This is a genomic window from Prosthecobacter sp., from assembly GCF_044232965.1.
Taxonomy (GTDB): Bacteria; Verrucomicrobiota; Verrucomicrobiia; order Verrucomicrobiales; family Verrucomicrobiaceae; genus Prosthecobacter.
In genome coordinates this window covers 1-57342 of record NZ_JBIIKX010000025.1, presented here as the reverse complement: position 1 = coordinate 57342, position 57342 = coordinate 1, and the positions used below count along the sequence as shown (strand labels likewise).

The window sequence follows — 57342 nt, the reverse complement described above, 5'->3', positions numbered from 1 at the left end:
CGGCGCTGGCTCGCCCATGATGACGTCTTCGGGCAAATCGACGACGAGACGGCGGTGCAACGTTTGCAGCGCGAACTCCGCACGCGCCTGATGCTTGCCCCTGCTGGCAAGGATGACGACATGGGTGAAAGGCGGGTAATGAAACGCCCGGCGCTGCTCCAGTTCCTGCTGCGCGAAGCCTTCGAAGTCATTGTGGCGGGAAAATTGCACCGCCGGGCTGTGCGGTGCGTAAGTCTGCACCACGACCTCGCCTTTGACCTCGCCGCGGCCCGCACGGCCCGCCACCTGCACCAAAAGTTGCAGCGTGCGCTCCGCCGCTCGGAAATCCGGCAGGTTGAGGGCCAAATCGGCATTCAGCACACCCACCAGCGTCACATTCGGAAAATCGAGGCCTTTCGCGATCATCTGCGTCCCGATCATGATGTCGATCTTCTGCGCGCGAAACTCACGCAGCAGGTCGCGGAGCTGGTTTTTGCGTTGAATCGTGTCCGTGTCCACGCGGGCGATACGGGCCTGCGGGAACACCTCGCGCACCACTGCTTCAACGCGTTCCGTCCCGAATCCGGTGAATTTGAGGCCCGGTTCATTGCACGAAGGGCATTTCGACGGCGGCAGCCGTCGCGAGCCGCAAACGTGGCAGACGAGCCGGTTTTCGTGCTTGTGCAGCGTCATCGGGATGCTGCAATCCTGGCACTGCACTGTTTCACCGCAGCCCAGGCAGGTCAGCGAGGTGTTGAAGCCGCGCCGGTTCAAAAAAAGGATCGTCTGCTCTTTTTTCTCCAAACGTGCCGTGATCGCCGCCCGCAGCTTCTCGGAGAGGATTCCGGCGTTTGCCACGCTCGTTCCGGTGCCTTTGCGCCGCTCCATGCGCATATCGACGATGCGGATCAGTGGCAGCGTGCGGCCATCGGTGCGTTTCGTGAGATGCAGCACCTCGTACTTGCCGCTGGCGGCGTTTTCGAAGGATTCCAGGCTCGGCGTCGCGCTGCCGAGCAAAACGACACATTTTTCCAGGCTGCCGCGCACCACGGCCACATCCCGCGCATGATAGCGCGGCGTTTCGTCCTGCTTGAACGACGGTTCGTGCTCCTCATCGACGATGATGATGCCCAGCCGCTCCAGCGGCGCGAAAATCGCGCTCCGTGCTCCGATGACGATGTCCGCGCGATCTTCGTGAATCTTGAACCACTCGTCGTGGCGCTCCCCATCGCTCAAGTTGCTGTGCAGCACGGCGATGCGCTCCTTTAGCGATGAAAACCGTGCCTTGAAGCGCTCAATCGTCTGCGGCGTCAGCGCGATCTCTGGCACCAGCACCAGCGCCGTGCCACCACGCTCGATCACGCGGGCGATCGCCTGCAAATACACCTCCGTCTTGCCGCTGCCTGTGATGCCGTGCAGCAGGATCGGTTTCGCCTGCTCCGGCGATTCAATCACCTTCAAAATGCGATCATACGCCGCCTGCTGCTCCTCTGTGAGCGTCAGCGGTTGGCTCGGCAAAAACTGCTCATCATGAAACGGATCACGCTCCACGCGCACCTCGCTGCGGGTGATCCAGCCTGCTTTGAGCAGCGGCTTGAGGATCGTGGCCACACGCGGCACATCCTGGCGGATCTGGCTCAGAGTCGCCTCGCCTTTGTAACTGCGCAGGATGTCCAGCACCCGCGCCTGCATCGGCGCTTTGCTGCGCAGCTTTTCAAGTTCCGCCGGCGCAGGCTCCTTCACGAGCTTCAAATGGCTGTCCATCACGAAACTGCCCGGTTTGTCCCGCACCGCCTGTGGCAGCATCGTGCGCAGCACCTGATGCGGTGACACCAGGTAATAATCCGCGATCCAGCGCGCCAGTTTGAGCAGTCCGGGAGTGAACATCGGCCGCTGGCCGATGATGGAGGCGATTTCCTTCAGTTTTCCACGATGCGGCGACTCATTCAGCAGCTCGATGACCACCGCGTTCACGCGACGGTTTTGCAACGGGACCATCAGGCGCGATCCCACGACCACTTTCGCCGCCATTTCTTCAGGAATGGCGTAATCCAGCTCCATCGCCGCCGCGCCTTCGAGCTGCACCCGTGCCACGCGTGTTCCGGCCCGAGAAGTGTCCATAACCTCAGCCACGCCAAACAGATCGTTCTGTTTGGGCGTCGGACGCGCTGGTTGGGAGACGGATGGCATGCTTTGCATCCTAGCCGCCGCGAATCCTCCGCCCAAATGATTCTTCTTTTGAGAAACGAATCCGCCCGTGCCATCGTTCCCACGCAGCAGCACGGAGCGAAGGCATGTGGGACTTTTTGACAGAGCACTGGCGCGACGGCGTGGAAATCATCATCCTCGCCGCGCTGGCGTATCATGGTTATTTGTTTTTCCGCGCCACGCGTGGGGCGCGCATTTTGACCGGCCTGCTGATCCTGCTGCTGAGCCTCGCGCTTATCTCGCTGCTGCTGGAGCTTTCGGTCATCAGCAGCCTGCTGCAGCGCTTCTCGGTCTTCCTCGCCATCGCTCTCGTCATCATCTTCCAGCCGGAATTGCGTCGTGTTCTGGCTGAACTGGGCAGCAGCCGCATTTTTTCCTTCAACCGGCCGGACCCCGAGGCGCTGGATGTGCTGATGGAGGCCATGCAGCAGCTTTCCTCCCACCGCTGCGGCGCGCTGTTCGCGTTGAAGCGCGGCATCGACCTGAAGCCTTACTCCGAGTCCGGCGTGGAGCTGGACGCGGTCATCACGCCTGAGCTGATCACCACCATTTTTCAACCCAAGACCTCCCTGCATGACGGCGGGGCGATCATCGACCAGGGGCGCATTTCCGCCGCAGGCTGCGTGTTTCCCGTGAGTCAGCGTGACATCCAGGACCGCGCCATCGGCCTGCGCCATCGTGCCGGCATGGGCATTTCCGAGGAGACGGACGCCATCGCGCTCGTGGTCTCCGAGGAGACCGGCGCGCTCTCGCTCTGCTTTCAGGGAAAACTGGAGCATGACCTGGAGCCGGCGGAGCTGCGGCAGCGCATCAATGAAATCCTGAACGAAGGCTCCGCTGACAAGGCGGCGGCGGAACCCGAAAAGGAGGGCGGACATGAACTGGGGTCATCGATTTAAAGAACTCATCACCCGCAACTGGCGGGAGAAGCTCATCTCGCTCCTGCTGGCCTTTTTGTTCTGGTTCATGATCAAGGCGCAGGACGTCCGCCACACGCCGCCTTACTTCAGTCCGCCCCCCGTGCCGGTGGCGCCTGCCGCCCGGCTTTGACACCTGCGGTGTCCTGCGTTAGAACGCGCCTCCTATGTCTGAAAAGCGCCAATTCTTCGGCACCGACGGCGTTCGTGCCGTGGCCAACCGTCACCCCATGACCCCTGAGTTCGTCATGCGCCTCGCGCAGGCCGCCGCCGTCGTGCTCGGCGGCAAACCGGAGGGCGGGGAGCGCCCCAAGGTCGTCCTGGGCCGCGACACCCGCGCCTCGGGCGAGATGCTGGAGTGCGCGCTCGCCGCAGGCCTCAACTCCGCCGGAGCCGATGTCATTCTCGTCGGCCAGCTTCCCACACCCGCCGTCGCCATGCTCAGCGCGCAGCTTGGCGCGAGCTTTGGCGTCATCATCTCGGCCTCACACAACCCGTTCAAAGACAACGGCGTCAAATTCGTCCACGGCGACGGCCACAAGCTCAATGACAAGACCGAGGCCGCCATTGAGCGCCTCGTGCTCGGCAATGAGGACACGCCACGTCCCGAAGGGCGCGGCATCGGCCGCATCACGAAGCTGGCGGATGGTGTGGAGCGCTACGTCGCGCATGCCGTCGCCTCCATGGGAGGCGTGCGCCTTGATGGCATGCGTGTCGCGCTCGACAACGCGCATGGCGCCTCCTCCTACACCAGCGCCCTGGCCCTGGAGCAGCTCGGAGCCGATGTGCAGGTCTTTCATTCCGAGCCGGACGGTTTCAACATCAACGAGGAATGCGGCTGCACCCATGCCAAGGAAATCGAGCGCATCGTTCGCCAGTCCCAGGCACAGGCCGGCATCGCGCATGACGGCGACGCCGACCGCATCGCCCTCTGCGATGAAGAAGCCATCGCTCTCGATGGTGACGAGCTCATGGCCATCGCCGCCGAGTCCATGCTGCGCAAAGGCACGCTCAAGCAGAACACAATGGCCGTCACCGTGATGAGCAACTACGGCCTCGACGATCTCGTCTCCCGCCTAGGCGGGCGCGTCATCCGCACCGGCGTTGGCGACCGCTATGTGCTCGAAGAAATGCGCTCACGCGGATTGAACCTCGGTGGCGAGCAGAGCGGCCACATCATCTTCGGTGACTGGGCCACCACTGGCGACGGCCTCATCGCCGGCCTGCAAGTGCTGCGCATCATGAAGGAAACCGGCGAGCCGCTCAGCCAGCTCCGCAAGTGCCTGAAAAAATTCCCGCAGTGCTCCCGCAACCTCCGCGTGCGCACCAAGCCGCCCATCGAAGAACTCATCGAGGCGCAGAAAATCATGAAGGAGACCGAAAAGAAGCTCGGCGACTACGGCCGCGTGCTCCTGCGCTACTCCGGCACCGAATCACTCATCCGCCTGCTCGTGGAGGGCCGCGATGTCGAATACCTCGAAGCTCAGGCCGACAAAATCGCCTCCGCCATCCTCGCGCAGATCGGATAACCGCCATGATGAATTATAAACAGAAATGTAGCCTCTTAGGTTTCGCTCTCTGTCCGATATTCTTTGGACCAGCTTTGGTCGCAGTAGATAAAATACCAATTTGGGCGGGGGTAACCAGTGTGATGATTGGATTGGGTTTCGTATTAATTGTTTGGAAAATTTGGTAGAAAGCGCGTGAGCCATTACTTCATTACCGGCACCGATACAGACGCAGGCAAGACCTATGTCACCTGCCTGCTGCTGGAGGCGTTGAAACGCAGCGGCAAACGCGTCGCCGGCTTCAAGCCCTTCGTCTGCGGCTCACGCGATGACGCCATCCATCTCGCCAACGCCAGCAGCGAAGGATTGACCGTCGAGGAGGTCAATCCCGTCTGGTTCAAAGTGCCCGCCGCTCCCTACGCCGCCGCCTTGATGGAAAACCGCCGCTTTGAGCTGAACGAAGTCATCGCCAGGTTTCACGAGCTTGCGCAAAAGTACGAACATGTGCTCATCGAAGGCGCGGGCGGCTGGGAAGTGCCGCTCAACGAATTTTCCACGATGGCCGACTTCGCGCAGCGTCTAGCGCTGCCCGTCATCGTCGTCGTGAACAACAAGCTCGGCTGCCTCAATCACACGATCCTCACCGTGCGCAACATCCAGACCCGCGGCCTCACCTGCGCCGGGATCATTCTAAATTACGTCCAAGACGAACGAGACGCCGCCAGCATCAGCAACCGCATGGTGCTGGAGCATTTCCTCGACGTGCCCGTGCTCGGCGAAATCATGCACGGCGAGACGGAGATCGAGTGGCCGCTTTGAGCTTGGGGCATCATCCTTGCTGCGTGGAGTGGCCTAATGTTTGCTGAATACAGATTGACTTAGGATGCCTCAAGGATTCTTCGTCGCGCCGGATGCCACAACGGCGGACGCAGCACACTTCAACGCACCACTGAACATGAAATCCACTTGGCTCCTTTTTCTGGCCACTCTGACCCTGGCTCCTCTGGCAAATGCCGATCAAACCGCCTCTTATCCCAAGAAGAACCCGCTGATCGACCTGACCTTCCCGGATGGCTGGGAGATCAAGCATGAGGACGCGCTGTTTGCGAACCCGAAGGACGATCAGAGCTTCTTTGTGTCCGTCGCACCGCTGGAGTCCACCAACGAGCAGATCGAGGAGGCCGTGGCGGAGGTGAAGGAGCTTATTGAAGGCGATTTCGAGAACGTGACGTATGAGGAACTGCAAAAAATCGAGGGCGAGGGCGTCGCCAGCCTGCTGCTCCAGGCCAACGGCACCGACAGCGACGGCAAAGCCAACATTTTCAACCTCATCATCAACCAGCCCAAGGGCAAGAGCCTGCTGCTGCTCCAGATTATCGCCTCGCCGGATGGCTTTGAGAAACACGCGGAGGCTGGCAAGCAGCTCATGCTCTCCGTCAAGGCCCACGCCAGCACGCAGACCTTTGCCTACCCGAACAAAAAGGAGCCGGTCTTCACCGTCGATTTCCCGGCCGGCTGGATCATGGATGCCGAGGCGGAAAGCTGCCAGGCGCTCTCGGCGGACAAGTTTGTGAACGTCAACGTGCTGCTGATCGACGCGGGCGAGAAAGACGTGGCTCTGGGCAAGCTGAAGGAGTCCGTCGGTGGCAAGTTCGGCAGCATCAAGTGGGACAAACCCTCGGTCAACACCGACGAGGCAACCGCCCTGACCGCCACCTTTGAGCACGGCGTCGCCAAGGACGAGGGCAAGGAATACTCGGTGAACTTCGCCCAGTACGTCCGTGAAGGCAGCGACAAATTTTTCATGCTCATCTGCCAGCATCCGCTGCCGCTACCTGAGGATCATGCCGTGGCCCTGGAGGCCATGCTCAAGTCCATCAAGGTGAAGAACAAGTGACCCGGCCTCAAGCAAATCCATCTCTTCCTCGGCAATCCTGTCCTATCCTTCGGCCACTATCATGATCAAGCACGCTCTCCTCGCCCTCTCACTGCTGCTTTCCATCCAGGAGGGCTTGGCGGAGACGCAAACGCTCTTCTTTGCCAAAGAGACCGCCAAAGACTCCACGCGCATCTCCCTCACCATTGAAGATGATCAAGTCAGCGGCACACAGGAATGGCTGCCGAAGCAGCCGGACGGGCACGGCGCTCACGGCACGATCAGCGGCATCCACAGCGGCGGCGGCCTCATGCAGGTTCTCTTTGAATACACCATCGAAGGCTCCGAGCAGTCCGAGGAACAAGTGCTCAAGCTGGAAGGCGACAAGCTTTTCATCGGCGAGGGCCAGTTGAAAGAAGACCCCAAAAACAGCAGCCGACTGAACCTGCAGGAACCCAACAAGGTCGCCTTCAAAAAAGCGCTCAAAAAAATCCCCGTCACCGAGCCGAAGGCTGGCACACCTGAGCGCAAGGCCATCATGGACGCGATGCGCGGCCCGATGGTCAAACAAGCAGGCTCGCCCGTCCTTTTCACGGGCAACGTGCGTGTGAGCGGCGCATGGGCGCGATTCCAAGGCGATGTGAAGACCGCTGACGGAAAAAAGCCAAAGAACGCGGACTTCTCCGACTTGATGGAGCTCGATTTCTTCTCGTTGCTGAAAAAGAACGACGATGGAGCCTGGGAGGTCATGCATCAGGGCTTTGCCGGAGACGTCGGCCTCCAAGATGAAGCCCGCGAAAACCACCCTGAGGCCCCCTGGGTGCTTTTTCAGTGATTTGCCTCCTTCAACACGACCATGAAAGCCATCTTCCCGCTCCTTGCCCTGCTCTGCTTGGGCACCTCAGTCCTCGCCCAGGACAAAGCCGCGCTCAAACGCATCTCGGGCGTCTTTGAAGCCATCGAGAAAAACTTCGAGTACTGGCCGCACCACAGCATCACAGGCGAAAATCTTGAGGGCGGTTACGCCTTTGAGCATCATCTCTGGCAGAGCAATGACGAGCCGCCGCTTTACCGCGTCGAATCGCTGTCCTTTGACGATCACGGCCAGGCGAAGAAGCAGTACTTCATCCAGGGCAACGAGCTGCTCTTCGTGCTCGACCGCACGGAGATGACGCCGATGCAGCCGAAGGCCGTCACCTCGGTCGTGGAAAAGCGCCTCTACTTCGCCGAGGGCGCCCTCATCCGCATGCTCGCGAAAGAAGGCAAATTCTCCGCAGGCAAGGCCACGGACACCGCGACTCTCAAGAACAAGGATCTTCCACTCGATGAGGTCCAAGGAGCGGGCGAACTTTTCAGTGAGCACGACCGCGAATCTCAAAACATCATCGCCAAAATCAATCAGATCTCGATGGAGGACGCCCCCGCCGATGCCTCTCAGCCAGCTTCCGGCCCGGCGACTTCAGGCGATGGCTGGCGCTTGATCCAGGGTTCCACTTCCCGCGATGGTCAGTTTGCCCTGGCCTGGGGTCTCAAAGGCCAGTCCGCGCCTGATGCTGAGGCCGACGAGGACGGAGCCTTGTCTGTGGAGCCGGAAACCGAAGGCCTCACCAATTACATCATCAATCTGCGCACCGGTGCCCTGCTCGGAAAGACCAAGGGTTCTCACTTCGGAGACAAGCACACCTACAATCACTACACCAACGAGGTCGCATGGTCCGCGGCCGAAACGTACGTCGCCCAGGTGTGCAACGGCAAGTGGGCAACCTTCGATGCCAACTTGTACGAGTTGAATCCCGACCGCACCGGGCTTTCAAAGGCCTTGGATCTGCTCGAACCCTCCAAAAAAGCCGTGTTTGAGCACCTGGATGGCGGCGGTTTCTTCAAGAAGTTCGACAAGGATTCCTTCACCATCACTCTGCATGATGTGAACATCGCCCAGCGCGGCGCGACGACCGTCGTGCTCGTGGAAGTGAGCGGGCAGATCCCCAAGAGCGACCAGGACGGTGCCTGGTTCGACGCCACCGTCACCTTCAAGCTCATCCCTGATGACAATGGCGGTCCCACGAAGCTTCAATGGAGCGGGACAGAAGTGCATCCAGAGTGATTCCTGCCGGGCGAGATGGAGCAGCGTCAGCGCCCCTCACCTAACCTCTCCCCGCATCATGCTTCAGGTCATGGGGTTATCCACAGCGGGGAGCGGGACTGAAAAGCGGGCGCTCAGGCCAGAAGGCGTGCTTGTTAATCCCTCTCCCCGCGTAGTGCATGCGCTTGCCCTGCCATCTGTTGCGGGGAGAGGTTAGGTGAGGGGAAGTTCATCGCTCCCTGCGTGCCACGAATGCACTCACTTCCCGGATGAACCGCAAAACGACCCTGTGCAGCCTTGGCCAAAAATGCAGAGCAAAGCGGACACCGGTGCGTAGTTCCGTGCCAAGTCGTGAACGGGTTTCATCTTGGATCGAGATTTTCTGGCACACACTTTGCGCACTCAGGCAAGAAAGGGGATGCGTGAGGCGAAACGGTTTCTACTGTCCGCTTTCCCCTGCCCGTTTCCTCCAGCCCCCGCGATTTGATTTTCCAATCCCAAAGCTCCTCCTCCCTCGCCACCGCCGCTCCACGGGTGGTGGGTTCGCGTGCGGACGTTCCTGAAGCCGCCGGTCATTACGACGAACTGCGTGACGCCGCAGGCAAGGTGCGGCCGCATTATGACCAGGTCATCGCGGATCTGCAGCGCCGTGACTCGGCAGGGGTGAAGCGCCTGTCAGACACCAGCCGCCGCCTGCTGGCCGAGCGCGGCGTGACCTTCAACATCTACGATGCCAAGGGCCTGGACACGCCCTGGCACATGGACCCGGTGCCGTTTGTGATTTCGGCGGGCGAGTGGGCGGGCATCGAAAAGGCGCTCATTCAACGCGCCACACTGCTCAACATGATCCTCACCGACAGCTACGGCCCGCAGATGCTGATCCGCAAAGGCGACATGCCAGCGGCCATGGTGCTCGCGCAGCCGGCCTATCTGCGCCCCTGCCATGGCATCAAGTCGCCGAATGCGAAACCGCTGCAGGTGTATGGAGCGGACATCGCCCGTGCCAAAGACGGCCGCTGGTGGGTCATCGCCGACCGCACACAAATCCCCACGGGCGCGGGTTATGCGCTGGAGAACCGCCTCATCACCTCACGCCTGCTGCCGGAGGTGTTTCGTGACGCGCGGGTGCGGCGTCTGGCCGGGTTTTTCCGCCAGATGCAGCTCTCCCTTGCTGCTTTGGCCCCACGCCCGGCCGGTGAGCCGCGCGTCGTGCTGCTGACACCGGGACCGTACAATGAGACCTATTTTGAGCAGGCCTATCTGGCCCGTTATCTCGGTTACACGCTCGTGGAGGGCGAAGACCTCACCGTGCGCGACGACCGCGTCTATCTGAAGACACTCAGCGGCCTGGAGCCGGTGGATGTCATCCTGCGCCGTGTGGATGACGATTTTTGCGACCCGCTGGAGCTACGCAACGACTCCATGCTCGGCGTGCCCGGCCTCGTGCGCGCAGTGCGCGCTGGCAATGTCGCGATGGCGAACGCGCTGGGCTCCGGCCTGGCCGAAGCACCGGCGATGATGGCCTTCCTGCCTGGCCTGTGCCGCAAACTGCTCGGGGAAAACCTGCTCATGCCCTCCGTGGCGACGTGGTGGTGCGGCCAGGAGACGCCCCGACGGCAGGTGGAGCAACGAATCGACCAGCTCGTCATCAAGAGCGCCTTCCGCGTGCGCGGCCGCGAGGTTCACTTCGGCGAGAATCTCTCCGCCACTGAACGTGCTGTCTTCATTGAACGCATGCGTTTCGCGCCGGACCGCTGGGCCGTCCAGGAAAAGATGACCTTCTCCACCGCCCCCACATGGGAGGACGGACGCCTCGTGCAGAAGCCCATCAGCGTGCGTGTGTATCTCGTCGCCACGAATGACGGCTACATGGTCATGCCGGGCGCTTTGACGCGCGTCGCGGCCAGTTTGAACTCACCGCTGGTCTCGATGCAGAAAGGTGGCAGCAGCAAGGACACCTGGGTGCTCAGCGAAGGCCCGGTGGAAAATGTCACGCTGCTCTCAAGCACCCGCACGCCGGTCGAATTGCGCCGCGTGGGTCACAATCTCGGCAGCCGCGTGGCGAATCATCTGTACTGGCTGGGCCGCTATGCCGAGCGCGCGGAATCCAGCGCCCGCCTGCTGCGCTCCACCCTGCTGCGCTGCTCCCCTGAAAGCGGGATGAGCGAAACGCCGCTGCTGATGCCTCTGCTGGAGGCGCTGAAAAACCTCGGCGTGCTCGAAGACCTGCCGGATGTCGCCGTTCTGGCCGCGCAGCAGGAGCAGATCGAGGCCCGCTTGCTGGAGGCCATTTTTGACGCGGATCATCCGGCCAGCATCCGCTCCAGCGTCTCGCACATCCAGCGCATTGGCATCCTGCTGCGGGATCGCATCTCCGTCGATACCTGGCGCGTCATCAGCCAGCTCAGTGATGCTCTGGACGCCTATGACAACGCGCCAAGCGTCACACCGATGTCCGACGCGCTGAACGTCCTCACGCGCATCATCCTCGAGCTCGCCTCCTTCCACGGTCTGGCGAAGGAAAACATGACCCGCGCCCAAGGTTGGATGTTTCTCGACATGGGGCACCGTATCGAGCGTACCGTTTACATCTGCGAGCTTCTGCTGGCCGGACTGCGCAGCGCCGACGCCGAAAATCCGAGCCTGCTCGAAGCCATCCTCGAAGTCGGCGACAGCACGATCACCTACCGCAACCGCTACAGCCTGCTGCCTCAGCTCGCCGCCGTGTATGACCTGCTCATGCTCGACGAGCTCAACCCGCGCGGCCTGCGTTTCCAGTTTGAGCGCATCGAGCAGCAGTTCAAGCACCTGCCGCGTGAGCAAAGCTCCGCGCTGCTCACTCCGGCGATGCGCGTGCTGCTGGAAAACAGCACCAACCTGCAATTGTGCGATCCCACCGAGCTCGCCCGTGTCGAGCCGGGCCTGTGGTCGCTAACGCAGGTCGCCAGGCTGCTCAGACAACTCATTGATGCCATGCCCGCGCTCAACGACGCGCTCACCGCGGCCTACTTCGCTCATTCCACCATCAGCAGCAGCGATTCTGATTCTGCCGCCGAACCGACACCTCCGACGCGATGAACTACCGCATCACGCATCGCACCACCTATTCCTACAGCGCCTCGGTGGCGGTCTCGCACCACGCGGCACGCCTGCGCCCGCGTGACACGGAAACACAGCGTTGCAAAGAATTCACCCTCAGCTTCGATCCTGAGCCTGATCTGTTCACCGAGCACCAGGACTCCTTCGGCAACCAGGTCTCCTGCTTTTCGATTCAAAAGCGCCACGCGCGGTTTGAGGTCATCTCACGCAGCCTTGTGACCATGTCGCCCGTGTTGCAGCCTGATCCGGCGCAAACTCCTGCCTGGGAGGAAGTGGCCGCGCTGTTTCGTGACCCAGTGCCGATCGACCTGCTCGACCCCTGCCAGTTCGTCTTCCGCAGCCCCCTCCTGGTGCATGAGATGCCGCTGCGTGACTTTGCGCTGCCCAGTTTCAAGCCCGGCCGGCCCATCCTTGCCGCCGCCGCCGATCTCTGCGCCCGCATTCACCGCGAGTTCGTGTTTGATCCGAAGGCGACCACCATCAGCACGCCGCTGGCCGAGGTCCTGGAAAAGAAGCGCGGCGTCTGCCAGGACTTCGCCCATCTCGCCATCGCCAGCCTGCGGTCCATGGGGCTTCCCGCCCGCTACATCAGCGGTTACCTCCGCACGCACCCGCCGGCGGGCAAGCCACGGCTGGTCGGCGTCGATGCCTCGCATGCCTGGGTCTCCTGCTTTGTCCCCCGCTTTGGCTGGGTGGATTTCGATCCCACCAACGACTGCTTCACCTCGCTCGATCACATCACCGTGGCCTACGGCCGTGATTTCTCCGATGTCAGCCCCGTGCGTGGCATCATCACCGGCGGTGGGCATCACACGGTGGGCGTGGGAGTCGATGTGGAGCCGTTGGGAGCCTGAGCGGCCTTCTCACCTACGCAAATCGGCACCTCATGATGAGGTGCCGACGTTCAACCGCAAAACCTGCTGGCAGGCTGCGGAAGCGCTGCATTAGCGCGATCAATCGTCAACGACGACGCGGCTGATCACACGGTTGTTGCCGTCCGTGACATACTGCACGCTCACCGGGCTGCCCACGCGGATGCGGGTCTTCAGCGCCTCTTCGGTGATCACCTTTCCACTCTTCGTGACGTAGGCCACCGTCTTGCCGTAGAGATAGGTCACCGGGCCGGTGACTTCCTTCACGATGAAGGTGGTGCCAGGAATGTATTCCGTGATGGTACCGGTTCCGGTCGTGGTCTTGATGGTGGTGTCGGTGGAGCCGTCCGCGTTGACGGTGGTGGTCTTGGTGGTCTTCTCCTCAGCGATGGCTGCGGAGGTGGCGATGAGCGCGAATGCGAGGATGTGGAGCTTGTTTTTCATGGGGTTGGGGTGGTGGGTTGACGACCGAGGGTGTTGTTTTTGCTGTCCTCGGCCGGACTGCACCTTAGGAGGCACACGGCGCATCCGACATGGGGTCAAACCCGGCTTCTAAAAGTGGACGGCGCAGGCGGAGGAAGACCTTCCGGTTGAAAAGAACGCCGTCCCACGACATCGACTCCCACACCATGACCACCCATCGCCCCATTCACCTGGCCCTCCTGCTGCTCCTCGCGGCCATCACATTCAGCCACGCTGATCAATTTGTGCTCTTCGATGTGACTTTTACGTTCACGCAAGAGGACGCGCTGAACTCGAAGCCCAGCCAGTCGCACTACTATGTGAAAAGCGATCGCTTGAATCCCGAGCGCCCGAAGGACTGGACGACGCCAGTCGATTATCGCAATGGCACGGTGCATCTGCGACTCGAAGTGCTTGAAAAGCCGGTTGGCGATCAGCCCACGTCGTGGAGCGTGTGCTACATCCCCTACAAGGGCCAAAACCACGGCTATGGCTGCATCGGCACAGGCGCTTACTCAAAGACGGGCGCGATCGAGAAGGATCTCTCGATGACCACCTTTTGGCAGAACAACGACATCATCTGGAGCCAGGGCATCAAGGAGATGCATCTCGTGCTCAAGGATGACAAAAACCTCCACGCCCACAAGCGTCCTGATCCCGAGAAGTTCTTCCCGACGAAGGTGCGCATGACGCTGATCCAGGTGTCCAAGGGCGCGAAGTATGATCCGAAGCTGGTGCCCGCCCCTTCGAGCAGCACCAAGCCCTGACTACTTCACCGTCGGCAGGATCACACGTGAGGCGTGTTTGGCATCGTGCCAAATCGTGTTGATCGCGGCGATGCCGGGCTCGGTGACGAAGTGGGTGATCGGGCTGCCGGTCTGCGTGTTTGGCTCGAAATACGGCGCGCCGGTGCTGGCGATGGTGATGCGCACTTGGTGCCCCTTGTTGAAGATGATGCTCACCCAGCCGATGTCCCAGGCGAGCTTCGTCACCTGGCCAGGTACGAGCAACTTCTGATGATCGAAGCCTTCGTGATACCGCGCACGCAGCGGGTAATCGACCAGCAGGATGGAGCGGCCATCGGGATAGACGTCGGTCACGCGCAGGACGAAGTCGGTGTCCTTCGCGGTCGAGGAAACGAAGACCTCGGCCTTGATGCGACCGGTGACTTCGAGCGGTTCCATGAGCACATCGCTGGTCCAGGTGCGGACTTCGGCCTGCTCTTCAAAAGCACGCGCATCTCTGGCTCCTGGGAAACCAACGGTGTTGAGGATCATCGGGTGTGCCGGATCGCTCGCATACGAAGTGCTGGAGCTCGGCACGGAGGGCTTCTTGGGGGCCAGCTTGCCATCAGGTTGCAGGAACCAATCCGCCGCTGTGCTCGCTGGCGGGAAGTCTTTGGCCTCGCGCCAGATGTTGCCAGGAGCACCCGCTTCACCACACGCGCCCATGACATAGTATTTCACGGGCTCGTCTTTCTCGATGCCGTTGTCCTCGCCTTTGAGGTAATGATTGAACCACTTCGTCATGTGCGCATACACGTCGAAGAAGGCATTCTCCGGGAACACCAGCTCGCCAATCTTGTTCGACTTCGGATAGCCGCCGTGCAGCCAAGGTCCGATGATGAGCTGCTGCTGGCTGCGTGAATTGGGGCCGCCTTTCTCATTGCGCCCAATGAAGCTAGCCACGCTGCCCTGGCACATGAAGTCAAACCAACTGCCGATGGTGAAGCAGGGGTAGTTCATCTTGTCGAAATGCAACGAAGCGTCTTCGTCCTTCCAGAAGTCATCATAGTCGGGATGCTGGTCCCACTCACGCAGCATCGCTTCGTTGTCCTTGATGTCGCGAGCCACCGCACCGCCCTTGATGAAGCGCTGCGGTTTCGTCGCGCCGCCGATGCGATAGCCTTCATGGTACAGGCTCAAGCCGGTGTCCGTCATGTATTGCGCGACGAGATGAGGAGGCTGCGTCACCGCGAGATAATTCTGCGCGTAGCCTGCCTGCGATCCGCCATAGGTGCCGATCTTGCCCGTGCACCAGGGCTGCGCGGCGAGCCATTCGCACACGTCATAACCATCGCGCAACTCGCCCCACTGAAGACCGCGATAGCCGCGATACACGCCTTCGCTCTCATGCGTGCCCCGATAATTCACCAGCGCGATGACAAAGCCGCCCTCGGCAAACTTGGCCGCCGCCTTGCGTGATCCAGCACTCGAAATGTCCGCGTAGCGCTGCTCGAAAATCGCAGGCCACTTGCCTTCGCCCTTCGGAAAGAAGACATAGGCCGACAGGCGCTTGCCATCCCGCATCGGGATCATGATGTGCTCCTCGCGCACGGTGCCAAAGTCGAGTTTGGCGAGATCGGCGGCGAAGACAGAACCCTGAACAGCAAGACACGATAAGAGCAGGAGGAAGCGCATGAGAGCGATACGGCGACGCAAGAGAATGCCTTGCTGGCATTGACGATAACTTCGGCTCCATCATCGGCTGAAAGGATGAGCATCAAGGCGCCGACTGCCATGGATGAAACGAAGAAACCTGCTCGTCACCCTAGCCGGCCTGCCTGCCACATCATCGTGGTGCACGTCGGGCGGACGTGATCTTGCGAATCCGTATGCCGAGGTGGGCTGGGACACCTGGGAATGCCTGCATTCGATGTCCCATCAGCACCAGGGGCAGACCGATGCTTCACGGGATGGCTTTTTGGAGATGGGCTACCGGCATCTCGCCTTCAGCAACTATTACCCCTCGGCCCCCACCTACCCGCTGCCCGCCGACTATCTGGCCAAACATCCCGACGTAATCGCCGCGCCAAATGCGGAGCATCACTCGTTCACCGATGCCGGGCTGCATTTCAACGCGCTCGGCAGCCTGCTGGCCACCGGTTACGGCAGCAGTGTCAGCGCCAAGGAATGCGCGATTTCACCCATCGTGCATCGCTTCGAAAAGCTCGAAGTCTTTAACACCGAACGACCCTGGCTCGGTGTGTATCGGCTGGATGTGCGGCTCTCCGCCTCCGAGGGAAAACCCACCGCCCGGCTGACAGTCGAAGGTGCCAATGAGTGCGGATTCCGCGAAGGATTCAGCGACAAAGGCCCCATCCACGATCGTGAACTGCCGCCAGGCAATCACACGCTCTACCTGCGCACCACCGCAGCGAGCATCGAGACCAAACTCGAGTTCGACACATCCGCGCTCAGCGTCACCCAGTATCGTTTGATGCAAGGGGCCAACCGCCCGTGGCGCGATGTCTTCCGTGAGGCGCTGGATAAGCTGCTGCACCCAAATGGCGGCGGCCTCACGCTGAATCATCCCACAGGCAAGCTGGCAGACTATGAGCCGATGCTCGACTTCGACCCGCGCGTGCTCGGCATCGAGGTGTGGAATCAGCTCACCTCCGGCTTCGGCTCCAGTCGCGGCTTCTATGATCACAGCGGTGAGCCGAACCTTCATTTCTACCAGCTCTGGGATGACATCCTGCGCACCGGCCGCCGATGCTGGGGCTTTTTCGTCAAAGATCACAACACCTTCGGTCGTGGACGCAACGTGTTGCTCGTACCAAAGCTCGAAGGCCTTCCCGCCTCCGAACGCGAGGCCACCGCGTTGCGCGCGTATCGCCAAGGAGCCTTCTTCGGCTCCGTCGCCTCGCTCGCAGCGAGTGAGAATGCCGAAGTCGTCTCGCCGTATGATCGCAGCGACTTCCGCTTCAGCCGCATAGTCGTGCAAAACGACAAACTCCAGGTCGCCGTCTCCGGCAACGATCCCGCCAAACGGCCCAAGGTGCAGATTCGCTTCGTCACCGATCAAGGCATCGCCGGCATCGTGGATGGCGCGGAGGCTGAGTTCCCGCTGAAACGTGACGCCAGCGGCCGACTCGTGGCTCAATTCGTTCGCATCGAAGCCTTTGCCTATCCCAACACGCATCTGCGAGGCGAACCCCTCACCGCCGAGAAACTGCGTGCCATGACCGTCCACGACATCTCGCTGATTCACGATCAGAAAGCCCTGCGAGGTCCCGCCTTTGCCAGCACCGACCCCGCGCTTCGCACGCCGACTCCCATCGTGGACATGATCTTCTCCCAACCATTAAGGCGGGTGTGAAAAGCCTCACTTCACCTTTTCCAGCATCTCCAGCGCTCTCGCGGTGATCTTCACGGAGGCCTCTCGCTCGACGCGATTCGTGCCGAGCCACGTTTCGTAGCCGCCGAGGTCGTGATGCTTTGGCGTGGGCAGGTAGCCGTTGCTGCCGTTGGCGAGTTCGATGGTGAAAGTGTCTTTAAAGGGGCTGCTGGCTTTGATTTCGAGACCGATCTCCGTAAAGACCTCAAACGGGATCGAGGCGATGCCGAGATCGCCGATGCGGAAGGCCTGGATGACGGCCTGAATGGTGTCGGGTTTCGCATCGCGTGCGGCGAGCGTGCGCTCGGCGTAGGGCTGCTCCAGGCGGTGCGTGGGCGTGGCGTCTTTCGGCTTGGCGAGCACGCCTTCCGCCCACGCGATCATCTCCGGCGTGGGACGACGCACCGCGAGCTCCAGATCGCTCGCGGCGGCTTTCAGCGGCACCCAGTCTTGATGTTTCAGCGTCTCGCGAACACGAAGCACTTCCTGTGCGAGGTCACCTGCGACGAGTTTGATCTTCTCATAGGGCTCGCGTTTCACGGCGGGCGTTTTGCCGCTGTAGTCGTTGTTGTTCACGTCGCCACAGGGACCATTCGCCAAAATGCCGACGCAGGGTGCGCCGACCTTTTCTTCGATGCGGCGGCAGAACTCGCCGAAGTAATCCGCCGACAGGTCTTCTTTGTTCACGCCGCCGACGTAGTGCAGCCAGTAGTTTGCCATGAGCGCAATCTGGCGTCCGTCGATGGCCTGCACGGAGAGGCAATAGACCTCGGGATTCGTCGGCCCAGCAGGTCCGGCGAGTCGTGGTCGCAGGAGGCTGCTGGGATTCATCACCGCGCGATCTTTGCCACCAAACGGGTTGTCATTCGTGACGCCTTCCTTCAGCAGCCAGCGGCGATTAAAAACATGCTGCGGCACCTTTCCCGAACCCCAGGCAATGCGGGCGGGCTCTAGATTGTTCAACGCGCGGCGCACACCATCGACCACGCGTGAGATGATGAAGCTGCGGTAGTCCAGCGACGAATCTTTGTTCGTGATCGCCGAGACACTGGAGTGCGTGTGCGTGCCGGAGAACATCATGTTCGACACCGGGATACCTGTGGCGGCCTCGACCTTTTTCTTGGTCTCGTCCCACACATCACGCCCGAGCGAGATCGTGTCCGCCACGGCAAAGGCGAGCTTCGTGGTGCCATCATCGAGCACAAGGCAACGCACATGCAGCTCATCATGCACATGACTCGCGATGGGGCGCGGGGCGAAGTTTCCCACGATCTCCAAGCCCAGCGGCGGCGTGATGTTGCTGGTGGCCGCACCCGCTCTGAAGACTTTTTCCTGGGCTGTGGCGGCGGCAGACAGACTGAGAAGGGCGAAGCAGGTGAAGAGGTGCGCGGTCATTTTCATGCGATGTCAAACCAACGCCTCTCGGCTCGTATTCCCTTCACCATGACAACCACCACTCGACGCAATCTTCTTCTAGGCAGCACTGCTTGGGCTGCAACACATGCCTTGCGTGCCGCCGATGCCCCGAAATTTAAAGCGGCCATCATCGGCCACACGGGCGCGGGTGATTACGGCCATGGTATTGAGCGCATCTTTGCAGGACTGCCGAATGTGAGTGTCGTCGCCGTCGCTGATCCGAACGATGCCGGTCGAGCGAAATCAAAAGCTGCCTGTGGCGCGGCGCGAGACTACGCCGACTACCACGCGATGCTGGACCAGGAAAAGCCCGACCTCGTCGCCATTGGACCGCGCTGGGCCACGGAACACCACGCCATGTCGATGGCAGCGCTGGAAGCCGATGCTCATTTGTATTTGGAAAAGCCTTTCACCATCACGCTGGCTGAGGCGGATAACATCCTGCGCCTCGCGAAAACCAAACAACGTCGTGTCGCCGTGGCGCACGTCACACGGATGGCCCCGACAGTGCTACGACTGGAGAAAGCATTGCGTGAAGGTCTCATCGGCGAGTTGCTGGAGATTCACACCGTGGGCAAGATGGGTTCACGCGCGGGCGGTCAGGACATGATGGTGCTCGGATTGCATGTCTTCGATCTCGCGAGGTTGTTCGGTGGCGAGGTGCAATGGTGTCAGGCGCGCATTCGGCATCAGGGAAAAGTGGCAACGATTGCCAATGCCAAAGAATCGCCTTCCGACAAAGTCGGGCCAGTCGTCGGTGACGACATCTTCGCGAGTTTCGCGATGGATTCCGGCGTGAACGTCACTTTCCGCAGCCGCGTGGGCCTGGAGAAAGCAGCCGGACCCTTCGGCATGGAGATCATCGGCACACATGGGATTGTGCGACTTAGTTCCGGCTTCGCGCCAGGCATCTCGTTGCTCAAGGAGCCCAATCGCTCGGCCACCACTCGTGTTGAGAACTGGCAGGATTGGACGGGTGGTGTCGATCCGGCCAGCGAGGCGACGTTTGAAGGCCTCACCGGTTACGACGCCTCGCATCGCCGTGTCGTGCGCGACTGGTTGATAGCCATTGATGAAAAGCGTGAACCACTCGCTTCCGGCGAACGTGCCATGAAAGCCATCGAAATGGCGCATGGAGTGTTTCAATCCGGCATCACCGGCCAGCGGGTGGATTTTCCGCTCGTGAAGCGGACGCATCCTTTGATCGCCTCTTGATCATGCCTTCTCCAACCATTCGATCCGGCTGCGCAGCTTCCGCTGCCGTTCTTCGTTCGGATTCGGATACAGGATGGGATACCACGCCGTCATCACCGCCGCGCGTCCGATGAGACTTTGGTTCAGCGCTTCATTATTCACAGGACCATACGAATCAAGGATCGCCTGAACCGTGGCGTGATCTTCCTCCAAAATCTGCGCGTTCCAGATGATCGAAGCCACGTCCCATTCGACCGGACCTGCGAAGGTGTCCTCCCAGTCCGTCCACAGCAGACCGCGTGTCGTGTTCATGAGATTGCCCATGTGTGCATCGCCATGAAGGGGCTGATGAGGGTGGGCGCTTAGCACGTCGATGGAAGTCGAGAGATGATCCCACAGCATCTGCTGCGTCGATTTGGTGAAAAGCTCCCGTTCATCGAGAATGGCGAGGCTCTCCGTCAGGATTGCGAGCTTGGGCAACGGTTCGGGAAAGCTGCGCATGATGTCATGGCACTGGCGCAGCGTGCGTCCGATCTCGGCGGGATCAGGTTCCGCATCGATTCGCGTGACAAACTTCCAGAAGTTGATCGGATAGCCCAGATGCTCGTGCGGCCCCGGAGGTAGATCGGGATGCAACGGGATCGTGGGCGCTCCATGCCGCGTGAGATGCTGAGCGATGGAATTCTCCCGTGCAAACCACTCCGTCCCCTGACGTGGCCCGTCACGATCCTGCACCACCCGGGCCACCAGTGTCTCTGTGAGCCGCAAAACGAGCGTGCTGCTGTTTTGCAGAATGTCGCAGCGGTCCGGTGTGATGCCGTGGGCGATGGCGGCCTCAGTGGCGGCTCGGATGGGGAGGTCGGTCGAAAGCATGCAGCGAATGGTTCTTCTTGCTCGTTCACCCAACGAATTCGCACGACTTCACTCTCGCCCCGCCGGTGGTCGCAGCCCACTTCACCCGCCAGGCCGCGATCTCCGTCGCATACTCGCGATCTGAGTCATCGTGGTAAGCTGGTTGCGGCTGTTGGGCGAGCGATTGATCGATGATCACTCGCACGTCGGCAGGCACGCGGCTTTCACACTCCCAGATCACGGGAACCTGCGGCGGTGGAGTGTCCGCGAAGCCACTGTGGGCCTCGGGAATCGAATCCGCATAACGCACATACGGTTTGATGTCGAAAATAGGCGTTCCATCGACCAGATCGACGCCGGACACGAATAATCGCGGTACCAGGTCGCCTTCCAGTTCCACACGATCCAACTTCACCACGCTCAAGGTCAACCGATTCGGCCGAAACGGCGAGCGTGTGGCAAACACGCCGCGTTTCTCGTTCCCACCGAGTTTCGGCGGTCGCACCGTGAGTGAAGTCGGCTCCTCACCTACCAGATGAAACTGCGTGATGAGCCACAGGTGGCTGAACTCCTCAATGCCGCGCACCGCTTCGACCCGTCGATACGCCGGCTCAAACTCGATCACGCCCCACGCGGCCGGCACCAGCCCGGACTGACGCGGCACGCCGAATTTGTCGGTGTAACAAGTGCGCAGCGTGGCGATGACGTTCAGGGATGGCATGGGCTGGAAAGGGAGCGCGGACACTCCTGTCCGCATCAGGATTCTTCGCCGCTTCGACGCACGCTTCTCACCCGATGATCCTCCACGTCAGTTCGATGCCCATGCCGAGCGGCAGCGGCGTCACAGGACCGGCGAGCGTTTCGAGGATCGGCGTTTGTGAGGGCGCTTTCTCCATCTGGAATCGCTGCGTGGAGGCCGGTAAGCCGTAGAAGGCGGGGCCGTTGAGGCTGAGGAAGCGTGCGAACAATTCTCTCCCCTGCTCCGAAGCCAGATCGATACCCGCGTCTTCAAAAGCCATCGCATAGAGCTGCGGCGCACAACCACCGGTGAAACAACCCGCCGCGCAACCGCAGGCCGTCGCCTTCGTGGTGTGCGGGGCGCTGTCCGTGCCCGCGAAGAACTTGGTCTGGCCTGCTTTCGTCACTGCATCTCGCAGCGCGGCGCGATCATCCTGAAACTTCACGATGGGCAGACAGTAGAGGTGATACTTCAGCCCCTGAATCAAATGCCCCAGCGTGTAAAGCAGATGCTGCGGCGTGATCGTCGCCCCGACATGCTCTGGCGCACCGGCCACAAACTCCGCCGCCGTGCGCGTCGTGATGTGCTCGCACACGATGCGCAGCTTCGGATGCGTGGCGATGAGTCGCGGCATGCGCTCGGTGTAGAAACGTGTCTCCGCATTCTGCTGCGCATCAATATAATCCGGCCCGCTCAGCGCATGCTGCTCACCGTGGATGCAGAGCACCACGCCGCAGTCCTCCATCGCCCGCAGCACCTCGCCGCCGATCAGATCGTCCATCGGCATGCCATGCTCCGCGTTCGTCGTGCCATGCGGCGGATAGTATTTGCAGGCCCGCAGCAGACCGGAGGCCGCTCCTTCACGAATCATCGCTGCCGTGGTCTGGCGCGTGAGGTAAAGCGGCACGATGAGCTGCTCAAAGGCATCCGCCCCGGACGCTCGCAGCTCCGCCGAGTAGCTCTCGATGCTCCAGCCATCGCTTTGCGCCGCGCCCGAGACCCGCGACACCGGCGGCTGCGTGTTCGGCATGGCCAAAGCGCCTGCGCAGCCCATGTCGAGATGTGCTTTGACATAGGAAGCCATCGCCGGGCCTTGGCGGAAGTGCGTGTGAAGATCGAACCACTTGGGAAGCGTGAGAGTCATACGTGTCCGTTACCTTGAGACCGCCGCCGATCAATCTCCATCTGTTGCGAGCATCGAGCCTGCACCCTTACGGCACCACGGGAGGCCCGAAGTGCTTCTCGATCTCCGCATTTGCTGCGGCGATGGATGGCACACGTTGAACCAACACTGCATAACGCTTGGAGAAGGTCCCCGCTTGGTTGTTCCCTGTCAGCAGCAGCTTCGCTTCATCCACCAGCGCATCTGCCCGCTCGCGGGTGATCGGCGGCTTTTCCTCCATCGCTTCATCAATCATTACAATGAGCTGGGACAGCTCACGCAGCCACGCGAACCGCTCATCAGACATCAGCAGTTGCAGAAAGTGATTCGGCGACTGGATGACGTTGCCCTCCTTCTCATACATCGCTCGCTCCGCGACCATGAGGATCTTGTGCAGGCTGAGGAGCTGGTTGCGGAGCTTGGGCAGAGGATGGTCGTTCATTTCGAAACAAGGACTCTGTGATCGCAGGACAGGCGTCTGTCGAGAGATCACGCTGAAAAGAGCCGCATCAGCGTCCTCGCGTCTTCATCGATAAAATGCTCGCCCCATGTGTGACAAGTCCACAGCCACCGGTGATGATGCGGCGGACTGGCTCGCCCGTCTGGGGATCGGTCTTCAGCGCCGGATCACTCATCTTCTGCTGCACTTCGAAACGGCGCGGCTGCTCTTCCGGGTTCGCGGGGATGGTTTCGTAAACGTAGGTGGCCATGGCATGGGTCGACGGGTTCGGAAAGGCAGCGTGTCGCTCAGGGCATGCCTTTCAACTCCGAAAAGAGCGGCACCGCCCCGGCGGATTCAGGAAAGAACGGAGTTGTGAAGGAATGCCATCTTCGGCTATCTGGTCGCATGAGACTGCAAGGCAAGACCGCGATCGTCACAGGCGCCGGATCAGGAATCGGATTCGCGACTGTTCGCAAGTTTTTGGCGGAGGGGGCGCAGGTCTTCGCCACGGATGTCAACAAAGCGGCCCTCGAATCCCTGGTCCGCGAATTCCCAGCCGTCGCCACGCGGCCCGGCGATGTGAGCCGGCCCGACGAAGTCGAGGCAATCGTGGCGGCGACGATGGCCAAGTGGGGCAGGCTGGATGTGCTGGTGAATTCAGCGGGTATCACCGCCCGCAATCTCGCAGCGGACGCGAGCCTGGAGGAACGCTGGGACAAGGTGATGGCCGTGAACGTGAAAGGCTCCATGCTCATGGCTCACGCGGTCGCACCGATCATGCGACAGTCAGGCGGAGGTGCCATCATCAACCTGAGCTCAGTGATGGGCGTCACCGGATACCCGACGGCACTCAAGTTTTCCGACGGTTTCAATCCCTACCCGAGCAGCAAGGGCGCGATCAGCCAGCTCACCCGCGACATGGGAGTTCGTCTGGCCGGTGAAGGCATTCGCGTCAACGCTGTGGCCCCCGGTTTTGTCCACACCTCCCTCACGGCGAACGTCACCCGCGATCCCGAGATTCTGAACACGCTCAACAGCCTTCACCCAGCCGGCCGCATGGGAACGGCGGACGAAGTGGCCAATGTCATCGCTTTCCTCGCATCGGACGAAGCCTCCTTTGTCAACGGCGCCGTGTGGATGGTGGACGGCGGCTACTCCGCCCAATAGAAGCCTCAAAGACTGCGCGTCACCTCTCCGCTGCCACTTCCCTTGCCTTCACTTTCTTGATTCTCGCCAGTTCCACGCCCAAATAACCGCGAACAGCCATCCAACCATCTCATGACCACTCACTCGCTCTCCCGCCGCCATTTCCTCGGCACCGCTGTCGCTGCTGCCACTGGCTTTTCGCTTCCACGGTTCGCTTCGGCGGCGGAGAAGCCGAACTCGGTCTTCGGTGGCGTGCGTGTGGGGTGCATCACGTATAGCTATCGCAGCATGGCGAAGACGGCGGAGGAGACGCTGAAGGCGCTGGTGGATTGCGGCATCAGCGAAACCGAGCTCATGGGCGGGCCGACCCAGCTTTTCGCAGGCATCAAGGGTGGAAAGATCACTGATGCGGAGCGTGAGCAGCAGATCGCCAAGTGCGTGGAGATGCGGAAGATGTTCAACGACGCGGGCGTGAACATTCACATCCACAAGATGGGCTTCGGGCAGTCGAATGAGGAGATCGAGTTCAACTTCCTCGTGGCCAAGGCGCTCGGCTGCACGGCCGTGACCACGGAGCGCAATGCCGTGCTCGCCGCGCGTGTCGCGCCGTTTGCGGACAAGCATCAAATCTGGGTCGGCTTTCACAATCACACCAACAACCTGCCGGAGATGGACACGTTCGACTCCATCCTGGATCTCGGCCAATACATCGGCTTCAACCTCGACATCGGCCACTACGTCGCCGGCTCGAAGGGCAAATCACCGATCCCCGTGCTGGAGAAGTATCACGCGCGCATCACGAACCTGCACCTGAAGGACCGCACCGCCGACGGCGGCAACGTGGCCTGGGGCCAAGGCCAGACTCCGATCAAGGAAGTGCTGCAGTTGATGAAGAAAGAGAAATGGATCTTCCCCGCCGAGATCGAGCTCGAATACAAGATCCCCGAAGGCTCCGATGCCGTGAAGGAAGTCGCGAAATGCGTGCAGTATTGCCAAGAGGCGCTGGCGTGAGGGGGGGGGCGCCACAGTGAGACATAACCTTGAGGCAGCGAACCACGAGGTTGTCCTTTATTGGATTTCCTCATCTCGGATGCCGTTCTCCGCCAAATCAGCTCACAGGCGGCAATCTTTCGTTCCGCCTGTATTGGGCTTGTTCCCTCGCATATACCAAGCTATTTTATTGATGTAATTATGCATCTTGACACGCTCCATTATCACTCATACCCACTGTCTGGCGTCGCCAGACAGTGGGTATGAGTGATAATGGAGCTGATAACACATCAATAATATTATTGTTAAAACTGCTTTGAACGAGGCTGAATTATACACCCAAACTACCTCAATGGAGCCCCTTTTACCGGGCACCTCGCGGTCTGAATTGGCAGATTTAACCATGGACATCATCGGGCGTTCTCAAGCGCTCACCCAAATGATTCCTTCCCCCATTTCACGTCAGCGCATTGCAGCGCTGGTGCATGAGATGAACAGCTACTACTCCAATTTGATCGAGGGGCACAAAACCTTCCCACGAGAGATTGAGCGGGCGCTGCGAGATGACTTTTCTCACCAAACAGAGGATCGCGCCAACCAGCATCTGGCCAAAGCACACATCGCTGTGGAGCAGTTGATGCGCGCACGGCTGGAACAAGAGCCGAACCTCCGCATTCAAAGTGCCGATTTCATCTGCTGGCTTCATCACGAGTTCTACAGCCGCCTGCCGGAAGAGCTTCAGTATGGGGAACGGCATGACGGCTCGAAATACAAAATCGACATCGGCAAGCTGCGCGATTTCGAGGTGGATGTTGGACGCCACCAACCGCCTCATCATGGTTCTTTACCGGATTTCATGCAGAGGTTTGATGAGTTCTATGGCAGTGGACGCATTCTGGCCACCAACCAGTTGATCGCCGTCGCAGCAGCCCATCATCGCTTGGCTTGGATCCATCCCTTCGGCGATGGCAATGGGCGCGTGGCTCGACTGCACTCCCAGGCATGGCTGATCCGCTGCAAGGCAGACGGTGCGGGCCTCTGGACCATCTCACGAGGCCTGGCGCGGCAGAAAAGCGAATACTACGCCCATCTCAGCGCTGCAGATCACAGCAGGCTGAATGACTTCGATGGACGCGGTAATCTCTCTGACAAAGGCTTGGCCGAGTTTTGCCTGTTCTTCATGCGATCCATGCTGGATCAAATCGACTTCATGGCGTCGTTGCTCGATCTCAAAACGCTCGCAGCCAGGATGGAGAACCATCTGCACGTCACTTATCCTCTCTGGAGCTTGAAGGAACGTGAACAAACCGGCCGCATCCTGAAGGCCGCCTTGATCGACGGTGAGATCGACCGCACCACCGCCACCCGCGTCGCCGGAGTCAGCTCTGCCACGGGCACCAAGCTGATCCGCAAAGCCCTCGAAGCGGGTCTTCTCAGCACTCCATCGCCCAAAGGAGCGCTGCGTGTGGTCTTCGATGCCAATGTGCTCGAATCCTACTTTCCGAAGCTTTATCAGGATCTGCCGCTTTAAGCAGGGTGCAAGCTCACGACGGCCGGTTTTGTGGATGAGACGGCTCGAAACGCCTTTCCAGCCTTGGAGCGTGTCGGGGAGGGATTCGCCGTCGCGGAGGGTGAAGAGGACGTGGACGTGATTCGGCATGATGACGTAGCTCCAGAGGTCGTAGCGCTGGCCGTCGAAGTGCTGCAGGCGGTCGGCGACGATTTGGGCGAGGCGTGGATCACGCAAGGCGCAGGAGCCGTGCGCGGCGTCGAGGTGTTCGTCGAGCTTGTCGGAGAACTCGCCGTGGTAGCAGGCTTCGGTGATTTCATCCCAAGGCGGCGGATTCGCGGCGAGGAAGGCGTCGCGGGCTTGATCTCCGAAGCTTCAGCGAAGGACGAGCGAGAAGCCAGTCATCGAGGAGTTCACGCGGCAGCGAATCGGCGAGGCGAAAGGTGACGAAGATCGCCACCTCGCCCTGCTGCCAATGCGGCAGCTTGTGGGCCGTCTTTTCGATGTCCCCTCGCGGATCGAAGAACTTCATGCCTCAGCTAATCGAGGGGAGCGCGGGCACTCTTGCCCGCTTTTTGAAGTGGCGGCGAAGCCGCGAAGAGAAGCGCTACTTGCGGCCGATACCTCGACGTGCAGTCAAGACCGGTTGAGCAATCAACAATTGGGTCCTCACTCCGACCTTGTCCAGTTTGTCATCCCTGAATTGCTCCCACACAGCCTTCGTCTCCGGCTCCATTTTGTCCAAAGGCATGTTGCCAGTCTGCTTACCACTCGTGAATTCACCCCAGATATAGTTGGCCATGGATTCGAGCTTCGAAATGCCATTTCCGAGCCACAAAGGATTCTCGTGCGTGTCAAAAGGTGCTCCTTGAAAATGCAGATGTTCGGAGGCTTGCCCGTGAATTCGCTTCAGTCGGTCAATATCCCAAACAACGATTTGAGGCCCCGCATGCTCAAGATTTAGCAAGATGTCCATGAATTGCATGAGCTTTCGATAGTCGGGAGCGGCCCGATCTATGAGCTTATACATTTTAGTGGCTTCCTTGCTGCACCTTGCATACTCGGCTGCGGGAATTGAGCCTCCCATGGTTACAACGAATATTTCGAACCAAAGCATCTCGACTGACGTTCGCAGCTCGATCGCGGAATATTGCAAACACTGCGGACGACCGCTCCGCTTTGCATAGTCAAGCCATGACAAACACATGTGAACACGCCATGCAGAGTCGAAAACATACTCGCACCCAGCAATCTGATCGGCGGACAGTCCTGTCACCTGAGGAATCATACTTTGAAACGGTCAAATGCTTGAAGGGAGCGCGGGCACTCTTGCCTGCTTTTTGAAGTGGCGGCAAAGCCGCGTAGAGAAGAGGCGGACAGGAGTGTCCGCGCTCCTCTCGATACGCTCGGCCTACTTATGATACTCCTGCAGCGCCCTTACCTGCACTTCACTCCCTTGCAGTGACTTGATCGCTCGCAGGGCCGCATCAGCACCACGGAGCGTTGTCATGATCGGAATGCGGTTCTGCATGGCGGCGGTGCGGATCTTCACCTCATCCTCACGCGGATTTTTGCCGCTGGGGGTGTTGATCACGAGGGCCATGTCCTTGTTCTTCATCAGGTCGATGACGTTGGGGCGCTGGCCGCTGGCGAGTTTGGGGAGGATGTTCACGGGGATGCCGGCCTCAGTGATGACGCTGCCGGTGCCGCTGGTGGCGTAGAGGGTGAAGCCGAGGTCGGCGTAGCCTTTGGCGATGCGGACGACGTTGGGGCGGTCGGTTTCTTTGACGCTGATGAAGACGTTGCCCTTGGTGGGCAGGTTGCCGCCGGCGGCCATCTGGCTCTTGGCGAAGGCCATGCCGAGGTCGTAGTCGATGCCCATGACTTCGCCGGTGCTCTTCATCTCGGGGCCGAGGATGATGTCCACGCCGGTGAACTTGCTGAAGGGGAAGACGGCTTCTTTGACGCTGTGATGCTTCGGAATGACTTCTTCGGTGAAGCCGAGTTCCTTCAAGGTCTTGCCGGCCATGATCTTGGCGGCGAGTTTTGGTAATGGGACGCCGATGGCTTTGCTGACGAAGGGCGCTGTGCGGGAGGCGCGGGGATTGACCTCGATGACATACAAGTCGTCGCCTTTGACGGCGAGCTGCATGTTCATCAAGCCGCGGACGTTGAGGGCTTTGGCGAGCTTTTTGGCGGCGTCGCGGATGCGGTCCTGCATCGCTGGCGTGAGGCTGAAGGGCGGGATGACGCAGGCGCTGTCGCCGGAGTGGATGCCGGCTTCTTCGATGTGCTCCATGATGGCGCCGATGACGGTCGTTTCGCCGTCGCTGATGCAATCGACATCGACCTCGGTGGCGTCTTCGAGGAAACGGTCCACGAGCACGGGGCGGTCGGGCGTGGCCTCGACGGCGTTCTTCATGTAGTGGGTGAGTTCGGCGTCGCTATAGACGATCTGCATGGCGCGGCCGCCGAGCACGAAGCTGGGGCGCACGAGGCTGGGGTAGCCGATCTTCGCGGTGATGGCCAAGGCCTCCTCCAGCGAGGTGGCGGTGCCGCTGGGGGCCTGGTGCAAACCGAGATCGTCGAGCAGCTTGGCGAACATCTTGCGGTCTTCGGCGAGTTCGATGTTCTTCGGCGAGGTGCCGATGATGCGGACGCCGTTTTCTTCGAGGCCTTTGGCGAGGTTCAGCGGCGTCTGGCCGCCGAACTGGACGATGACGCCGAGCACCTGGTCGTTGACGTTTTCGCGCTCGTAGATGTTGAGCACGTCTTCGAGGGTGAGGGGCTCAAAGTAGAGCTTGTCGCTGGTGTCGTAGTCGGTGGAGACGGTCTCGGGGTTGGAGTTCACCATGATGGTCTCGTAGCCGAGCTCGCGCAGGGCGAAGCTGGCATGGACGCAGCAGTAGTCGAACTCGATGCCCTGGCCGATGCGGTTCGGGCCGCCACCGAGGATCATGACTTTTTTGCGGTCGTTGTCGCGCACCTCGTCCTCGATGCCGTAGGTGGAGTAGTAGTAGGGCGTGAAGGCCTCGAACTCGGCCGCGCAGGTGTCCACGAGGCGGTAGGTGGGGACGATGCCGAGGGCTTTGCGTGCGGCACGAATCTGGTGGTCGCCAAAATTTTGCAGCTTTGCCAACTGGCGGTCAGAAAAGCCGAGCTTCTTCCAGCGACGCAGCAATTTGGCAGCATCACCCTCGATCGCCTTCGTTTCGAATGGCCACTCGCCATTGAGACCTTCGATGACATCGTCCATTCGACCTTCGAGTGAATCTTTGACCTTATTTGACTCGACGACAATCTCCTCAATCTGCCTCAAGAACCACCGATCAATCTTGGTGAGCGAAAACACCTTCTCAACGTCCCAGCCCTTCGCGAAGGCTTGGCCGAGGAAGAAAATGCGCTCGGCGTTCGGCACGGTGAGCTTGGTGGTGAGGGTCTCGTCATCGACTTCCTTGTCGGCACCATCGCCGATGAGGCCGAAGCGTTTGATCTCCAGGCTGCGCAGGGCCTTTTGCAGGCTCTCTTTGAAGGTGCGGCCGATGGCCATGGCCTCGCCGACGGATTTCATCTGCGTGGTGAGCGTTTCGTTGGCACCGGGGAATTTCTCGAAGGTGAAACGCGGGATCTTGGTGACGACGTAGTCGATGGTGGGCTCGAACGCGGCGGGTGTGTGGCGCGTGATGTCGTTTTTCAGTTCATCGAGCGTATAACCGACCGCGAGCTTCGCGGCGATCTTCGCGATGGGGAAGCCGGTGGCCTTCGACGCGAGCGCGGAGCTGCGGCTGACGCGAGGATTCATCTCGATGACGATCATGCGGCCCGTGTCGGGATGCACGGCGAACTGGATGTTTGATCCGCCCGTCTCCACGCCGATCTCGCGGATGCAGGCGAAGGAGAAGTCGCGCATGATTTGGTATTCGCGATCCGTGAGCGTCTGGATCGGCGCCACGGTGATGGAGTCGCCGGTGTGCACGCCCATGGGGTCGAGGTTCTCGATGGAGCAGATGATGACGCAGTTGTCCGCGCAGTCGCGGATGACCTCCATTTCGAACTCCTTCCAGCCGAGCAGCGATTCCTCGATGAGCACTTCGGTGACCGGTGAGAGATCGAGTCCGCTGGCCGTGATGGTTTCAAACTCTTCTTTGTTGTAAGCGATGCCGCCGCCGGTGCCGCCAAGCGTGTAGGCCGGGCGGATGATAAGCGGCATGGTGCCGATCTGCTCGGCGATGAGACGTGCTTCCTCAATCGTGTGCGCCACGCCAGACTGCGGCAGGTCGAGGCCGATCTTGAGCATGGCGTTCTTGAACTTGAGCCGGTCCTCACCCTTCTCGATGGCCTCCGCATTTGCGCCGATCATGCGGACGCCGTGCTTCGTCAGCGTGCCGGCATTCCAGAGCGACATGGCGCAATTCAGCGCCGTCTGGCCGCCGAGTGTGGGCAGCAGCGCATCCGGCTTCTCGATCATGATGATCTTTTCCACCATCTCCGGATTGATCGGCTCGATGTAGGTCCGGAACGCGAACTCCGGGTCCGTCATGATCGTGGCCGGATTGGAATTGATGAGCACCACCTGGTAGCCTTCCTCACGCAGGGCCTTGCAGGCCTGGACGCCGGAGTAGTCGAACTCACAGCCCTGGCCGATGACGATGGGGCCGGAGCCGATGACGAGGATGGTCTTAATCGAAGTATCTTTGGGCATGATGGAAGCGTGGAGAAGAAATGACGAAATCCGAATGCGGAATGACGAATGGGGTTGGTTTTGAGGGAAAGCGTATGATTTGGGCGCTTTCGGGAGCCGGGGAGAAGAATCGGGGAGATTCGCCGCAGTTGGCGGGCCGGAAAGCGCGGCATCTTGCACAGTCGGGAGGGTGCGTCAAATGGTGGTGAGATTCGTTTCGCCAGAGAGGGTGACGACCACGGAACACACTGAAGACACGGAAAAATTCCAAGCCCTCAGAATTCCGTGTCTTCAGTGTGTTCCGTGGTTGATCCAAAGGTTGCTTTGAGGCCGATTTGGCGGGAAAAGCCGGAGCCATCATGCCAACCACGCCCCTCGCGCTCGGATTCGCCCATTGGCCGCAGGATCATACCAAAAAGTGCGCTCAAGCGGCCGCGCTCAGTTCGCGGAAACCTTGAGGCCGATGCTTTTGTATCCCTCGACGATTTCCTGCGCGATCTGCGAGTAGCTGCGGTCGTCGAGGAGGAGCTTGAGGTGCTTGAAGGGGCCGGTCTCGGGCTTCATGTCCGGCGGTGGAAAGCTGGTGGGATAGGTGAAGCTGCCGTCCGTGCCGCGTTTGACGCGGGGATCTTTGAAAAAGGTGCGCAGCGCCTCGGTCTCGGCATGCACGGCGTCGAGGAACTTCATGAAGCGCAGGCCCTGCGGCGGTTTTTTCGCGGCGTTCTGGCCGTCGAGGTGGCAAAAGAAATAGACAATGAGCACGGAGCGGAAGTAGAGCTCGCCCATGGTGCGGTTCGAGGAGTCGGCGATGCCGGACCACTGGCCTCGGTTCATGGTCATGTGAGCCTCCAAGTTGCCAATGCTGGTGCTGTAGCCGCGTTTGAGCATCTCCTGGATGTGATCACGCAGGCCGGACTTGTGAGAGTCCGCACGGAAGGTGCCGGCGTTGTAAGGGATCATCTCGGTGTACTCGGCGGTGCCCTCGATGACCCAGACCGGGAGGAAGGGCAGGTAATCATGCATCAACTGGTGCGTGATCTCGTGGATGAGGGTGCCGCCGTCGTAGTCGGCGTCCTTGGCGTAGGTCTTGCCGAGGAGCTTGAGGCCGATGCTGGGGAAGGGCACCTTGAAGATTTTGTCTCCGGTCATGTACACGCCACCGGAGTTTGGCGGGCCGCCGGCTGCGATGTAGTCGTTCCGCGTCTCATAAAGCGCGGCGAGGTAGCGCTCCATGCCTTCCGGCGGACGGCAGACGACGCCCCAGGGCAAGTCGGTGATGAGTTTCCGCGTGGACTCGAAGGTGCGGGCGACTTCCTTCATCACGCTGCCGGCCAGCTTAGCCTGGGAGGTAAACTCGAAAGCTTCGGAGCGATAGACAAACTTGCGCGCCGGGGCGGACTCCTCCACCGGCTGGATTTCGATGGAGCCGGACGGCACGATGACATTCTGCGGCCAGATGCGCTTTTCGACGGGCGTGCGGCCTGGGGCGGGCTCTGGTGACGCGAGCACCGCCGTCGCAGGCTGCGTGGTGGCAGACTGGCTTTTCACAAAGGCCTGGTCCTCGGCGCAGAGGCGTGTGAGGGGAATTTGATGCTCTTTGCCGTCCGCCATGCGCACGGTGACGTTTTCCGGCGTGGCGCTGACGAAAGTGGCCTGGATGATACGCCCCATGGTGTCCTTCCACGGACGCAGGGCGGCCTCCTGCGCAGACGCAACCGCCACGACGGCAAGGAAAGCGATGAAGCTGCGGCGGGAAAAAATCCTCATGATTGCACGGGAATATCATGAAGGCGGAACTTAGGCAAGTCGGCTCTGCAAGCGCGCCCCGACTGCATGTGGCTCGTGTTCTGCTTGGCAAACCGCCGATGACGGCGTCTTTTACGCGTCCGCCCGCCTCATCCAATGGCCCCTGCCCTCCCGCATCCACCACACGCCCTGCTGCATGTGTTCAACCGCTACCTCTTCCGCGGAGGGGAGGAAATGATCGTGGAGCAGATCCACCGCGACCTCGGCACCGTGCATCCGATGACGTGGTGCGGATTTGAGAGCGCGGAATGGACCGGCCCGGACGCGCCCTCGAAGATGCGGCAGGCGGCGCGGCTGTTTTACAACCGCGAGGCACGCGGCCGGTTTGAGACGGCGCTGGATGCGAGCGGCGCGGCGGCGGCGGTGTTTCACAACATTCATCCGGTCGGCTCGGCCGCGCTCTATCATGCGGCGCTGCAACGCGGACTGCCGGTCGTCCAGTTTCTGCACAACTACAGGCCGTTTTCCGTGGGCGGTACGTTGCAAGTGAAGGGCCGTTTGCTGCCGGACGCGCTGTACGGCCATTACTGGCGGGAGATTTGCGCCGGGGCGTGGCAGGACTCGGTGGTGAAAAGCGCCCTGTTCGCCCTGATGCTGAAGCTGCTGCATCAGAGCGGGTGGTTGAAGAGCGTGAAGGCGTGGATCGCGGTGTCGGATTTCATGCGGCAGAAAATCGTGGCGGCCGGGGCGCTACCGGCTTCACGCATCCACACACTGCGGCATGCCTGGCACGCCATGCCGCGCGCGCCTGAGACAGAGGACGCGGGCTATTACTTGTTTCTCGGCCGACTGGCCGAGACGAAGGGCATCACCGCCCTGCTGGACGCGTGGGACGTGCTGCGAGCCAAGCTGGGCGACCGCACGCCGCTGCTGCACATCGCGGGTGAGGGGCCGCTGGAGCAGGCGGTGCAGCTCCGCATGCGCACGAACCCGTACATCGGCTTTCTCGGCCAGACCGGCGGTGAGACGAAGCGCGAGGCGCTGCGGCGCTGCCGGGCGGTGATCGTGCCCTCGACGTGGTGGGAGCCGCTCGGTCTCGTGGTGTATGAGGCGTATGATTATGGCAAGCCGGTGCTCGCCGCCAAATCGGGCGGGCTCACCGAGATCGTGCAGCATGGCGTCACGGGCCTTCAGCATGAACCGGGGGACGTAAGCGCCCTCGTGCACGATGTGCTGGAGATGGAGGCCACGCCCGGCACCGCACGTCTCGTCATGGGCCGGGCCGGAAGACAGTGGCTGTTGCGTGAGGCGGACCCGCAGGCCTGGCTGCGGCGGTTTGAGGAGATTCTTGCGGGAGCGATGCTCAATGCATGATCGTCACCCGCGTGCCGACGCTGGCATGCTGGTAGATCGTCTCCGCCATGTCACGCGGCAGACGGATGCAGCCATGGGAGGCCGGAGATCCCGGTCTGGGGATCGGCCCGGCATGCAAACCCACGCCATTGCCGGTGAGGCGCATCCAGTAAGGCATCCGGGAGCCGATGAAGCTCCCGCCGGGAGGAATGCGAGAGACGCCCGCCGTGGCGTGGCCATTCACGATCTTGCCACTGCTGTCCGCGATGACGCCGTAACGATTGGAGCGCTTGCTGATGATTTTTTCCAGGATGCGGAAGGAACCCGTCGGCGTGGGGAACTCGCTGCGACCGGAGGCCACATAAGTCCAGCCAACGCTTTCGCCGTTTTTGAAAAGATACGCTTTCTGCTCGCTGAGGTCGATGTTCAGACTCAGCGGGCCGGGCTGGCCGCCACCATGCCAGACATAAAGCGGCGATTGTGAGGCGGACGAGGGCATCACCATCAGCGGACGACGCACGATTTCGGAGCGAGAACCCAGCAGTGGAAAATCAGGCAACGAGCACTGGCTCAAAGCAAGAACGCCAGCGATGGAGGTAATGAGACGGACGGCTTTCATGACTGATAGGATTGTAGAAGCACGATCCGCGCCCATGCAAACCCTCCTCTCGAGGCAGACTCAGGAAATTCGTTTCACTGGTTTCGCTGATTCCAGTAAATCTTGACGTTCTTGCTACGACGACCGGCACCGATGACCTCCAGGTCGCGATCCCCGTCCAAATCCGCGCACACGGCGTCTTCACAGGCCATGCCGCCGTCGTCAATGAAGGCGTTTTGCCAGCCATTGCCGTCTTCCTTCGTCGTCCAGAAGAGCTTCACGGCCACCTTGCCGATTTTCTGCTGCGCACGCCAGCCGACGACGATCTGGCGGTTGTTCAGACCGAGCAAATCATGTGTGGCGATGGCGTGGCCGTCCACCAGGTCGCTCGTGAGCACCCGGCGCTGCCAAGTGCCGTTTTTCGGGCCGTCCGGCGGCGGCGTGTAGATCACGAGCTGGTTGCCATGCATCGGCTCGATCGTCGTCACATAGGGCTGGCCGCCTGCAAAGGCTCCGTAACGCACCTCGCCTGCGCCTTGCAGTTCGGTGGAATCCTTCGGATGCTGCGCGATCCACTGCTCCTTCCAGCCGTTGTCGGTTTGATCCAGCCGCACCACGCCTTCGCGCCCACAGAGCAGCAGGCTCTCCGCCTCCGTGCCGGGAGCCGGGATGATGTCGAGATTGTGCGTCTTGTGCATCGTGCCCTGCACCAGCGTGGTGTTCCATTCCTTCCGCGGATCTTCCGGCATGTGGTAGGCCAGCACGCGCACTCCAGCACCCTCGGCATTCTTGTCATTGCCACGGCCATGCAGCGGCACCACGACGAGATCGAAGCGCCCGGCCCGGTTGCGCACCCATTTCATGCGATGCGTCACCGGCTCATGCGCGAGCTTCACCGGCTCCCACTTCTGCGTGCGATCCGCCGGGGGGATCAAATAGAACACCGCACCGCTGCCCGTGGTGTCGCCCGGATTCCATTCCGCGCCCACGGCGATCTCGCACTTGCCGTCGCCGTCGATGTCACGCGCCGCGATGCACACATGGTCTTTCTCGGTCAGCTTTTCGGCGATGACGTGCTTTTTCCACGTCGGATTTTCGTACCAGACGATCACGTTGCTGTCGGCGAGCAGGATGTCCGTCTGCCGGTCACCGTTCACATCCGCCACGGCCAGTCCGTAGCCGATCCCGACTTCGCCGTCGATCTGCTGCTCTTTGAAACTCGGGGTCTGCGCCTGCGAGACGGTGGTGATGGCGAACAGCGCGATGGGAAGGATTTTTTTCATGCGCGGGCAGCCTAGGCGAAACCGATGGCGTGAATCAAGCCCTCAAAACAGCGCCGGGCAGGCTGGAGAATAAAAAATAATCGCCCTGGAATCCTATGCGTTCCGGCGCTGAAATGGGGTGCTGTTTTCAATGCCGTGCAAACTCTGGCACAAGCCCTGCTAAAGTAACAACCATGTCGTCCCTGTTTAACGACTACCAACCAGGTAGCTTTTTTGATGAGATGTTTTCCGCGCCAGACGCCGCCCGGGATCATTATTCCGGAATCATGGGCAGCATTGGCACGCTGACGCCCGCTGAATACGCCGCCCGACAGCGCACCGCCGACATGGTCTTCCTCCGGCAAGGCGTGACCTTCACCGTCTATGGTGATGACCAGGGCACCGAGCGAATCTTTCCGTTCGATCTAATGCCGCGCATCATTCCCCACAAGGAATGGGAGCGGGTTGAGTCCGGCCTGATCCAGCGCATCACTGCGCTGAACCTCTTCCTCAACGACGTCTATCACGGCCAGAAAATCATCAACGACGGCATCGTGCCGCGTGAGCTCGTCGAGTCCGCCTCGCACTTCCGGCCGGAATTCAGGGGCGTGAAAGTCCCGCACGGCATCTACATCCACATCTGCGGCACGGACCTCGTGCGCGATGGCAAGGGCGAGTACTTCGTGCTCGAAGACAACGGCCGCTGCCCTTCCGGCGCCTCCTACATGCTGGAGAACCGGAACGCGATGAAGCGCACCTTCCCCGGCCTGCTGCAATCACTCCCCGTGCGTCCCGTGGATGCCTACGGCTCGATGCTGCGCGAGACTTTGGCGCATCTCGCCCCGCCGAGCGTCATCGACCCAAACATCGTGGTGCTCACGCCCGGGGTGTTCAACAGCGCCTACTTCGAGCACTGCTACCTCGCCAAACAAATGGGCGTGCCCATCGTCGAGGGCCGCGATTTGATCCTGAAGAACGACCGCATCTTCATGCGCACCACCAAGGGGCTCCAGCAGGTGCATGTGATCTACCGCCGTATCGACGACGACTTCCTCGATCCGCTGGTCTTCCGCAAAGACTCGCTGCTCGGCGTTCCAGGCTTGGTGAATGCCTACCAGAACGGCCATGTGGCGCTGGCGAACTCAATCGGCACCGGTGTGGCGGATGACAAGGCGGTGTACGCCCTCGTGCCGAAGATGATCAAGTACTACCTCGACCAGGACCCCATCCTGCCGAACGTGCCCACCTACCTCGGCGTCGATCCCAAGGAGTGCGAGTACATCCTCGCCAACCTGCCGAACCTCGTCGTGAAAGCCGTGAACGAGTCTGGTGGCTACGGCATGCTGATGGGCCCGCATTCCACCAAGGAGGAGCAGGAGAAGTTTGCCGAGCGCATCCGCGCCAATCCGCGCAACTACATCGCCCAGCCGGTTCTCAATCTCTCGCGGCATCCGGTGTTCCAGGGAGATCACTTTGAAGGACGTCACATCGACTTGCGGCCCTATGTGCTCTACGGCGACCGCATTCACGTCGTCCCCGGCGGCCTCACACGCGTGGCGCTGAAAAAAGGCTCGCTCGTCGTCAATTCCAGCCAGGGCGGCGGCAGCAAGGACACCTGGGTGCTTTGGGACGATGAATGATCAAAGCCCCATGAATCCCTCCCTCCCTTTCACGCCCTTCTCACTTTCAAAGTCATGCTAAGCCGAGTCGCCGACAGCATTTATTGGATGGCACGCTACATGGAGCGTGCCGAAAACCTCTCACGCCTGCTCCTTTCCACGCAAGACCTGCTGCTGGATGCCGGTGAGGAAGCCTCTGATGAATCACAGTTCTGGGGCCCCATTTTGATGACCACCGGGGATGAGGAACGCTACGACAAGATCCATGCCACCATCGAGGGTGAACTGGTGGCCGATTTCCTCGCCCTCCGCGCCGACAACCCCAACTCCATCCTCAACTGCGTCCGCGCCGCGCGTGAAAATGCCCGCACCGTGCGTGACCAGATCTCCGACGAGCTGTGGGAGTGCATCAACGGCCTGCGACTCTTCCTCGAATCGCCCGAAGCGACGGCTCTGCATCAAAATCAACGCGCCTCGTTTTATGAGAAGGTGCTCGTCGCCTCGTATCAGTTCCAGGGCATCGCCTCCTCCACCACGCCGCGTGACGAGAGCTGGCATTTCCTGCGTCTGGGGCTCTGCCTCGAACGTGCGGACAAAACCACGCGCCTGATCGACACCTGCTCCGCCATCTCGCTCGACATGCCGCCGAACCCGCTGGCACGTCCGCTGCGCTGGGCCGCACTGCTGCGCTCCAGCTCCGCCTGGCATGCTTTCCAGGCCTACAGCAGCAACAAACTCAACCCCGTTGACATCCTCGAGTACCTTCTGCTCAACGACGCCTTTCCGCGATCCTTTGCCTGGTGCATTGAGGAAATGCACACCGCGCTCATCGCCCTCTGTGGCAATGGTCGTCTCGAAGACATGAAGGCGCCCGTCCGTCTGCTGGGCCGCCTGCGTGCCGACATCGCTTACATCACGATGGAAGAGGTGCTCAAAGAAGGCCTGCACGAGTTCATCGACCGCCTGCAAACCAAGCTCAATGACATCGGTGCCTCCATTTTGCAGACCTTCGTTCTCTACGGAGACAGCGCCCCGGTGGTCGGCGACTCGTCCCACCTGGCCGTTCTCTCCCCCGGAGCCTGGCACAGCGCGGTGGACGACAACATGCAGATTCAGCAGCAACAGCAGCAGTGATCCTTCCGGCCACCGCCGCCCGCCATGCGTTTCCGAGTCTTCCACCGTACGCGATACGTTTACCGTGCGCCCGTGCGTGACAGTTACAACGAGCTGCGCCTGCGCCCGGCGACGGATGACAAGTCGCGCCTGGAGTTTTTTCTGCTGAAAACAGATCCTCCTGCCCGGCTTCAGCACTTCCGGGACAACTGGTTCAACTATGTGCATTTCTTCGAGTTGCCAGAGCCGCACACCAGCCTCACCATCGAGTCACAATCGACGATCAACACCACCAGCCCCTACCAGGACGGCAAACCGCTCGGAGTGAACTTTGCGGCGCTCAAAACGGAGCAGGATGACGTGGTGCGGATCTTTCTCAACGGGAGCAAGTATGTGGAAGTCAGCCCCGAGGTCTGGCGTCTCGGCATCGACATTCGCGACGGGCGGGATGACGTCTTCGAAGTCGCAGAGTCCGTCATGCGCCACATTTTCCGTGAGTGGACCTACGCGCCGAACACCACCAACGCCTCCACCCACATGAACGAGGTCATGGAAACCCGACGCGGCGTGTGCCAGGACTTCGCCCACGTCATGATCGGCGTCTGCCGCTCGCTGGGCATCCCGACGCGCTATGTGAGCGGTTATCTTTACAACGGTCCGGAGTCCCACCTGCGCGGTGCCCAGGCCTCCCACGCCTGGTGTGAGGTTCACATTCCAGGCAAGGGCTGGTTCGGTCTCGACCCCACCAACGACGTCCTCGCCGACGAACGGCACATCAAGATCGCCACCGGTCGTGATTACCACGATGCCGCCCCCATCACCGGCTATTTTGACGGCCCGCCGGGAGCCACCTCCGCGCTCCAGGTGGCCCTCGAAGTCCGGCGCATGGACGGGTGAGCCTTTCGCCAGAATCTCCCGTTGTCTTCCCCGCCCCTCCCGCTACACTTTGAGTCAGCGGGCCGCGCACAGGGGTTGGAGACTTGAAAACCGATCCTGAGCCAGGCTCAAAGGATCAAAAATTGAGTTTTTTATGGGGACGTTTTCTCTTCCGGTGGTGCAAATAGGGTCGGTGTCGATGGATGGCACGGAGCCGGTGTTGATTCTCGGTCCGTGTGTGATCGAGAGTGAAGACTTCATCTGGAGCGTGGCCGAAAAACTCGGCGCGATGGCGCAGCAGCATGGCTGGCGCTGGATTTTTAAGGCGTCCTATGACAAGGCCAACCGCAGCGCGATTTCCTCGTATCGGGGGCTTGGTTGCGAGGCAGGCTGCAAATTGCTCGCGCAGATCGGCGCGAAGCTCGGCGTGCCGGTGACAACGGACATCCACACCGCCGAGGAGGCCAAACAGGCCGCCGAGCACATCGACCTGCTGCAAATCCCCGCTTTTCTCTGCCGCCAGACCGATTTGATCGTCGCAGCCGGTGAGACGGGACGTACGGTCAATGTGAAGAAAGGCCAGTTTCTCGCCCCCTGGGATGTGAAAAACATTGCGGACAAGCTCGTCAGCGTCGGCTGCCAGAATTTCATGTTCACCGAGCGCGGCACGACCTTCGGCTACAACAACCTCGTGGCCGACATGCGCTCGCTCTACTGGATGCGCGAGCTGGGCTACCGAGTGGTGATGGATGCCACGCACAGCGTGCAGCGTCCCGGCGGCCTCGGCACCGCGACGGGTGGCGATGGCAAACTGGCCCCCGTGCTGGCCCGCGCCGCCGTGGCGACCGGCTGCGACGGCGTGTTCATGGAAACGCACCCCGATCCGGCCAAGGCATTTTCAGACGGGCCCAATCAAATACCGCTCGCCGAGATCGCGGGCGTGGTGGAAACCTTGAGAAAGATTCATGGCATCGTTCGTGACATTGCTTGAGCCGGCGCGACGACGCGCCCTGGCGTTTTCCACCGTGCTCGGCGTGGTGGCGGGGCTCGTTATGTTCGCCACCGGACAGCAGCCCGCGCCGGCAGACTCCGGCGTCAGCGCCTTCATGAAAATGGTGCCGCTGGGGGCTGAGAGCAAAGGTGCGGTGATTCCCTCGTTCGATGCGGGCGGCAGGCGCACCTCGCTCATCACGGCGGATGTCATCCGCCGTCTCGACGATGAGCGTTTGTACGCCGAGGGTCTGGTCGTGCAGATGTTCAACGCCAATCCGGCCAACAACCTCCGCATGGACCTCAAAACAGCCTTTTACCACATGACCGGCGGCGTGCTGCGCAGCCGTGAACGCAGCCGTGTGAGCCGCGCGGATTTTCAGATCGAGGGGGACAACCTTGTCTTCGACACCGCCAAAAACCAGGGCCGCATGACCGGAGACATCCGCATGGTCATCTTTGACAGCCGCGCTCTCAGCGGCGAGGTAAGCCCCACCCCGGAATCCCAACCTGCCAAGTGACATGAAAACGCCGCTCATTCTCAGCCTCGCCCTGCTCGCGACCGGCACAGCCCTCCTGGCGCAAGGCCCCGGCAGCCAGCGGCCTCTGCTCGATTTCCGCAAGAAGAAGGTGGATGAGAGCACGAAGACCAAGGCCGTCGATGCAGCCAAGACCATCATTCAGGCCATCCCGGACGAGGTGAAGGACAAGACCAAGGAGATGCTTACCGCGCCTGAGACGGCGGAGATGCGTGCCAAGGCGCTTCAAGCCGCCCAGGCAGTCATCCAAGGCAACTCAGCGGCTCCCACGCAGGCGGCGCTAGCCACTCCCGCCATGCGTGTGGTCGAAGCCCCCCCGCCACCCGCCGGACCCAAGCCCCAGCCGCTTCAGCCCCTCAACCTGGACGAAGCTCCGCAGACCACCAAAGGACAGATCGTCATCACCGCGCGCAAAAGCGCCTTCTTCGACGCCAACCGCGGCTATGGCATGTATGTGGGCGATGTGAGAGCACGCCACCCGCAGATGTACATCGAGTGCGAGGAGCTGGAGCTTTACATGGCCAAGCAGGAAGGCGGCGCTCTTGGCGAATCCAAACCCAAACCCGCTCCGACCGCGCCCGCCGCCAAGGATTCGGACATCCTCGCCCCCGCGGCCAAAAAATCCGGCAACGAAGGCAGTTCCATCGACAAAGCGGACGCCCGCGGCCCGATGGTTCTCATCGAAAAGATGACGCCCGAAGGCGAGTTGCAGGTCGGCCATTGCAAGCACCTCATCTATGACGGCAAAACCGGCAACAGCACGCTGCTGGAATGGCCGCAGGTGCAGGCCGGCAACAAGCTCCACAAGGCCACCGAGCCCGGCTGTGTCATGGTCATTGACCAAAAAGGCCTGCTCACCACCACCGGCGGTCATCAGACCATCATCCTTCAAGGTGAGGACGCCACACCCAAGAGCCGCGGCGGCATGCCCCCCGCACAGCAGTAATCATGGCCGCCCGCAAAAAAAAATCGACCAAGTCATCCAACCAGGAGAGTTCGTTCTGCTGGGATGATTCCGTGCCCGCGTCTTCCTCCCCTGCTTCGAGGCAGGATGATGTGAACACGCCTGATGGCGTCACCCTCCTGCACACCGAGGGGCTCAAAAAAATCTACGACGGCCGCGCGGTCGTCAACGGGGTCGATATTGAGGTCAAGACCGGCGAGATCGTCGGACTCCTCGGTCCGAACGGCGCCGGCAAGACGACGACCTTCTACATGATCGTCGGCCTGGTGCAGCCCAACGGCGGCAAGGTCATGTTTGATGGCAAGGAAGTCACCCAGCAGCCGATGTTCATGCGCGCGAGGCTGGGCATGGGCTACCTGCCCCAGGAGGAGTCCATCTTTCGCCGTCTCACCGTGCGGGAGAACATCATGGCCGTCATGGAGACCCAGCCTTACTCCAAAAAGGAGCGTGCCGAGCAGACTCAGTCGCTGATGGAAAAATTCGGCATCGACCATGTTTCTGAAAACCTCGCCATCACCCTCAGCGGTGGCGAAAAACGCCGTCTCACCATCGCCCGCTCGCTCGTCACCTCGCCGAAGCTGCTCATGCTCGACGAGCCCTTCAGCGGCGTCGATCCCATCGCCGTGAGCGAGATTCAGGACATCATCCGCATGCTCCGCCGTGCCGGCCTGGCCATTCTCATCACCGACCACAACGTCCGTGAGACCCTCAACATCGTGGACCGAGCCTACCTGATCTTTGAAGGCCAGGTGCGCCGCCACGGTAGCAAAGATTTCCTCGTCAACGATGAGGAAGCCCGCCGCCTCTACCTGGGCGAGGGCTTCACCATGTGATTCTCAAACCAACCCCGTAAAAAAGGACAACCACCATGCAAAAACACAACGTCAACCTTCCCATCATCGTCACCGCACGTCACATGGACGTCACCGAGGCGATCCGCGAATACGCGCACAAAAAAATCGAGGGCCTGCATCTGGACTACCCGCGAATCATTGAGGCCAAGGTGATCCTCGACGTGCAGAACCACCACCGGCACATCGCCGAAATCGTGCTTTTTTGCGCCGACCACATCGTCATTGAGGTGAAGTCCATCACCGAGGACATCTACGCCTCCATCGACGAGAGCACCGCCAAGATCGCCCGCCGCATGCGCAAGTACAAGACGCGCCTGCTCAAGAGCCACCGCCCGCGCAAGGACGGCTCCATCCGCCATCTCGAGGAGCACGTCTTCCACCAGGAAGTCCTGCACACCGAGGAAGAGCACATCGAACCTTCCTACGTTCACAAGGAGTCCTACAAGCTGCGTCCGCTGTTTGCCGACGAGGCCATGATGGACCTGGAGATCAGTGACAAGCCCTTTGTCCTCTTCCACAATCAGCAGACCCACCGTCTCGCCATCCTCTTCCGCCGCAAGGACGGCGACTACGGTCTCATCGAGCCTGAGTTCAGCACCAACGGAGCGGCCAAGTAGTTCCCACTCCGGCGAGCCAATGAATCACGAAGCGGCCTGGTTTCAGGCCGCTTTTTCTTTGGAGTGGCTGGCCAGGTAGGCCCGGCAGTTCTCCTCGCCCATGTATTTCGCCAGCAGGCGGGCGTCTGTCTCCGTGAAGTCCACCATGATCAGCCCATCGACCACGGAAGAGAAATCCTTGTCCACATTGAAGCTCAGCAGTGTCGCGTTCAGTTTAAGGTAATGCTTCAGCAGCGTCGGGATGCCCTTGCCGTCCGTCTCCAGGCTGGAGATCAGCGCCGAGCAGTCGTCCACGTTCTGCAAATCCGCGCTGATGAACTCACGCATCATGCGGCGGGTGCGCAGATAGCGGAAGGGATTGCGCGGCTTCACAAAGCTGGCCAGATGCGGGTGCATGCGATTGTCCTGCAAAAACTCCACGATCATCTTTCGTGACAGGCTGCTGTAGTCCTTGCTGATGCTCACCGGGCCAAACAGCTTCTTGTAGCGCGGGTTGCGCGCGATCCAGTGCGCGATCCCCTTCCACAGTAGAGGCAGCGAGGCCAGATGCCGCTGATAGGCCTTGATGATGAAGCTCCGCCCCATTTCCACCGCATGCTCCAGATTGGCGAGGAACGGCTTCTCGAATTTAAACAGCGTGTTCGTGTACAAGCCCTTCGGCCCGTACTCACGCAAAATCACATCCGCACGGCCCAGCCTGTAGGCGCCGGCAACCTGCTCGTTCACCTCATCCCACAGGATCAGGTGCTCGTAATAGCGGTCGTATTTATCGAGGTCGATGTCATTGCCCGTGCCCTCGCCGACCTCGCGAAACGTGATCTCACGCAAGCGCCCGATCTCCGGCAGCAACGTGGGAATTTCATGCGAATGGGCCTGATAGACAGACAAATTTCCCTGGCCGACAAGCCGTCCGCCACGAGCGCGAATGCGGTCGATCTCCTCCACCATCCGCTCGTTCAAACTTTCAGAGGGAGGCGTGCTGGTGATGTTTTCTCCCGCGACGGTCAGCTTGACCGCTTTCTCCTTGCCGCGTTGATGCAGCACAAAGGTGTGAATGCGCAGGTAGCGCGTGAGGGATTCATCATCCTCAAATTTTTTCAGCCGTGAAAACGGGATGGGATGCCCCACTCGCATCGGCACCGGCGTGTTCGCCCGGTTGCAAAACTCTCGCAGCAGCAGGCTGGTGCGCAGGCGCGGGTGGATCAGCCCGGCGGCATGAAACAGGGCGCTGTTTGAGCCGGGGAAGTAAACTGGCAGCACCGTCGCCTGCGTGCGCCGCACCAGCGAGCCGACGTGATTGCTCCAGGCCGGCTCATCAACGCCGCGCCCCGGCTTATACGAGGCCACTTCACCTGCGGGAAAAATCACCAGCGTTCCGCCGCCGCGCAGCAGACGGAGCGCCTCCTTCATCGGAGCCATGTTGCGTTTCGCCGCCCCGTCACCCCCAAAGGGATCGACTGGGATCACATGGTCCTTCAACTCCTTCATCGCCAGCATCAGCGAGTTCGTCATCACCTTCAAATCCGGCCGGAACTGCGCCGCCCAGCGCGCGAGCATGATGGGATCAATGATGCCAAACGGATGGTTCGCTACGATGATCAGCGGTCCTTGCTTCGGAAACTCAAACTCCGCAGGAAGGTCCACATCCTCTTGCAGCTTGAACGCGTGCGCCACCGAATCAAACCACGCGAACACCTTCGGATGCTGCGGATGAGAGCGGAACAGCCGCGCTGACTCTTGATACACCTCATCGAAGCCACGCAGGCCCAGCGCGTTTTCCACGGCAGGTCCGAGCAGACGGTAAATCCGGCGCTGAAAAGGGGTTTTGAGGTGCTCGCTGAGATCGAAGACCATGAAAGCGGTCAGAGGGTTGGGGGAATGACCTTCGCCATCCATCCTCTCGAATACGCTTCGATCAAGCAGCTTCCGCGTTTCGATTTCGCCATTCTTAAAAATGAAAAATCAGCCGAGCGCGTTTTGAATTTGACGCATCCAGTGCTCCGCCCGCTGCGCAAAGGTCTTATCGTCATTTTGATACAGCACCCCACGTGAAACATTCACCAGAAGCGGCGCCTTGCGCCCGCTGCCCTTCAGCGCCGCCAGATCTCCGCCCTGCGCTCCGAGTCCCGGAATCAGCAGCGGCACGTCAGGGATGTGATCCAGCACATCGGGAGCCGCATTCGTCAATCCGACCACCAGTCCGGCCTGCGGATGCCCTTTCGTCATTTCTGCCACGAGTTCATAGACCTGCCGGTCACCGGTCTTTTGCAGCTCAATGTCCTTCGCGCCCGGATTCGAGGTCACCCCCAGCAGGTACAGCCCCTTGTCCGTGTATTTGAGAAACGGCTCCAGCGTGTCACGGCCCATGTAGGCGTTCAGCGTCACCGCATCCACATTCATCACGTCAAAACAGGCTTTCGCATAGTAACCCTGCGTCTCGCCGATGTCGCCGCGCTTCACATCCAGCACGATCGGGATCTCTTTCGGAATCTCCTGCAAAATCTCCTCCAGCATCTTCACGCCGCGCCAACCCAGCGCCTCGAAGTAGGCCGAGTTCGGCTTGAACGCCGCCGCAAACGGCGCGGTTTGCGCGATCACGTCGAGAATCCACCGCTTCGTCGATTCTTCCGCGTTTTCGGCCCGCACATCGAGCCCCACGCAGAGGTTCGAGCCGGTTTGGGTGATGCGTTGATTCAGCTTGTCGAGAAAAGTCATGCGCGTGTGATTGGCACAACCTGTGGCAGCGGGCAACAAACTTGACCAACGACCGTCACAACGGCCACTGGCGGTTTACCAACCCCTTTTTTCAAGAAACGCTGCCAAAACAAGCCCGTCGCCATCAAAAGCACTCCGAGCAGCACATAAGCCGGACGCAAATTCGAGTAGCTCATCGTGCCTGCGTAATGGTCCACCAGGCTTGCGGACGTCGCTCCAGTCACAAACAGCACCACACAGTAGAACCACGCCTTCCCTGCCCGCGCAGGCGAGTGATCCTCATCGGTCTGGGGCGCGGAGAAACCGCCAAAATAAGCGAATCCTCCCAGCAAGGCTGCGAGGAGCAAAAGACGCCGCCATTCAAAGTTAAATTCCATCGGAGGATCCGGCTTTGAAACGAGCTTGGCCCTTATGGGCGCTGAAATCGATCTTCTTCATATGGGCAAGCAACAGCACCTCGCGCTTCTGCCCGGGATAATCAGAGAGTCCCTGCCATTTATTCGCAGCATGCAGAACGGCGAGCAAGCGCGTAAGTTTTTGATCCAGGCCATCCTCGTTCGGGACAAGTCTGCGGAAACGATGCAGGCCACGAAGCAACAAGAGCGGCCCGCCAAGAAACAACTGGCTCAGCACATGGGCCGGACCCGTGACCTTGCCCATGTAGTGATCCACGACATGCGCACCCGCCGTGTCAGCCGCTCCGCCCAGGTCGTGATATAACGCCGACTCCATGTATGTTTGGAAGTCCTGCCCGTTTTGCCAAGTGCGCCAACCACTGAACGTGATGCCAGCCAGCGCCACCGCCGCAACCCAAGGCGCTGTCGTCGTGGGAAATCCGACCGCGTGCAAAACAATCGCCGCTCCATAGCGGAAGAACAGCCATGCCAGTGCATAACAAAACAGGCCGCCCAAAAGGCTGAGCACCCCAAAAACGATCTGGCTGCGATTGAACTCAGAAATCATGCGCCGCATGCTAGGCCGAAGCGGTGAATCTGATCCAGAAAAAAATTGTGCCGCCCGCCGCGCCCGCCATCCTGCCCGCCTTCCCGATGAGCAAAGAAGCAGCCATCCAGCCCCTTGTGGGCATCATCATGGGCTCCAGTTCCGACTGGCCCACCATGCAAAACGCCGCCCAGGTGCTGAAAGACTTCGGCGTGCCCTTTGAAAAGAAAGTCGTCAGCGCGCACCGCACGCCGCAGCTTCTGTACGATTACGCCACCACCGCCTCGAAACGCGGCCTGAAGTGCATCATCGCCGGTGCCGGCGGAGCCGCCCATCTGCCCGGCATGACCGCCAGCATGACCACCATCCCTGTTCTCGGTGTGCCGGTGCAAAGTCGCGCCCTTAGCGGCATGGACAGCCTCTACTCCATCGTGCAAATGCCTGGCGGCGTTCCTGTCGCCACCTTTGCCATCGGCAACGCGGGCGCTCTGAACGCCGGACTCTTCGCCGTCTCCATGCTGGCGAACGAGAATCCCGATCTCGCCGCCAAATTGAAGACCTTCCGCGAACGGCAGACGCAAAAGGTGCTCGAAAGCCAGAAGGAACTCGAAGCCGAACCGAAAGCATGATGTTCCCGCCTCCTTCGACGATCGGAGTTCTCGGCGGCGGTCAGCTCGGGCGCATGCTCGCCTTGGAAGCACGCCGCGCCGGTCATCGCATTGCCATCTTCACCGATGAACCGCAGGGCTGCCCCGCCGGACAATTCGCCGACATCGAGATCAACGCCGCTTACGACGACACTGCGGCGCTAAGCCGCTTTTTGCAGCAGGTCGATGTCGTCACTGCCGAGTTCGAAAACATCCCCGCAACGTGTTTGGCAGCCGTCGAGGCAATCAAACCACTGCGCCCCGGCTCCAAAGCGCTTTTCACCACGCAGCACCGCGAGCGCGAGAAAAACTTCCTGCGCGATCAAGGCATCGCCTGCGCCCCGTTTCGCGTCGTCGATGATTTGAGCGGCCTCGAAGCCGCCGTGGCCGAGGTTGGCCGCCCCTGCGTCATCAAAACCGCCGCTTTCGGCTACGACGGCAAAGGCCAGTGCAAAGTCACCGGCGAAACGAACCTCGCTGAAGCCTGGAGCGGCTTTGTCGGCCAGCGTGCCGTGGTTGAGGAATGGGTCAGCTTCGTTTGCGAAGTCTCCGTCGTCGGCGCACGCGGCATCGACGGCAGCATGGCCACGCACGGCTGCGTCGAGAACCAGCACACGCATCACATCCTCGATGTCACCATCGCTCCCGCCCGCGTGGAACCAAAAATCATCGCGCAGGCCGTCGAACTCTGGAAAGCCGTCGCCGAAGGACTCGATTACGTCGGCACGATGGCCGTTGAGATGTTCGTCACCAGCGAGGGCAAGGTCATCGTCAACGAGATCGCCCCGCGTCCTCACAACAGCGGCCACTACACCATCGACGCCTGCCGCACGAACCAGTTTCAGCAGCAGCAGCGCGCCGTCTGCGGCCTCCCGCTTGGCGATGCCTCGCAGCACACCCCCGCCGTCATGATCAACCTCCTCGGCGACATCTGGCCCGCCCCGCTCACCCATCCCGACTGGTCGCCCGTGTTGAATCATCCGCGTGCCAAACTCCACCTCTACGCCAAACGCGAAGCCCGCGCCCGCCGCAAAATGGGCCACTTCACCGTCCTCGGTGACACAATTGACCAGGCGCTCAAAGACGCGCTCGCAATCCGGCGTGATTTGGGCATCGCCTGACTTTGAGGAATCTAAACTGTCAGTTTAAATTACTCAAACGTCCAATGCGGGAAAATCACAGCTTTTCGACCATTTCACCCAGTTGTTTGAAGGAAACAACCTGCATGCCCTCCGCGATGGCGCGTGACGGGCTGGCCGCGCGCGCCGGACGATGCACCAGCGTGCAGCTCACCTCGCGCTTCGGGCCAAAGTGCTTCTTCCAGGCCTCGCTGAGGCGGCGCATCGGGATCACCATGTCCGGTTTGGCTGTGTGCGATGCCTTGGCCTCGATCAGGTGCATGGAGCCGTTCTTCCCAGGCACCACGAAATCGACCTCCAGCCCCTGCTGGTCGCGGAAGTAGTAAATCTCGCGGCGCTTGCCCGCGTTCACCTGCGCCTTGACGATTTCAGCCGCCACCAGTCCTTCAAAGATGCTGCCAAGAAACGGCGAGCGCTCCAATTCGGCTTCCGTCTCAATGCCGAGCAAGTGACAGGCGAGTCCAGGATCAGCGATGAAGATTTTCGGCGAGCGGATGATGCGCTTGCCGATGCTTTCAAAGAACGGCGGCACCACGATGATCTGCGCCGTCATCTCCAGGATGTCGAGCCACTTGCCGATGCCCGGCACGCTCATGCTCAGCGGCGCGGAGAGATCGGTCTTGTTCAAGATCTGACCATGGCGTGTCGCCAGCAGCGAGAGGAAGCGTCGAAACGCGCCCAGGTCTTGAATGGCCGAGACCGAGCGCACATCACGCTCGATGTACGTTTGCAAATACGAGCTGAACCACAGCCGCGCGGCCTTCGGACGTGCCACCACCTCCGGGTAGCCGCCGTTCAGCATGCCGACCTTGGGCGCTTCGCTCACCGCCAGCGGCATGAGCTGCATCACGGCGGCACGACCCGCCATGGATTCAGTCACGTTGCGCATCAGGCCGGACTCCTGCGATCCCGTGAGGAACCATTGACCCATCTTGCGCGGGTTCGCGTCGATGCGGCTTCGCACGTAGTTGAAGACTTCCGGCAGGTGCTGAATCTCGTCGAGAATTACCGGCAGCTTCACGCCATCGAGAAAACCCTGCGGGTCGTTGCGGAAGCGGGAGATGATGTCCGGATCCTCAAACAGATAGTATTCCGCCTTCGGCATCAGCTTGCGCAGCAGAAAGGTTTTCCCCGAGCGTCGCGGCCCGGTGATGACCACCGCAGGAAAATTTTTCGCCGCCGTGAGCAGGTGTTTTTGGATGTTTCGAGTGACCGCCTTCATTTGAGGAATCTAAACTGCCAGTTTAAATTCCTCAAACTCGCATTTTCACACTTTGACCCAACTTTTGGCTTGGCTGCTCTGCAAAATGGCCTCGCAGAGTTTGACCTCGTGGTGGCCGTCTTCGGCGGTGGCGAAGAGGGCGGGTGTTTTCTTGCCACTGGCGATGTGCTCGTAAATGGCGCGGTAGTGCATCTTGTGGCCGTCGCTGAAACCTTCGGCGTGACCCGGCGGATAGTCGGTAAAGTTGGCGACGTCTTCGAGGAAGCCGGGCGTGCCGCGCTGGAGGATTTGATTCGGTTCATCGCGATGACCGACCTGGATTTCATTCGGCTGCTGCAAATCCCAGCGCACGCTGCCCTTGGTGCCGTAGATGCCGAAGCTGAGGCTGCATTTCCAGCCGGCGGCCACTTGTGAGATCGCCGCGTTCGCATGCACGCCGTCGGCGAAACCGTGCTTGGCCTTGCCGAACTTCAGCAGCACGCTGCCGAAGTCTTCGGTATCGACCTTGTAGTCGATCATCTTTTTCGGATCGACCTTCGCAAAGGTCTGCACCTCGCCCTTCGGACGCTTGCGGGTTTTGTGGAAGGTTTCGATGTGGGCAAAGACGCTGTTTGGCTTTGACCCAAGCACAAAGCTGACTGCATCGATCCAATGCGTGCCGACATCGCCTACCGCGCGCAGTTTGCCACCCTCGCTGGAGAGAATGCGCCAGTTGTAGTCGGTCTCATACATGAGCCAGTCCTGGAAGAAATGGCCCTGGACATGCATGATCTTGCCGAGGTCGCCACGCGCCACCATCGCGCGCATTTGCAGGATGGCGGGGAAGAAGCGGCACATGTAGTTCACCGCGAAGACCGGCCCCTTTTTGCCGCCTTTCTTCACCGCTTCCACCACCTTCGCCGTGTCAGCCGCCGTCATGCCCAAAGGCTTCTCGCAAATGACGTGCTTGCCCATGGCGAGCGCACCCAGGCATTGCTCGACGTGAACCCGGTTCGGCGAGGTGATATGGACGACATCAATGTTCGGCGAGGCATACATCGCCTCATGATCGTAGTCGCCGTAGATTTCCGGGATGCCCCACAGCTCACCGACGTGCCGTGCGCTCTTGGTGGAGCCGCAAATGCCGTTCACGGTGACGCCGAGCCGTTTCAACGCCTCGATGTGAACGGGACCGATGAAGCCGGTGCCGATGATGCCTGCGCGAAGCTGATGGAGTGGTGTCATGGTGAGAGAGCTATTGCGAGATGATGAAACAGAACAAGGAACGAATTGAGCGAGCGAAAGTGGTCCGCACCTCGCAAAGCGCGGACCACTCTGATCAGCCTTCCAAAATGTATCCACACGCCAGCTTCTGGAAGCGCTCCACCTGATGCGCCGTTGTCTCGGCATCCCAGTTGAGTTCAACGGCCATGATCGCCGCCACACATGGCGCGGCGGACATGCTGGCCTGTGCGTCAAAGAGCAGGCTGCGGCTGCGGCGGGCCAGGACATCCCCAGGCGTGCGGGCCATCTCGTGGCGAGTGTGGAAGACAACCTCGGCGGCGGTGAGTTCGAGCTTGGGGTGGACTTTTTCGGCCAGCGCGGGCTTTTCACGCATCAAATCGCGAATCTCAGCCGCGTCGCTGCCATAGACGGCGAGCGGGTCGTCCTTTGGCAGCACGCTGGCGGAGCCGTGAATCATGAGATCGTGGGTGACACAGCGTTTCACGCCAATGCCGCCGATCATCTCGGCGTGGTCGATGACATCCTCGGCCATGCGGCGGTACGTCGTCCATTTGCCGCCGGTGATGGTGATGAGGCCGGAGTCGGAGACGAGGACCGTGTGATCGCGGGACAGCGCGGCGGTGGATTCGGTGTTCTTCATCGCCACGAGCGGACGGAGGCCGGCGTAGATGCTCCGCACGTCACGCGGACGCGGATCACGCGTGAGATAGCGTGCGGCATGGGTCATGAGAAAGTCGATTTCCTCCGGCAGAGCGCGGGGTTCGACACTGGCCTGCTCCACCGGCGTGTCCGTGGTGCCGATGATGACGCGCCCATGCCAGGGCACGGCGAACAACACGCGCCCGTCGTCCGTTTTCGGGATCATGATGGCCTGGTTGCCTGGCAGAAACTCGCGCGACAGCACCAGATGCACGCCCTGGCTTAGCGCGACGATGTTTTCGGCTTTTTGATCGTCCATGCGCCGCACGTCATCGACGAAGACACCGGTCGCGTTGATCACGCAGCGGGCGCGAATCTCGTGCTGCCTGCCTGTTTCAACGCATTCGGCCTTCAGGCCGATGACGTGGCCGTTTTCCTTCATCAAACCCCGGCAGCGCGTGTGATTCAGCAAGACGCCGCCATGGTTCACCGCCGTGCGGGCGAGGTGGATGGCGAGACGCGCGTCATCAAACTGCCCGTCATGGTAAACCACGCCACCATCCAGTCCCTCCGTCTCAAGCGTGGGCAGTTGCTGGATGATTTCCTCCCGCGTGAGATAACGCGAGGGCTCCAGCCCAAGCTGCCCGGCCAGCGCGTCATACACCTTCAAACCGATGCCGTAAAACGGCCCCTCCCACCAGTGGTAGCTCGGAATGACAAACGGCAGGCTGTGGACGAGATGCGGCGCGTTTTTGCAGAGCAGACCACGCTCACGCAACGCCTCCAGCACCAGCGAGACATTGCCCTGCTTCAAATAACGCACGCCGCCATGTACCAGCTTGGTGCTGCGGCTGGAGGTGCCTTTCGCAAAGTCTGATTGCTCCACCAGCACCACCGAGTGCCCCCGTGAGGCCGCATCCACCGCCGCGCCGAGCCCCGTCGCCCCGCCCCCGATGATCGCGATGTCAAACGGGCCGCTTTGAGACGTGAGCTGTGAGACGAGGCGTTCGCGGTTCATGGCGCGAGTGTAGCGTCATTCTGCATTCGTCATTCGACATTTTTCGACCTCTTGCTAGCCTCCGCTCTCCAACTCCAACCCACCCCCGCATCCCATGTCCGACATCGCTCTCGCCAAAGGTGAAAAATTTCTCGAAGACAACGCTAAAAAAGACGGCGTGACCGTCACCGCGAGCGGCCTGCAATACAAGGTCATCACCCCCGGCACCGGCAAAAGCCCGAAGGCCACGGACACCGTCGAAGTCCACTACGAGGGCACGCTGATCAACGGCACCGTTTTTGACAGCTCGTACAAGCGCAAGGAATCCATCGAGTTCCCGCTCAACCGCGTCATCGCCGGGTGGACGGAAGGCGTGCAGCTCATGCAGGAAGGCGCGAAATACCGCTTCTTCATCCCCTCCAAGCTCGCCTACGGCTCACGCGGCGCCGGACGCGACATCGGCCCGAACGAGGCGCTGATTTTCGACGTGGAGCTGATCAAGGTGAAGTGAGACGGATTGTTTGCGGGCACCCAGTGCATGCATGAGTTACACGCCGTCGTTTTTCGGTCGAGATAAACATCTCCTCCGAAGCATGCGACGGCGGGGTCACTCGATGATATCCATGATCTTCGCCGGCGGCTCATGATGCATGGCAAGCCAGGCCATGCCACGCAGGCGCGGGTTCGCATGCTTGAAGAAATGCTTGTAGCCGGCACAGAGGTAGTTCAGGCCGGGCTCGCCAGCGGGGGTGTTGATGAAGCGGTTTTTCGGGCACTCCCCATGGCAGGCGAAGCGCACTTCGCAGTCGCGGCAATATTGCGGGAGAGTGTCCGCCTTGGCCTGGCCGAATTGACGCTGCGGGACATCGCGCACGATGTCGCCGAGGCTTTGATCGAGCAGATTGCCGAGGCGGTGGCGCGGGGTGACGAAGTGATCGCAGGAATAGACATCGCCGTTGTGTTCGAGGACGACGGCGTCGCCGCAGGTCTCGCGGAAGAGACACAACCCTGCGGGCTGCCCCATCCAGACGCCGAGCATGACATCGAAAAGCTGGACGAAAATCCTGCCGACATCGCGGCGCACCCAGGTGTCCCAGATCGTGCTGAGAAAGGTGCCGTAGTCCTCGGCGATGACGCTCCAGGCGGCGACTTGGTCGGTCACGCCAATGCGATCCACCAGCGGGATGAACTGCATGTGGGTGGAGCCGATGCTCTTGAGAAACTCATACACCTCCAGCGGCCTGCGGGCGCTTTCGCGGTGTACGACGGAGAGGGTGTTGAAGTCCACGCGGTGGCGCTGCAGCACCTCGATCCCGCGCATGACTTTGTCGAAGGTGGGCTTGCCGCCTTTGTCCACGCGGTAAAGGTCATGCAGCTCCTGCGGACCATCGATGCTGAGGCCGACGAGGAACCGTTCGCGATGCAGGAACTCGCCCCAGGCATCGTCGAGCAGCACGCCGTTGGTTTGGAAGGCGTTGTGTATGGCGCGGCCATTGGCGTAACGGTGTTGCAGAGCGACGGCTTTTTTGAAGAAGTCGAGTCCCATCAAGGTTGGTTCGCCGCCCTGCCAAGCGAATGACGCTTCGCTCCCGCGCTGTCCCTCAATCTGTTGCCGGACGTAGGCCTCAAGGACTTCGTCGCTCATCCGAAAACGGGAAGTGCGGTCAAAGAGCAATTCTTTCTCGAGATAAAAGCAGTAGGTGCAATTCAGATTACAGATGGCGCCCGAAGGCTTGGCCATGACGTGAAAATTGTCCGGTGCCGAGGTCATGTCGCCGCTGTCCACTGGATGCGATAAAATACCCGCGGACCAGGAAGATCGTAATGGCGCAGAACCATGCCGTTATTTCCCGGAATGGCTTCATCCAGATTCGACCACGTCAGGAGGTCGGACGATTGCTGGAATTGATACGTTTCGCCGGATCGCGATAGAAAAGTGAGCTGGGTTTGCACATGTGAGCCGCTGACATCGCTCCAGCGCACGATTTCGATTTTCAAATTCTCCGGCCCAAACGGCGCGTTCGGCGGACGCGGTTGCAGGCGGCTGGCGACGGCGGCGGCCAGATTGTTCATCAATTGGGTCCGTGCCGCAGATTGCTCGCTGGTCAGCAGCGGCGGGTTTGGGAAATTATCAACGGCCCATTGCGATAAATTCTTCAACTCCAGCGGTTGCTGCCAAGTGGAATCGAAATCGCCACCGTTCGTCCGCAAGTCGTAGAACTCCTCCTGGTCAAGTTCCACCCCGGCCGCGTCGTAGTAACGTGAGTATTTGAAATCAGCCGTGCGGATCATCTGGATGCGATTGGGCGGAGTGGCGACGCCGTTCGGGGCTGTCGTCCGGTCCTGGCCAGCGTAAATGTCATCGTAAGTGAACAGCACATAATCCTGCACCGGCGGCGCGGCGGCATCGAGAATGATGCTGCTGTAATCAACGCCTTTGAATCCCTTGGCCTGCCAGTTCGGCACGCCGGTCAGCGCACAGAGCGTCGGCAAAAAATCCACATGCGAGACCATCGCGGTGGTCGTGCGCGCGGTGGGAAACAATTCCGGGTTGGACCAGACGAGCGGCACGCGCAATGTTTCATCGTAGGTGACAAAGGTCTTTTGCCGGAGTCCGCCGTGGACCAAACCGTTTTCGCCGTGGTCGGACGTGCGGATGATTAAAGTATCGGCGAGCAATTGCTGTCCTACGCTGCCGTTGTCGTCAAAGACGGACATGATTTGCGCGAACTGGGCGTCAGTGGCCCTGATCAAATTGGCGTAGAAGTTAAGATACTCCTTTTTCTTCAGATCGGTGGGCAAAGGTCCCAATCCAGCCGCCATGGCCGCGAGGACCTGAATTTGCGCAGTTGGCTTCTTGTTCAGTGCGAGATTCTCCGTGACCGTTGGCGGCAAATCAATCGGCGGCGTCGTGGGCAAGAGCCAGGGATTGTCGGTATAACCGCCTTCCTGATAATTGACCGGATAAGTCAGCACATCGTGCGGGTTGATCAGTGAAACGACGAGGCAAAACGGTTTGGACGACGGATTGGAAATCTGGTTCTGCAAAAAAGAGATGGTGTCGTTGACGAATCCCTGGTCGAGGTTGGCAGTGCCGCCGCCGAAATCATCCGGCGTCGTGTCCTTGGCCGGCGAATCCCACTGATCAAATCCGTAACGCGAAATATCATCATGGATTTCAGTGCCGTCAGCGCTGATCACGGGCGTGCTCATGTGCCATTTGCCTTTGTAGATAACGTCGTATCCGGCTTCCTTCAAACAGGTGGCCAGATTCGGCAGCGTCGGGTCCAGTTGTGGCTCGATTTAGCACTGCGGCACGTAACTCGTCAGGCAGTCCGTCGCACCGTGCTGCGCGGGAAAAAGGCCGGTGAAAAGGGAATTGCGTGACGGGCTGCACATGGACGTGCAGCAAAAGGCACGATCAAACGTCAGCCCCTTGCTTTTCAGTCGGGTCAGCGTGGGAAAATTGGCCGCTTCCCAGCCGGCGGGAAACCAGATCGGCGGACGTTCCTGATCGGTCATCAGCAGCAAAATGTTTTTTTGGCCGGGAAGTTGACCGGCATTGGCGCTTTGCGTCACCATGCCGAGGAACTGCGTGCCGGCAGCGGCGGCGGAGATCTGTTTGAGGAAGTCGCGGCGGCTTGGAGTGCTGGTCACAGGCTGGATATTCATGAGAGAATCCGGGAAGAATTTTCAAAGCTTCTGCACGAAGACGTGCATCGCATGAATGCTTCGTCAGTTCAAGAAGTACGTCGGTGCTCCGGCGTCACCTTTCGCGCCGGTGTCGGTGGCCAGAAAGAGATTCAGCAGCCATGCAATTTCACAACGCATGAACAGGGGAGTGTCTGATGCGGCAATGCTCCTGTGAAATGTGTCTTGCTGCCAGAAAACAGGGCTGCTGTCGTTTAGCAGCCTGTTGAAAAAGAGGGGTTAAAAAGGCCAAAACTTGGGGGCCAGTCTTCTTCGCGGCCTGGGTGCTGTTGGTGGCCGATTCGCATGATGGAACCTTGTGGCGCTCTCAAGCGTGTCCA

At 60.6% G+C, this 57342-nt stretch carries 48 protein-coding genes and 3 pseudogenes (1 of these 51 only partly in view); 27 read left to right on the top strand and 24 right to left on the bottom strand.

Going from position 1 to position 57342, the window contains the following annotated elements:
- Positions 1 to 2169 carry the 5' portion of a primosomal protein N' gene (gene priA / locus ACILSI_RS12670; protein WP_395722247.1) on the bottom strand. The gene continues 162 nt to the left of window position 1, outside the view, so only the first 2169 of its 2331 coding nucleotides appear in the window; its start codon is at positions 2167 to 2169; its stop codon lies off the left edge, out of view.
- 104 nt (positions 2170 to 2273) lie between these two features.
- Here priA and cdaA point away from each other — a divergent pair, with 104 nt between their 5' ends.
- From cdaA to ACILSI_RS12625, 9 genes are all read left to right on the top strand, one after another.
- Entirely contained in the window at positions 2274 to 3086 is an 813-nt protein-coding gene (cdaA, locus tag ACILSI_RS12665) for a diadenylate cyclase CdaA (RefSeq protein WP_395722246.1), read from the top strand.
- Positions 3064 to 3237, top strand: a complete 174-nt coding sequence (locus ACILSI_RS12660; RefSeq protein ID WP_395722245.1) for a hypothetical protein — start codon at positions 3064 to 3066, stop codon at positions 3235 to 3237. Before cdaA ends, ACILSI_RS12660 begins: the two co-directional genes overlap by 23 nt.
- Positions 3238 to 3271: 34 nt before the next feature.
- Complete coding sequence (glmM, locus tag ACILSI_RS12655) at positions 3272 to 4633, top strand: phosphoglucosamine mutase (RefSeq protein ID WP_395722244.1); 1362 nt, start codon at positions 3272 to 3274, stop codon at positions 4631 to 4633.
- 174 nt (positions 4634 to 4807) lie between these two features.
- Positions 4808 to 5431 (top strand): dethiobiotin synthase, encoded by a 624-nt coding sequence (gene bioD / locus ACILSI_RS12650; protein WP_395722243.1) that lies wholly within the window; start codon positions 4808 to 4810, stop codon positions 5429 to 5431.
- 136 nt (positions 5432 to 5567) lie between these two features.
- On the top strand, positions 5568 to 6509 hold the full coding sequence (locus ACILSI_RS12645; protein ID WP_395722242.1) for a hypothetical protein: 942 nt from the start codon (positions 5568 to 5570) through the stop codon (positions 6507 to 6509).
- A gap of 61 nt (positions 6510 to 6570) precedes the next feature.
- Entirely contained in the window at positions 6571 to 7323 is a 753-nt protein-coding gene (locus ACILSI_RS12640; RefSeq protein ID WP_395722241.1) for a hypothetical protein, read from the top strand.
- Between the two features lie 21 nt (positions 7324 to 7344).
- Positions 7345 to 8592 (top strand): hypothetical protein, encoded by a 1248-nt coding sequence (locus ACILSI_RS12635; protein ID WP_395722240.1) that lies wholly within the window; start codon positions 7345 to 7347, stop codon positions 8590 to 8592.
- A 462-nt stretch (positions 8593 to 9054) separates the two neighbouring features.
- Positions 9055 to 11649, top strand: a complete 2595-nt coding sequence (locus ACILSI_RS12630; protein WP_395722239.1) for a circularly permuted type 2 ATP-grasp protein — start codon at positions 9055 to 9057, stop codon at positions 11647 to 11649.
- Positions 11646 to 12524, top strand: a complete 879-nt coding sequence (locus ACILSI_RS12625; RefSeq protein WP_395722238.1) for a transglutaminase N-terminal domain-containing protein — start codon at positions 11646 to 11648, stop codon at positions 12522 to 12524. Before ACILSI_RS12630 ends, ACILSI_RS12625 begins: the two co-directional genes overlap by 4 nt.
- A gap of 99 nt (positions 12525 to 12623) precedes the next feature.
- Here ACILSI_RS12625 and ACILSI_RS12620 read toward each other — a convergent pair whose 3' ends face one another.
- Positions 12624 to 12986 (bottom strand): hypothetical protein, encoded by a 363-nt coding sequence (locus ACILSI_RS12620; protein WP_395722237.1) that lies wholly within the window; start codon positions 12984 to 12986, stop codon positions 12624 to 12626.
- A gap of 185 nt (positions 12987 to 13171) precedes the next feature.
- Between ACILSI_RS12620 and ACILSI_RS12615 the strand changes: the two genes are divergently transcribed.
- Positions 13172 to 13771: a hypothetical protein gene (locus ACILSI_RS12615; RefSeq protein WP_395722236.1), complete on the top strand. Its 600-nt coding sequence runs from the start codon at positions 13172 to 13174 to the stop codon at positions 13769 to 13771.
- Here ACILSI_RS12615 and ACILSI_RS12610 read toward each other — a convergent pair whose 3' ends face one another.
- Positions 13772 to 15424: a CocE/NonD family hydrolase gene (locus ACILSI_RS12610; RefSeq protein WP_395722235.1), complete on the bottom strand. Its 1653-nt coding sequence runs from the start codon at positions 15422 to 15424 to the stop codon at positions 13772 to 13774. It lies immediately after the preceding gene.
- A 103-nt stretch (positions 15425 to 15527) separates the two neighbouring features.
- Between ACILSI_RS12610 and ACILSI_RS12605 the strand changes: the two genes are divergently transcribed.
- Positions 15528 to 17105 (top strand): hypothetical protein, encoded by a 1578-nt coding sequence (locus tag ACILSI_RS12605; RefSeq protein ID WP_395722234.1) that lies wholly within the window; start codon positions 15528 to 15530, stop codon positions 17103 to 17105.
- A gap of 6 nt (positions 17106 to 17111) precedes the next feature.
- On the opposite strand, the gene ACILSI_RS12600 is transcribed toward ACILSI_RS12605, so the two are convergent.
- Positions 17112 to 18518, bottom strand: coding sequence for a hypothetical protein (locus ACILSI_RS12600; protein WP_395722233.1), 1407 nt, complete (start codon positions 18516 to 18518; stop codon positions 17112 to 17114).
- Between the two features lie 48 nt (positions 18519 to 18566).
- On the opposite strand from ACILSI_RS12600, the gene ACILSI_RS12595 reads away from it, so the two are divergent.
- A complete protein-coding gene (locus tag ACILSI_RS12595) occupies positions 18567 to 19754 on the top strand; it encodes a Gfo/Idh/MocA family protein (RefSeq protein WP_395722232.1) in 1188 nt (395 codons plus the stop codon).
- Here ACILSI_RS12595 and ACILSI_RS12590 read toward each other — a convergent pair whose 3' ends face one another.
- The 5 genes from ACILSI_RS12590 to ACILSI_RS12570 all read right to left on the bottom strand — a co-directional run bounded on the left by ACILSI_RS12590 (position 19755) and on the right by ACILSI_RS12570 (position 23196).
- Complete coding sequence (locus ACILSI_RS12590; protein ID WP_395722231.1) at positions 19755 to 20606, bottom strand: phosphotransferase; 852 nt, start codon at positions 20604 to 20606, stop codon at positions 19755 to 19757.
- Positions 20607 to 20631: 25 nt separating this feature from the next.
- A complete protein-coding gene (tsaA, locus tag ACILSI_RS12585; RefSeq protein ID WP_395722230.1) occupies positions 20632 to 21306 on the bottom strand; it encodes a tRNA (N6-threonylcarbamoyladenosine(37)-N6)-methyltransferase TrmO in 675 nt (224 codons plus the stop codon).
- A gap of 67 nt (positions 21307 to 21373) precedes the next feature.
- Complete coding sequence (locus tag ACILSI_RS12580; RefSeq protein ID WP_395722229.1) at positions 21374 to 22468, bottom strand: dihydroorotase; 1095 nt, start codon at positions 22466 to 22468, stop codon at positions 21374 to 21376.
- 67 nt (positions 22469 to 22535) lie between these two features.
- On the bottom strand, positions 22536 to 22928 hold the full coding sequence (locus tag ACILSI_RS12575; RefSeq protein ID WP_395722228.1) for a hypothetical protein: 393 nt from the start codon (positions 22926 to 22928) through the stop codon (positions 22536 to 22538).
- A 67-nt stretch (positions 22929 to 22995) separates the two neighbouring features.
- Positions 22996 to 23196: a zinc ribbon domain-containing protein gene (locus ACILSI_RS12570; protein ID WP_395722227.1), complete on the bottom strand. Its 201-nt coding sequence runs from the start codon at positions 23194 to 23196 to the stop codon at positions 22996 to 22998.
- Positions 23197 to 23333: 137 nt separating this feature from the next.
- On the opposite strand from ACILSI_RS12570, the gene ACILSI_RS12565 reads away from it, so the two are divergent.
- From ACILSI_RS12565 to ACILSI_RS12555, 3 genes are all read left to right on the top strand, one after another.
- Entirely contained in the window at positions 23334 to 24095 is a 762-nt protein-coding gene (locus ACILSI_RS12565; protein WP_395722226.1) for an SDR family NAD(P)-dependent oxidoreductase, read from the top strand.
- A gap of 111 nt (positions 24096 to 24206) precedes the next feature.
- Positions 24207 to 25085: a sugar phosphate isomerase/epimerase family protein gene (locus ACILSI_RS12560; protein ID WP_395722225.1), complete on the top strand. Its 879-nt coding sequence runs from the start codon at positions 24207 to 24209 to the stop codon at positions 25083 to 25085.
- Positions 25086 to 25503: 418 nt separating this feature from the next.
- A complete protein-coding gene (locus tag ACILSI_RS12555) occupies positions 25504 to 26595 on the top strand; it encodes a Fic family protein (protein WP_395722224.1) in 1092 nt (363 codons plus the stop codon).
- Between the two features lie 33 nt (positions 26596 to 26628).
- Here ACILSI_RS12555 and ACILSI_RS12550 read toward each other — a convergent pair.
- The 5 genes and pseudogenes from ACILSI_RS12550 to ACILSI_RS12530 all read right to left on the bottom strand — a co-directional run.
- A pseudogene (locus ACILSI_RS12550) lies at positions 26629 to 26811 on the bottom strand (transposase); the annotation flags it as partial.
- A 79-nt stretch (positions 26812 to 26890) separates the two neighbouring features.
- Positions 26891 to 27106, bottom strand: a complete 216-nt coding sequence (locus ACILSI_RS12545) for a hypothetical protein (protein ID WP_395722223.1) — start codon at positions 27104 to 27106, stop codon at positions 26891 to 26893.
- Positions 27107 to 27181: 75 nt separating this feature from the next.
- A complete protein-coding gene (locus ACILSI_RS12540) occupies positions 27182 to 27862 on the bottom strand; it encodes a hypothetical protein (protein ID WP_395722222.1) in 681 nt (226 codons plus the stop codon).
- Between the two features lie 123 nt (positions 27863 to 27985).
- Positions 27986 to 31276 (bottom strand): carbamoyl-phosphate synthase large subunit, encoded by a 3291-nt coding sequence (carB, locus tag ACILSI_RS12535; RefSeq protein WP_395722221.1) that lies wholly within the window; start codon positions 31274 to 31276, stop codon positions 27986 to 27988.
- A gap of 417 nt (positions 31277 to 31693) precedes the next feature.
- Positions 31694 to 33022 (bottom strand): hypothetical protein, encoded by a 1329-nt coding sequence (locus tag ACILSI_RS12530; protein WP_395722220.1) that lies wholly within the window; start codon positions 33020 to 33022, stop codon positions 31694 to 31696.
- Positions 33023 to 33157: 135 nt separating this feature from the next.
- Between ACILSI_RS12530 and ACILSI_RS12525 the strand changes: the two genes are divergently transcribed.
- The gene (locus tag ACILSI_RS12525) at positions 33158 to 34375 is read left to right on the top strand and encodes a glycosyltransferase family 4 protein (RefSeq protein ID WP_395722219.1); all 1218 of its coding nucleotides are present in this window, start codon (positions 33158 to 33160) and stop codon (positions 34373 to 34375) included.
- Here ACILSI_RS12525 and ACILSI_RS12520 read toward each other — a convergent pair.
- On the bottom strand, positions 34365 to 34973 hold the full coding sequence (locus ACILSI_RS12520; protein WP_395722218.1) for a L,D-transpeptidase: 609 nt from the start codon (positions 34971 to 34973) through the stop codon (positions 34365 to 34367). The genes ACILSI_RS12525 and ACILSI_RS12520 overlap by 11 nt on opposite strands.
- 74 nt (positions 34974 to 35047) lie before the next feature.
- Complete coding sequence (locus ACILSI_RS12515; protein WP_395722217.1) at positions 35048 to 36235, bottom strand: FG-GAP repeat domain-containing protein; 1188 nt, start codon at positions 36233 to 36235, stop codon at positions 35048 to 35050.
- A gap of 173 nt (positions 36236 to 36408) precedes the next feature.
- Between ACILSI_RS12515 and ACILSI_RS12510 the strand changes: the two genes are divergently transcribed.
- From ACILSI_RS12510 to hpf, 8 genes are all read left to right on the top strand, one after another.
- The gene (locus ACILSI_RS12510; RefSeq protein ID WP_395722216.1) at positions 36409 to 37854 is read left to right on the top strand and encodes a circularly permuted type 2 ATP-grasp protein; all 1446 of its coding nucleotides are present in this window, start codon (positions 36409 to 36411) and stop codon (positions 37852 to 37854) included.
- 54 nt (positions 37855 to 37908) lie between these two features.
- Positions 37909 to 38967 carry an alpha-E domain-containing protein gene (locus ACILSI_RS12505; RefSeq protein WP_395722215.1) on the top strand — a complete coding sequence of 353 codons (1059 nt, stop codon included), beginning with the start codon at positions 37909 to 37911 and terminating at the stop codon, positions 38965 to 38967.
- A gap of 24 nt (positions 38968 to 38991) precedes the next feature.
- Complete coding sequence (locus ACILSI_RS12500; protein WP_395722214.1) at positions 38992 to 39843, top strand: transglutaminase domain-containing protein; 852 nt, start codon at positions 38992 to 38994, stop codon at positions 39841 to 39843.
- A 133-nt stretch (positions 39844 to 39976) separates the two neighbouring features.
- On the top strand, positions 39977 to 40813 hold the full coding sequence (gene kdsA / locus ACILSI_RS12495; RefSeq protein ID WP_395722213.1) for a 3-deoxy-8-phosphooctulonate synthase: 837 nt from the start codon (positions 39977 to 39979) through the stop codon (positions 40811 to 40813).
- Positions 40788 to 41333: a hypothetical protein gene (locus ACILSI_RS12490; RefSeq protein WP_395722212.1), complete on the top strand. Its 546-nt coding sequence runs from the start codon at positions 40788 to 40790 to the stop codon at positions 41331 to 41333. Before kdsA ends, ACILSI_RS12490 begins: the two co-directional genes overlap by 26 nt.
- Before the next feature lies 1 nt (position 41334).
- Positions 41335 to 42297 carry a hypothetical protein gene (locus ACILSI_RS12485; RefSeq protein ID WP_395722211.1) on the top strand — a complete coding sequence of 321 codons (963 nt, stop codon included), beginning with the start codon at positions 41335 to 41337 and terminating at the stop codon, positions 42295 to 42297.
- 2 nt (positions 42298 to 42299) lie between these two features.
- Positions 42300 to 43148, top strand: coding sequence for an LPS export ABC transporter ATP-binding protein (gene lptB / locus ACILSI_RS12480; RefSeq protein ID WP_395722210.1), 849 nt, complete (start codon positions 42300 to 42302; stop codon positions 43146 to 43148).
- Between the two features lie 35 nt (positions 43149 to 43183).
- Positions 43184 to 43786, top strand: coding sequence for a ribosome hibernation-promoting factor, HPF/YfiA family (gene hpf, locus ACILSI_RS12475; RefSeq protein ID WP_395722209.1), 603 nt, complete (start codon positions 43184 to 43186; stop codon positions 43784 to 43786).
- Between the two features lie 42 nt (positions 43787 to 43828).
- Here hpf and ACILSI_RS12470 read toward each other — a convergent pair whose 3' ends face one another.
- The 3 genes from ACILSI_RS12470 to ACILSI_RS12460 form a co-directional block, all read right to left on the bottom strand.
- Positions 43829 to 45640 carry a lysophospholipid acyltransferase family protein gene (locus tag ACILSI_RS12470; RefSeq protein WP_395722208.1) on the bottom strand — a complete coding sequence of 604 codons (1812 nt, stop codon included), beginning with the start codon at positions 45638 to 45640 and terminating at the stop codon, positions 43829 to 43831.
- A gap of 108 nt (positions 45641 to 45748) precedes the next feature.
- Positions 45749 to 46501 carry an orotidine-5'-phosphate decarboxylase gene (gene pyrF, locus ACILSI_RS12465; protein ID WP_395722207.1) on the bottom strand — a complete coding sequence of 251 codons (753 nt, stop codon included), beginning with the start codon at positions 46499 to 46501 and terminating at the stop codon, positions 45749 to 45751.
- 366 nt (positions 46502 to 46867) lie between these two features.
- Complete coding sequence (locus ACILSI_RS12460) at positions 46868 to 47464, bottom strand: hypothetical protein (RefSeq protein WP_395722206.1); 597 nt, start codon at positions 47462 to 47464, stop codon at positions 46868 to 46870.
- Between the two features lie 86 nt (positions 47465 to 47550).
- Here ACILSI_RS12460 and purE point away from each other — a divergent pair, with 86 nt between their 5' ends.
- A complete protein-coding gene (purE, locus tag ACILSI_RS12455; protein WP_395722258.1) occupies positions 47551 to 48072 on the top strand; it encodes a 5-(carboxyamino)imidazole ribonucleotide mutase in 522 nt (173 codons plus the stop codon).
- Positions 48069 to 49211, top strand: a complete 1143-nt coding sequence (locus tag ACILSI_RS12450; RefSeq protein ID WP_395722205.1) for a 5-(carboxyamino)imidazole ribonucleotide synthase — start codon at positions 48069 to 48071, stop codon at positions 49209 to 49211. The genes purE and ACILSI_RS12450 overlap by 4 nt, the downstream gene beginning before the upstream one ends.
- Before the next feature lie 55 nt (positions 49212 to 49266).
- On the opposite strand, the gene ACILSI_RS12445 is transcribed toward ACILSI_RS12450, so the two are convergent.
- The 3 genes from ACILSI_RS12445 to ACILSI_RS12435 form a co-directional block, all read right to left on the bottom strand.
- A complete protein-coding gene (locus tag ACILSI_RS12445) occupies positions 49267 to 50451 on the bottom strand; it encodes an ATP-binding protein (protein ID WP_395722204.1) in 1185 nt (394 codons plus the stop codon).
- A gap of 45 nt (positions 50452 to 50496) precedes the next feature.
- Positions 50497 to 51675 carry a Gfo/Idh/MocA family protein gene (locus ACILSI_RS12440; protein ID WP_395722203.1) on the bottom strand — a complete coding sequence of 393 codons (1179 nt, stop codon included), beginning with the start codon at positions 51673 to 51675 and terminating at the stop codon, positions 50497 to 50499.
- Positions 51676 to 51769: 94 nt separating this feature from the next.
- Positions 51770 to 53332, bottom strand: coding sequence for a glycerol-3-phosphate dehydrogenase/oxidase (locus ACILSI_RS12435; RefSeq protein ID WP_395722202.1), 1563 nt, complete (start codon positions 53330 to 53332; stop codon positions 51770 to 51772).
- A gap of 103 nt (positions 53333 to 53435) precedes the next feature.
- Between ACILSI_RS12435 and ACILSI_RS12430 the strand changes: the two are divergent.
- A pseudogene (locus ACILSI_RS12430) lies at positions 53436 to 53822 on the top strand (FKBP-type peptidyl-prolyl cis-trans isomerase); the annotation flags it as partial.
- 96 nt (positions 53823 to 53918) lie between these two features.
- On the opposite strand, the gene ACILSI_RS12425 reads toward ACILSI_RS12430, so the two are convergent.
- The gene (locus ACILSI_RS12425) at positions 53919 to 55052 is read right to left on the bottom strand and encodes an anaerobic sulfatase maturase (RefSeq protein ID WP_395722201.1); all 1134 of its coding nucleotides are present in this window, start codon (positions 55050 to 55052) and stop codon (positions 53919 to 53921) included.
- A 26-nt stretch (positions 55053 to 55078) separates the two neighbouring features.
- Positions 55079 to 56983 (bottom strand): annotated as a pseudogene (locus tag ACILSI_RS12420) (sulfatase-like hydrolase/transferase).
- Between the last annotated feature and the right edge of the window lie 359 nt (positions 56984 to 57342).

Excerpts from the sequence above, each read along its gene's own strand:
- cdaA (WP_395722246.1), top strand. The coding sequence starts at position 2,274 with ATGTGGGACTTTTTGACAGAGCACTGGCGCGACGGCGTGGAAATCATC.
- ACILSI_RS12660 (WP_395722245.1), top strand. The coding sequence starts at position 3,064 with ATGAACTGGGGTCATCGATTTAAAGAACTCATCACCCGCAACTGGCGG.
- glmM (WP_395722244.1), top strand. The coding sequence starts at position 3,272 with ATGTCTGAAAAGCGCCAATTCTTCGGCACCGACGGCGTTCGTGCCGTG.
- ACILSI_RS12645 (WP_395722242.1), top strand. The coding sequence starts at position 5,568 with ATGAAATCCACTTGGCTCCTTTTTCTGGCCACTCTGACCCTGGCTCCT.
- ACILSI_RS12640 (WP_395722241.1), top strand. The coding sequence starts at position 6,571 with ATGATCAAGCACGCTCTCCTCGCCCTCTCACTGCTGCTTTCCATCCAG.
- ACILSI_RS12635 (WP_395722240.1), top strand. The coding sequence starts at position 7,345 with ATGAAAGCCATCTTCCCGCTCCTTGCCCTGCTCTGCTTGGGCACCTCA.
- ACILSI_RS12625 (WP_395722238.1), top strand. The coding sequence starts at position 11,646 with ATGAACTACCGCATCACGCATCGCACCACCTATTCCTACAGCGCCTCG.
- ACILSI_RS12620 (WP_395722237.1), bottom strand. The coding sequence starts at position 12,986 with ATGAAAAACAAGCTCCACATCCTCGCATTCGCGCTCATCGCCACCTCC.
- ACILSI_RS12615 (WP_395722236.1), top strand. The coding sequence starts at position 13,172 with ATGACCACCCATCGCCCCATTCACCTGGCCCTCCTGCTGCTCCTCGCG.
- ACILSI_RS12610 (WP_395722235.1), bottom strand. The coding sequence starts at position 15,424 with ATGCGCTTCCTCCTGCTCTTATCGTGTCTTGCTGTTCAGGGTTCTGTC.
- ACILSI_RS12605 (WP_395722234.1), top strand. The coding sequence starts at position 15,528 with ATGAAACGAAGAAACCTGCTCGTCACCCTAGCCGGCCTGCCTGCCACA.
- ACILSI_RS12600 (WP_395722233.1), bottom strand. The coding sequence starts at position 18,518 with ATGACCGCGCACCTCTTCACCTGCTTCGCCCTTCTCAGTCTGTCTGCC.
- ACILSI_RS12595 (WP_395722232.1), top strand. The coding sequence starts at position 18,567 with ATGACAACCACCACTCGACGCAATCTTCTTCTAGGCAGCACTGCTTGG.
- ACILSI_RS12590 (WP_395722231.1), bottom strand. The coding sequence starts at position 20,606 with ATGCTTTCGACCGACCTCCCCATCCGAGCCGCCACTGAGGCCGCCATC.
- tsaA (WP_395722230.1), bottom strand. The coding sequence starts at position 21,306 with ATGCCATCCCTGAACGTCATCGCCACGCTGCGCACTTGTTACACCGAC.
- ACILSI_RS12580 (WP_395722229.1), bottom strand. The coding sequence starts at position 22,468 with ATGACTCTCACGCTTCCCAAGTGGTTCGATCTTCACACGCACTTCCGC.
- ACILSI_RS12575 (WP_395722228.1), bottom strand. The coding sequence starts at position 22,928 with ATGAACGACCATCCTCTGCCCAAGCTCCGCAACCAGCTCCTCAGCCTG.
- ACILSI_RS12570 (WP_395722227.1), bottom strand. The coding sequence starts at position 23,196 with ATGGCCACCTACGTTTACGAAACCATCCCCGCGAACCCGGAAGAGCAG.
- ACILSI_RS12565 (WP_395722226.1), top strand. The coding sequence starts at position 23,334 with ATGAGACTGCAAGGCAAGACCGCGATCGTCACAGGCGCCGGATCAGGA.
- ACILSI_RS12560 (WP_395722225.1), top strand. The coding sequence starts at position 24,207 with ATGACCACTCACTCGCTCTCCCGCCGCCATTTCCTCGGCACCGCTGTC.
- ACILSI_RS12555 (WP_395722224.1), top strand. The coding sequence starts at position 25,504 with ATGATTCCTTCCCCCATTTCACGTCAGCGCATTGCAGCGCTGGTGCAT.
- ACILSI_RS12545 (WP_395722223.1), bottom strand. The coding sequence starts at position 27,106 with ATGAAGTTCTTCGATCCGCGAGGGGACATCGAAAAGACGGCCCACAAG.
- ACILSI_RS12540 (WP_395722222.1), bottom strand. The coding sequence starts at position 27,862 with ATGATTCCTCAGGTGACAGGACTGTCCGCCGATCAGATTGCTGGGTGC.
- carB (WP_395722221.1), bottom strand. The coding sequence starts at position 31,276 with ATGCCCAAAGATACTTCGATTAAGACCATCCTCGTCATCGGCTCCGGC.
- ACILSI_RS12530 (WP_395722220.1), bottom strand. The coding sequence starts at position 33,022 with ATGAGGATTTTTTCCCGCCGCAGCTTCATCGCTTTCCTTGCCGTCGTG.
- ACILSI_RS12525 (WP_395722219.1), top strand. The coding sequence starts at position 33,158 with ATGGCCCCTGCCCTCCCGCATCCACCACACGCCCTGCTGCATGTGTTC.
- ACILSI_RS12520 (WP_395722218.1), bottom strand. The coding sequence starts at position 34,973 with ATGAAAGCCGTCCGTCTCATTACCTCCATCGCTGGCGTTCTTGCTTTG.
- ACILSI_RS12515 (WP_395722217.1), bottom strand. The coding sequence starts at position 36,235 with ATGAAAAAAATCCTTCCCATCGCGCTGTTCGCCATCACCACCGTCTCG.
- ACILSI_RS12510 (WP_395722216.1), top strand. The coding sequence starts at position 36,409 with ATGTCGTCCCTGTTTAACGACTACCAACCAGGTAGCTTTTTTGATGAG.
- ACILSI_RS12505 (WP_395722215.1), top strand. The coding sequence starts at position 37,909 with ATGCTAAGCCGAGTCGCCGACAGCATTTATTGGATGGCACGCTACATG.
- ACILSI_RS12500 (WP_395722214.1), top strand. The coding sequence starts at position 38,992 with ATGCGTTTCCGAGTCTTCCACCGTACGCGATACGTTTACCGTGCGCCC.
- kdsA (WP_395722213.1), top strand. The coding sequence starts at position 39,977 with ATGGGGACGTTTTCTCTTCCGGTGGTGCAAATAGGGTCGGTGTCGATG.
- ACILSI_RS12490 (WP_395722212.1), top strand. The coding sequence starts at position 40,788 with ATGGCATCGTTCGTGACATTGCTTGAGCCGGCGCGACGACGCGCCCTG.
- ACILSI_RS12485 (WP_395722211.1), top strand. The coding sequence starts at position 41,335 with ATGAAAACGCCGCTCATTCTCAGCCTCGCCCTGCTCGCGACCGGCACA.
- lptB (WP_395722210.1), top strand. The coding sequence starts at position 42,300 with ATGGCCGCCCGCAAAAAAAAATCGACCAAGTCATCCAACCAGGAGAGT.
- hpf (WP_395722209.1), top strand. The coding sequence starts at position 43,184 with ATGCAAAAACACAACGTCAACCTTCCCATCATCGTCACCGCACGTCAC.
- ACILSI_RS12470 (WP_395722208.1), bottom strand. The coding sequence starts at position 45,640 with ATGGTCTTCGATCTCAGCGAGCACCTCAAAACCCCTTTTCAGCGCCGG.
- pyrF (WP_395722207.1), bottom strand. The coding sequence starts at position 46,501 with ATGACTTTTCTCGACAAGCTGAATCAACGCATCACCCAAACCGGCTCG.
- ACILSI_RS12460 (WP_395722206.1), bottom strand. The coding sequence starts at position 47,464 with ATGATTTCTGAGTTCAATCGCAGCCAGATCGTTTTTGGGGTGCTCAGC.
- purE (WP_395722258.1), top strand. The coding sequence starts at position 47,551 with ATGAGCAAAGAAGCAGCCATCCAGCCCCTTGTGGGCATCATCATGGGC.
- ACILSI_RS12450 (WP_395722205.1), top strand. The coding sequence starts at position 48,069 with ATGATGTTCCCGCCTCCTTCGACGATCGGAGTTCTCGGCGGCGGTCAG.
- ACILSI_RS12445 (WP_395722204.1), bottom strand. The coding sequence starts at position 50,451 with ATGAAGGCGGTCACTCGAAACATCCAAAAACACCTGCTCACGGCGGCG.
- ACILSI_RS12440 (WP_395722203.1), bottom strand. The coding sequence starts at position 51,675 with ATGACACCACTCCATCAGCTTCGCGCAGGCATCATCGGCACCGGCTTC.
- ACILSI_RS12435 (WP_395722202.1), bottom strand. The coding sequence starts at position 53,332 with ATGAACCGCGAACGCCTCGTCTCACAGCTCACGTCTCAAAGCGGCCCG.
- ACILSI_RS12425 (WP_395722201.1), bottom strand. The coding sequence starts at position 55,052 with ATGGCCAAGCCTTCGGGCGCCATCTGTAATCTGAATTGCACCTACTGC.